The 56,706-nt window shown below is 62.0% G+C and carries 52 protein-coding genes and 1 pseudogene (2 of these 53 cut by a window edge); 32 read left to right on the top strand and 21 right to left on the bottom strand.

The annotated features are described in order from the left end of the window. Nucleotides 1-2,259: the 3' portion of a DNA topoisomerase (ATP-hydrolyzing) subunit B gene (gyrB, locus tag AC07R0_RS12920; RefSeq protein ID WP_495075576.1), read on the top strand. Its footprint begins 357 nt before the window's first position; 2,259 of the gene's 2,616 nt are visible here — the last part of the coding sequence; its start codon lies off the left edge, out of view; its stop codon occupies nt 2,257-2,259. A gap of 114 nt (nt 2,260-2,373) precedes the next feature. On the opposite strand, the gene AC07R0_RS12915 is transcribed toward gyrB, so the two are convergent. The 3 genes and pseudogenes from AC07R0_RS12915 to AC07R0_RS12905 all read right to left on the bottom strand — a co-directional run bounded on the left by AC07R0_RS12915 (nt 2,374) and on the right by AC07R0_RS12905 (nt 5,455). After that, on the bottom strand, nt 2,374-4,092 hold the full coding sequence (locus tag AC07R0_RS12915; protein WP_495105110.1) for an RNA/DNA-binding domain-containing protein: 1,719 nt from the start codon (nt 4,090-4,092) through the stop codon (nt 2,374-2,376). A gap of 119 nt (nt 4,093-4,211) precedes the next feature. Beyond that, nucleotides 4,212-4,409: pseudogene (locus tag AC07R0_RS12910) on the bottom strand (hypothetical protein); the annotation flags it as partial. A gap of 110 nt (nt 4,410-4,519) precedes the next feature. Beyond that, the gene (locus AC07R0_RS12905) at nt 4,520-5,455 is read right to left on the bottom strand and encodes a LysR family transcriptional regulator (RefSeq protein WP_495105109.1); all 936 of its coding nucleotides are present in this window, start codon (nt 5,453-5,455) and stop codon (nt 4,520-4,522) included. 170 nt (nt 5,456-5,625) lie between these two features. Here AC07R0_RS12905 and AC07R0_RS12900 point away from each other — a divergent pair, with 170 nt between their 5' ends. The 10 genes from AC07R0_RS12900 to AC07R0_RS12855 all read left to right on the top strand — a co-directional run bounded on the left by AC07R0_RS12900 (nt 5,626) and on the right by AC07R0_RS12855 (nt 14,786). Then, nucleotides 5,626-6,327: a pirin family protein gene (locus AC07R0_RS12900; protein ID WP_490591959.1), complete on the top strand. Its 702-nt coding sequence runs from the start codon at nt 5,626-5,628 to the stop codon at nt 6,325-6,327. A 170-nt stretch (nt 6,328-6,497) separates the two neighbouring features. Beyond that, entirely contained in the window at nt 6,498-7,151 is a 654-nt protein-coding gene (locus AC07R0_RS12895; protein WP_495105108.1) for an isochorismatase family protein, read from the top strand. Nucleotides 7,152-7,210: 59 nt separating this feature from the next. Further along, a complete protein-coding gene (locus tag AC07R0_RS12890) occupies nt 7,211-9,094 on the top strand; it encodes an amidohydrolase (RefSeq protein WP_495105107.1) in 1,884 nt (627 codons plus the stop codon). Beyond that, on the top strand, nt 9,094-9,501 hold the full coding sequence (locus tag AC07R0_RS12885; protein WP_495105142.1) for a DoxX family protein: 408 nt from the start codon (nt 9,094-9,096) through the stop codon (nt 9,499-9,501). The genes AC07R0_RS12890 and AC07R0_RS12885 overlap by 1 nt, the downstream gene beginning before the upstream one ends. Beyond that, a complete protein-coding gene (locus AC07R0_RS12880; protein WP_495105106.1) occupies nt 9,491-10,486 on the top strand; it encodes an SLAC1 anion channel family protein in 996 nt (331 codons plus the stop codon). Before AC07R0_RS12885 ends, AC07R0_RS12880 begins: the two co-directional genes overlap by 11 nt. A gap of 236 nt (nt 10,487-10,722) precedes the next feature. Then, nucleotides 10,723-11,559: an alpha/beta fold hydrolase gene (locus tag AC07R0_RS12875; RefSeq protein ID WP_495105105.1), complete on the top strand. Its 837-nt coding sequence runs from the start codon at nt 10,723-10,725 to the stop codon at nt 11,557-11,559. Next, nucleotides 11,556-11,918 carry a helix-turn-helix domain-containing protein gene (locus AC07R0_RS12870; protein ID WP_495105104.1) on the top strand — a complete coding sequence of 121 codons (363 nt, stop codon included), beginning with the start codon at nt 11,556-11,558 and terminating at the stop codon, nt 11,916-11,918. Before AC07R0_RS12875 ends, AC07R0_RS12870 begins: the two co-directional genes overlap by 4 nt. A 124-nt stretch (nt 11,919-12,042) precedes the next feature. Beyond that, nucleotides 12,043-13,038: a helix-turn-helix domain-containing protein gene (locus AC07R0_RS12865; protein WP_495105103.1), complete on the top strand. Its 996-nt coding sequence runs from the start codon at nt 12,043-12,045 to the stop codon at nt 13,036-13,038. A gap of 63 nt (nt 13,039-13,101) precedes the next feature. Beyond that, nucleotides 13,102-13,455, top strand: coding sequence for an H-NS histone family protein (locus AC07R0_RS12860; protein WP_495105102.1), 354 nt, complete (start codon nt 13,102-13,104; stop codon nt 13,453-13,455). Between the two features lie 125 nt (nt 13,456-13,580). Next, on the top strand, nt 13,581-14,786 hold the full coding sequence (locus tag AC07R0_RS12855) for a DUF2252 domain-containing protein (protein ID WP_495105101.1): 1,206 nt from the start codon (nt 13,581-13,583) through the stop codon (nt 14,784-14,786). A 54-nt stretch (nt 14,787-14,840) separates the two neighbouring features. On the opposite strand, the gene AC07R0_RS12850 is transcribed toward AC07R0_RS12855, so the two are convergent. The 7 genes from AC07R0_RS12850 to cyoA form a co-directional block, all read right to left on the bottom strand. After that, nucleotides 14,841-15,377 carry a response regulator transcription factor gene (locus AC07R0_RS12850; RefSeq protein WP_495096334.1) on the bottom strand — a complete coding sequence of 179 codons (537 nt, stop codon included), beginning with the start codon at nt 15,375-15,377 and terminating at the stop codon, nt 14,841-14,843. Continuing rightward, nucleotides 15,367-16,692 (bottom strand): ATP-binding protein, encoded by a 1,326-nt coding sequence (locus tag AC07R0_RS12845; RefSeq protein ID WP_495075591.1) that lies wholly within the window; start codon nt 16,690-16,692, stop codon nt 15,367-15,369. The genes AC07R0_RS12850 and AC07R0_RS12845 overlap by 11 nt, the downstream gene beginning before the upstream one ends. 8 nt (nt 16,693-16,700) lie before the next feature. Then, on the bottom strand, nt 16,701-17,492 hold the full coding sequence (locus AC07R0_RS12840) for an SURF1 family protein (protein ID WP_495105100.1): 792 nt from the start codon (nt 17,490-17,492) through the stop codon (nt 16,701-16,703). A 2-nt stretch (nt 17,493-17,494) separates the two neighbouring features. Then, on the bottom strand, nt 17,495-17,902 hold the full coding sequence (gene cyoD, locus AC07R0_RS12835; protein WP_495105099.1) for a cytochrome o ubiquinol oxidase subunit IV: 408 nt from the start codon (nt 17,900-17,902) through the stop codon (nt 17,495-17,497). Beyond that, nucleotides 17,899-18,534: a cytochrome o ubiquinol oxidase subunit III gene (gene cyoC, locus AC07R0_RS12830; protein ID WP_495075594.1), complete on the bottom strand. Its 636-nt coding sequence runs from the start codon at nt 18,532-18,534 to the stop codon at nt 17,899-17,901. Before cyoC ends, cyoD begins: the two co-directional genes overlap by 4 nt. After that, nucleotides 18,527-20,530 carry a cytochrome o ubiquinol oxidase subunit I gene (gene cyoB, locus AC07R0_RS12825; protein WP_495096331.1) on the bottom strand — a complete coding sequence of 668 codons (2,004 nt, stop codon included), beginning with the start codon at nt 20,528-20,530 and terminating at the stop codon, nt 18,527-18,529. Before cyoB ends, cyoC begins: the two co-directional genes overlap by 8 nt. A gap of 87 nt (nt 20,531-20,617) precedes the next feature. Continuing rightward, nucleotides 20,618-21,691, bottom strand: coding sequence for a ubiquinol oxidase subunit II (gene cyoA / locus AC07R0_RS12820; protein WP_495105098.1), 1,074 nt, complete (start codon nt 21,689-21,691; stop codon nt 20,618-20,620). A 166-nt stretch (nt 21,692-21,857) separates the two neighbouring features. On the opposite strand from cyoA, the gene AC07R0_RS12815 reads away from it, so the two are divergent. Then, a complete protein-coding gene (locus tag AC07R0_RS12815) occupies nt 21,858-23,201 on the top strand; it encodes an MFS transporter (RefSeq protein WP_495096329.1) in 1,344 nt (447 codons plus the stop codon). 107 nt (nt 23,202-23,308) lie between these two features. Here AC07R0_RS12815 and AC07R0_RS12810 read toward each other — a convergent pair whose 3' ends face one another. After that, the gene (locus tag AC07R0_RS12810; RefSeq protein WP_495096328.1) at nt 23,309-23,908 is read right to left on the bottom strand and encodes an SIS domain-containing protein; all 600 of its coding nucleotides are present in this window, start codon (nt 23,906-23,908) and stop codon (nt 23,309-23,311) included. Nucleotides 23,909-24,170: 262 nt separating this feature from the next. Between AC07R0_RS12810 and hppD the strand changes: the two genes are divergently transcribed. Genes hppD through AC07R0_RS12785 form a run of 5 tightly spaced genes read left to right on the top strand, consistent with a single transcriptional unit; the run spans nt 24,171 to nt 28,447 of the window. Further along, a complete protein-coding gene (gene hppD / locus AC07R0_RS12805) occupies nt 24,171-25,259 on the top strand; it encodes a 4-hydroxyphenylpyruvate dioxygenase (protein WP_495105097.1) in 1,089 nt (362 codons plus the stop codon). Beyond that, on the top strand, nt 25,256-25,597 hold the full coding sequence (locus AC07R0_RS12800) for a 4a-hydroxytetrahydrobiopterin dehydratase (protein WP_495105096.1): 342 nt from the start codon (nt 25,256-25,258) through the stop codon (nt 25,595-25,597). Before hppD ends, AC07R0_RS12800 begins: the two co-directional genes overlap by 4 nt. Continuing rightward, nucleotides 25,594-26,481 carry a phenylalanine 4-monooxygenase gene (phhA, locus tag AC07R0_RS12795; RefSeq protein ID WP_495105095.1) on the top strand — a complete coding sequence of 296 codons (888 nt, stop codon included), beginning with the start codon at nt 25,594-25,596 and terminating at the stop codon, nt 26,479-26,481. The genes AC07R0_RS12800 and phhA overlap by 4 nt, the downstream gene beginning before the upstream one ends. 1 nt (nt 26,482) lies before the next feature. Then, nucleotides 26,483-27,187 (top strand): SDR family oxidoreductase, encoded by a 705-nt coding sequence (locus AC07R0_RS12790; RefSeq protein WP_495105094.1) that lies wholly within the window; start codon nt 26,483-26,485, stop codon nt 27,185-27,187. Between the two features lie 9 nt (nt 27,188-27,196). Beyond that, nucleotides 27,197-28,447, top strand: a complete 1,251-nt coding sequence (locus AC07R0_RS12785) for an amino acid aminotransferase (protein WP_495105093.1) — start codon at nt 27,197-27,199, stop codon at nt 28,445-28,447. Between the two features lie 108 nt (nt 28,448-28,555). On the opposite strand, the gene AC07R0_RS12780 is transcribed toward AC07R0_RS12785, so the two are convergent. Both AC07R0_RS12780 and AC07R0_RS12775 read right to left on the bottom strand, forming a co-directional pair. Further along, nucleotides 28,556-28,864: a BON domain-containing protein gene (locus AC07R0_RS12780; protein WP_495075604.1), complete on the bottom strand. Its 309-nt coding sequence runs from the start codon at nt 28,862-28,864 to the stop codon at nt 28,556-28,558. 192 nt (nt 28,865-29,056) lie between these two features. Next, nucleotides 29,057-29,527 carry an Lrp/AsnC family transcriptional regulator gene (locus tag AC07R0_RS12775; protein ID WP_495105092.1) on the bottom strand — a complete coding sequence of 157 codons (471 nt, stop codon included), beginning with the start codon at nt 29,525-29,527 and terminating at the stop codon, nt 29,057-29,059. A 130-nt stretch (nt 29,528-29,657) separates the two neighbouring features. On the opposite strand from AC07R0_RS12775, the gene AC07R0_RS12770 reads away from it, so the two are divergent. From AC07R0_RS12770 to AC07R0_RS12750, 5 genes are all read left to right on the top strand, one after another. Beyond that, a complete protein-coding gene (locus AC07R0_RS12770) occupies nt 29,658-33,206 on the top strand; it encodes an indolepyruvate ferredoxin oxidoreductase family protein (protein ID WP_495105091.1) in 3,549 nt (1,182 codons plus the stop codon). Nucleotides 33,207-33,401: 195 nt separating this feature from the next. Continuing rightward, nucleotides 33,402-33,737 carry a preprotein translocase subunit YajC gene (gene yajC, locus AC07R0_RS12765; protein ID WP_495075607.1) on the top strand — a complete coding sequence of 112 codons (336 nt, stop codon included), beginning with the start codon at nt 33,402-33,404 and terminating at the stop codon, nt 33,735-33,737. A gap of 27 nt (nt 33,738-33,764) precedes the next feature. After that, entirely contained in the window at nt 33,765-35,645 is a 1,881-nt protein-coding gene (gene secD, locus AC07R0_RS12760; RefSeq protein ID WP_495105090.1) for a protein translocase subunit SecD, read from the top strand. Nucleotides 35,646-35,657: 12 nt separating this feature from the next. Next, the gene (secF, locus tag AC07R0_RS12755) at nt 35,658-36,608 is read left to right on the top strand and encodes a protein translocase subunit SecF (RefSeq protein ID WP_495075609.1); all 951 of its coding nucleotides are present in this window, start codon (nt 35,658-35,660) and stop codon (nt 36,606-36,608) included. Between the two features lie 14 nt (nt 36,609-36,622). Beyond that, nucleotides 36,623-39,055: a DUF1631 family protein gene (locus AC07R0_RS12750; RefSeq protein WP_495075610.1), complete on the top strand. Its 2,433-nt coding sequence runs from the start codon at nt 36,623-36,625 to the stop codon at nt 39,053-39,055. A gap of 22 nt (nt 39,056-39,077) precedes the next feature. On the opposite strand, the gene AC07R0_RS12745 is transcribed toward AC07R0_RS12750, so the two are convergent. The 3 genes from AC07R0_RS12745 to AC07R0_RS12735 are packed head-to-tail and all read right to left on the bottom strand — an operon-like array spanning nt 39,078 to nt 41,998. After that, on the bottom strand, nt 39,078-39,581 hold the full coding sequence (locus AC07R0_RS12745; RefSeq protein ID WP_495075611.1) for a Smg family protein: 504 nt from the start codon (nt 39,579-39,581) through the stop codon (nt 39,078-39,080). 45 nt (nt 39,582-39,626) lie between these two features. After that, complete coding sequence (gene dprA / locus AC07R0_RS12740; RefSeq protein WP_495105089.1) at nt 39,627-40,772, bottom strand: DNA-processing protein DprA; 1,146 nt, start codon at nt 40,770-40,772, stop codon at nt 39,627-39,629. A gap of 11 nt (nt 40,773-40,783) precedes the next feature. After that, nucleotides 40,784-41,998, bottom strand: a complete 1,215-nt coding sequence (locus tag AC07R0_RS12735) for a LysM peptidoglycan-binding domain-containing protein (protein ID WP_495075826.1) — start codon at nt 41,996-41,998, stop codon at nt 40,784-40,786. A 271-nt stretch (nt 41,999-42,269) separates the two neighbouring features. On the opposite strand from AC07R0_RS12735, the gene def reads away from it, so the two are divergent. Genes def through AC07R0_RS12715 form a run of 4 tightly spaced genes read left to right on the top strand, consistent with a single transcriptional unit; the run spans nt 42,270 to nt 44,825 of the window. Next, nucleotides 42,270-42,791, top strand: coding sequence for a peptide deformylase (def, locus tag AC07R0_RS12730; RefSeq protein WP_495096316.1), 522 nt, complete (start codon nt 42,270-42,272; stop codon nt 42,789-42,791). Continuing rightward, nucleotides 42,791-43,756, top strand: a complete 966-nt coding sequence (fmt, locus tag AC07R0_RS12725; protein ID WP_495105088.1) for a methionyl-tRNA formyltransferase — start codon at nt 42,791-42,793, stop codon at nt 43,754-43,756. The genes def and fmt overlap by 1 nt, the downstream gene beginning before the upstream one ends. Next, the gene (locus AC07R0_RS12720) at nt 43,756-44,490 is read left to right on the top strand and encodes an AzlC family ABC transporter permease (RefSeq protein ID WP_495096314.1); all 735 of its coding nucleotides are present in this window, start codon (nt 43,756-43,758) and stop codon (nt 44,488-44,490) included. Before fmt ends, AC07R0_RS12720 begins: the two co-directional genes overlap by 1 nt. After that, nucleotides 44,487-44,825 carry an AzlD domain-containing protein gene (locus AC07R0_RS12715; RefSeq protein ID WP_495105087.1) on the top strand — a complete coding sequence of 113 codons (339 nt, stop codon included), beginning with the start codon at nt 44,487-44,489 and terminating at the stop codon, nt 44,823-44,825. The genes AC07R0_RS12720 and AC07R0_RS12715 overlap by 4 nt, the downstream gene beginning before the upstream one ends. 12 nt (nt 44,826-44,837) lie before the next feature. Here AC07R0_RS12715 and AC07R0_RS12710 read toward each other — a convergent pair whose 3' ends face one another. Beyond that, nucleotides 44,838-45,620, bottom strand: a complete 783-nt coding sequence (locus tag AC07R0_RS12710; protein ID WP_495105086.1) for an anti-sigma factor — start codon at nt 45,618-45,620, stop codon at nt 44,838-44,840. A gap of 20 nt (nt 45,621-45,640) precedes the next feature. After that, on the bottom strand, nt 45,641-46,234 hold the full coding sequence (locus AC07R0_RS12705) for an RNA polymerase sigma factor (RefSeq protein ID WP_495105085.1): 594 nt from the start codon (nt 46,232-46,234) through the stop codon (nt 45,641-45,643). A 129-nt stretch (nt 46,235-46,363) separates the two neighbouring features. Between AC07R0_RS12705 and AC07R0_RS12700 the strand changes: the two genes are divergently transcribed. The 3 genes from AC07R0_RS12700 (at nt 46,364) to AC07R0_RS12690 (ending at nt 50,730) form a co-directional block, all read left to right on the top strand. Then, the gene (locus tag AC07R0_RS12700; RefSeq protein ID WP_495105084.1) at nt 46,364-47,554 is read left to right on the top strand and encodes a phosphoglycerate kinase; all 1,191 of its coding nucleotides are present in this window, start codon (nt 46,364-46,366) and stop codon (nt 47,552-47,554) included. Nucleotides 47,555-47,685: 131 nt separating this feature from the next. Next, nucleotides 47,686-49,419 carry an ABC transporter permease gene (locus tag AC07R0_RS12695; RefSeq protein ID WP_495096309.1) on the top strand — a complete coding sequence of 578 codons (1,734 nt, stop codon included), beginning with the start codon at nt 47,686-47,688 and terminating at the stop codon, nt 49,417-49,419. 9 nt (nt 49,420-49,428) lie between these two features. After that, nucleotides 49,429-50,730 carry an ABC transporter ATP-binding protein gene (locus AC07R0_RS12690; protein WP_495105083.1) on the top strand — a complete coding sequence of 434 codons (1,302 nt, stop codon included), beginning with the start codon at nt 49,429-49,431 and terminating at the stop codon, nt 50,728-50,730. 65 nt (nt 50,731-50,795) lie between these two features. Here AC07R0_RS12690 and AC07R0_RS12685 read toward each other — a convergent pair whose 3' ends face one another. Next, nucleotides 50,796-51,386: an OmpW/AlkL family protein gene (locus AC07R0_RS12685; protein ID WP_495105082.1), complete on the bottom strand. Its 591-nt coding sequence runs from the start codon at nt 51,384-51,386 to the stop codon at nt 50,796-50,798. 128 nt (nt 51,387-51,514) lie between these two features. Continuing rightward, entirely contained in the window at nt 51,515-52,621 is a 1,107-nt protein-coding gene (locus tag AC07R0_RS12680) for a fatty acid desaturase (protein WP_495105081.1), read from the bottom strand. A 262-nt stretch (nt 52,622-52,883) separates the two neighbouring features. Between AC07R0_RS12680 and pyk the strand changes: the two genes are divergently transcribed. From pyk to AC07R0_RS12665, 3 genes are all read left to right on the top strand, one after another. Further along, complete coding sequence (pyk, locus tag AC07R0_RS12675) at nt 52,884-54,317, top strand: pyruvate kinase (protein WP_495096306.1); 1,434 nt, start codon at nt 52,884-52,886, stop codon at nt 54,315-54,317. Nucleotides 54,318-54,598: 281 nt separating this feature from the next. Further along, nucleotides 54,599-55,663, top strand: coding sequence for a class II fructose-bisphosphate aldolase (fba, locus tag AC07R0_RS12670; protein ID WP_495075625.1), 1,065 nt, complete (start codon nt 54,599-54,601; stop codon nt 55,661-55,663). 99 nt (nt 55,664-55,762) lie between these two features. Further along, nucleotides 55,763-56,230, top strand: coding sequence for a YidB family protein (locus AC07R0_RS12665; RefSeq protein ID WP_495105080.1), 468 nt, complete (start codon nt 55,763-55,765; stop codon nt 56,228-56,230). 69 nt (nt 56,231-56,299) lie between these two features. Here the strand turns inward: AC07R0_RS12665 and AC07R0_RS12660 are convergent, their stop codons facing one another. Further along, nucleotides 56,300-56,706 carry the 3' portion of a M20 family metallopeptidase gene (locus tag AC07R0_RS12660; RefSeq protein ID WP_495105079.1) on the bottom strand. 1,078 nt of this gene lie beyond the right edge of the window, so 407 of the gene's 1,485 nt are visible here — the last part of the coding sequence; the start codon falls outside the window, past its right edge — the gene reads right to left on this strand; its stop codon occupies nt 56,300-56,302.

Genomic DNA, 56,706 nt, shown 5'->3' with positions numbered 1-56,706 from the left:
ACCGGTATCAAAATGGACGACAAGCACGAGCCGAAACGCTCGGCCGCTGAAATCGCCCTGACCGAGCTGCACGCCGGCGGCAAGTTCAACCAGAACAGCTACAAAGTATCCGGCGGCCTGCACGGTGTGGGCGTCAGTTGCGTGAATGCGCTGTCGAAAATGCTGCGCCTGACCATCCGCCGCGACGGCAAGATCCATGTGATGGAGTTCAGCAAAGGCTTTGTGCAAAACCGCCTGCTGGACACTGTGGACGGCGTTGAGGTTTCGCCCATGCACGTGATTGGCGACACTGAGAAGCGCGGCACCGAGGTGCACTTCCTGCCCGACACCGAGATCTTCAAAGAGAACAACGACTTCCACTACGAAATCCTGAGCAAGCGCCTGCGCGAACTCAGCTTCCTGAACAACGGCGTGAAGATCCGCCTGAAGGACGAGCGCAGCGGCAAGGAAGACGACTTCTCCGGCGCCGGTGGCGTGCAAGGCTTCGTCAACTTCATCAACAAGGGCAAGTCGGTGTTGAACCCCAACATCTTCCACGCCATGGGCGACCGCCAAAGCGACCAGGGCACCAACATTGGCGTGGAAGTGGCGATGCAGTGGAACAGCGGCTACAACGAGCAGGTGCTGTGCTTCACCAACAACATTCCGCAGCGCGACGGCGGCACCCATTTGACAGGTCTGCGCGCGGCCATGACCCGCATCATCAACAAGTACATCGACGACACCGAAGTCGCTAAAAAAGCCAAGGTCGAAGTCACCGGCGACGACATGCGCGAAGGCCTGACTTGCGTGCTGAGCGTGAAAGTACCCGAGCCCAAGTTCAGCAGCCAGACCAAGGACAAGCTGGTTTCCAGCGAAGTGCGCGGCCCGGTGGAAGACATCGTTAGCAAGCTGCTGTACGACTACCTGCAGGAACGCCCCAACGATGCAAAGATCATCGTCGGCAAGATCATCGAAGCCGCCCGCGCCCGTGAAGCCGCCCGTAAGGCCCGCGACATGACGCGCCGCAAGGGCGTGCTCGACGGCATGGGCCTGCCCGGCAAGCTGGCCGACTGCCAGGAAAAAGACCCGGCAGGTTGCGAAATCTATATCGTCGAGGGTGACTCCGCCGGCGGCTCCGCCAAGCAGGGCCGCGACCGTAAGTTCCAGGCCATCCTGCCGCTGCGCGGCAAGATCTTGAACGTGGAAAAAGCCCGCTATGAAAAGCTGCTGACCAGTAACGAAATTCTGACGCTGATCACCGCCCTGGGCACCGGCATCGGCAAGGCCGGTGGCACCACAGGCAACGACGACTTCAACGTCGCCAAGCTGCGCTACCACCGCATCATCATCATGACCGATGCGGACGTTGACGGCGCCCACATCCGTACCCTGCTGCTGACCTTCTTCTACCGCCAGATGCCCGAACTGGTCGAACGCGGTCACATCTACATTGCCCAGCCACCGCTGTACAAGGTCAAGGCCGGCAAGGAAGAGCTGTACCTGAAGGACGCCAGCGCCCTGGATGGCTTCTTGCTGCGCATCGCCCTGGTCCACGCCTCGGTCTACACCGGTGGCGAGAACGGCAGCACCCTGAGCGGCGACACCCTGGCCGAGCTGGCGCGCAAGCACCAGGTCGCTGAGGCCGTCATTGCCCGCCTGCAAGCCTTCATGGATGCCGAAGCCCTGCGCGCCATTGCCGACGGCGTGGCCTTGAACCTGGACACCGTGGCCGATGCCGAAGTCTCTGCCGCCGCGCTGCAAAAGCGTCTGCTGGAGCTGGGCAGTGGCGCCGAAGTGGCCGGCGAATTCGACGTGCGTACCGACAAACCCATCCTGCGCATCAGCCGCCGCCACCACGGCAACATCAAGAGTAGCGTGCTCACGCAAGATTTCGTGCACGGCGCCGACTACGCCGCCCTGGCCGAAGCCGCCAATACCTTCCGCGGCCTGCTGTCCGAAGGAGCCAAGGTGCAGCGTGGCGAAGGCGAGCGCCAGAAGGAAGAAAAGGTTGGCGACTTCCGCCAGGCCATGGCCTGGCTCATTTCTGAGGCCGAACGCACCACCAGCCGCCAGCGCTACAAAGGCTTGGGCGAGATGAACCCCGAGCAGCTCTGGGAAACAACCATGGACCCCACCGTGCGCCGCCTGCTGCGCGTACAGATCGACGACGCCATCGAAGCCGACCGCGTGTTCACCATGCTGATGGGCGATGAGGTGGAGCCACGGCGGGAATTCATCGAGACCAATGCGCTACGGGCGGGGAATATTGACGTCTAAGATTTTCTTGAATGGAGCTTAGACGTTAATTAAATCAATAACTTAGCTATCTTTTGATGGATGTTGATGGTTTAGATATCAGCGTTTATCCGTCCCCCTGAAATCACCTGGATATCAGCGCCCGAGATACCAAAATATTTCGGGGCGTTTCCCTCGCGGGGCGATGACACCTGCGCGCCGCATGGTTTGCAGCAAATTCTTCACCTTATTCGCTTTCTGCTCCTCAGTGAGGACGTCGGGCAGCTTAGCGCGTAGTAAACCATCCAGATCGGCCCGGCTGGCTTGGCCATATCTCTTGAGGTATCCCATGACCAGCTCCTGGTAGTGCTGGTCATCTAAGCCGCGGTTATGGATGTACTGGGCCTTCTGGTCTACGGCATCGGCAACCTTGGCCGAGATGAAATGGTTGGGCGAACGACCCTCAATTAACCCCAGTTCGCGCAAAGCCTTGGCCTCTGCCACAGAGAGTGGCTGGCGTTTTTGCACCCGGTCGAGCCGCAGCACCTGCCCCAAGGTCAAGTCACTGCGGGCCAAAAGTGCGCGTGCGAACTTCGGGTCCAGGATCTGCCCCTGCAAAGTCAATTCCACCCGGGGATGCCCTTGTGGTGAAAAGTCGAAAGCGTAGTCCGGCAGGGGGAACAGGCGTTGACGTTGGGTGGCGAACATCCGGCGAATACCGCTGCCAGCCTGCTCGATCATGCGCAGGCGAATCATCCCGTCAATCAGCCACTGATTGCGGTAGTGCTCCGGCGGCGACTGGTGTTCCAGCATCCATTCCACGCTCTCTGGGATGAATTGGCCCAGATTGGTCACCACCAGCCGGTCAGGGTGCTCCACTAGATTGATCTTGCCGCCCAACGTGTAGTCCTGGTGGGCGACGGCGTTGTGCAGGGCCTCGCGTAGCACCCAGGCGTCGTACTGTTGCACCGGGGTCGGAAATAAGGTGCCATCGGGCATGTGGTCGATGGTCACATTGCGGATGCGGGCAAAGGCCCGCTCGGTAGCCAGCAGAAAAGGAATGCAGAAAGGTTGCGACGTCACCGTGCCATTGCTGGCGTCGCGTAGCACCCAGGTGATCTTGGTATCGGCCGGGCTCAGGAAGTGCAATGCCTCGTCCTTGCCCAGCAACAACAATGCAGATCGCGTAATGCGGCCCTGCTTGGTGACATGCGCCTTGTTCAGCAAGGTTTCCGTGCTCCATGTGACAGCTTCCGCACGGATGGACACGTGCCGACGGGCATCGGGCTCACTCCGCGTCAGATATTCCGTGAAACGCACCCGGGCCGCGGCGATGGCTTCGGGGTCGAGGTCTTCCATCGACGCGCCGGGCACCAGGGCTCCGGACCAATCTTCCTTTTGGCCCAGCTGGCTCCACAGCCGAGCCTCCTTGTCAGGATGCTCGCCCAGCTTGACTAGGTGGCTGTCGATGCGAACGTAGCGCACATGCAGGAAAGCGATAGGCGCGCTGCGGGCAGGGTGAATTTCTAGCATCACCACCCGGCCATCTGGGTGCTGCACTTCATGGAACTCGAAGTCGGCTCGCGGCTGCGTCATCACCTGCAGCCATATCGTCAGCGCCTGGTTGCTGCCCGCCTTCACCTTTTGGGTAAATGGGTTGAAATGGGTTCCGGTCACCCGGTGCGTACCGTCTTCGACACCCCACACCATCCAAGCCCGCTCATGCCCCTGCAAGGCGGCCGTGTTGGCGAGGCCCGCAATGTAGCGGCCGATTTCGTCGGCCTCGCTTAGGTTGGACTTGAACTCGACACTGCCTTTTTCGCGCGGCAGTTGCAGTAACTGGATCAGGGTTTCCAATAATGCTGCTTCGCTCACTACAACTCCAAAAAAGCGATGTTCTTAACCAATGCCTGTGCCAGCTGGCTCGTCGTGTCAGGGCTTTCATTGCGTGGCGGATGCAGAGCGGCGCACAGGCGGGGTAGGGTAACCGGTCTGTTGTCCTTGGTCTCCACCACGGCCAGGGGAATGTTGGGTTTGTAGAACAGGGCGTAGTCGGCGCGCACCACGACGCGACCAGCGCGCAGGGGGAATTCGCGGTAGATCTGGTCTAGCGGGTGCCAGCCTGCGCGCTCCATGGCGGGGCGGATGCACTTATCGCAAATGTCACTCTCGGAAAGCGATTTTTTATCCATGCCGCTGGGTGTTTCCCTGGTGCGTTGCGTTCACCCGGTGGAACGCGTCACGGGTGGATGAAGCTTGATTTTGCCATTCGTGTGGAGGGGGGCGATAGCGTGTTGGATGGCTAGCGCCCATCCTTCGCTGCTGGCTCCCGGGCCCACGGCGCCTGCGCAAAATGGTTCGCCAGGAACTCAATGAGCGCTTGTACCCGCGCCGGCCGCGCGCGACCCGGGGGGGTGACGATGTGCAGGGCGATGGGGGGTACTTGCCAGTCGTCCAGCGCGGTCTCTAGCAGCCCCGACTGCAGGTCTTGCCAGGCCAGAAACTCGGGCTGCAGTGCCAGGCCTAGGCCGGCCCGCAGCGCGGGGATCAGGCCTTCGGCGTTGTTGGCGCGCAGCGTGGCCGGGACCACCTGTGAAAACTCACCCAGCCGCGCGTGCTGGAAGCGCCAGGCTTCGCCGGTGCGGGTGTGCACATAGCGCAGCGCACGGTGGGTGGCCAGGTCACGCGGGTGGCTGGGGCGGCCATGTTGCGCGAAGTACGCTGGGGCACCCACCAGCAGCAGGCGCACGGTGCACAGGCGGCGCGCCAGCAGGCTGGAATCTGGCAGGTTCGAGATGCGTAGCGCCACATCAAAGCCGTCAGCCACCATGTCGATCAGCTCGTCGCTGAAATGCAGGTCCGGGGCCACGTCGGGGTGCAGGGCCATGAACGCAGGCAGGGCCGGTGCCAGGTGCGACACACCAAACGACATGGGCGCTGCAATGCGGATGGGGCCGCGCAGGTTCTTGGATTGCTCCGTAACTTCGGCCTCCACGGCTTCACCTTCGCTGAGGATGCGCGCCGCCCGTTCCAGCGAGGCCTGGCCGCTGGCGGTGAGCGACATGCGCCGCGAGGTGCGGTGGAACAAGGTGGTTTTGAGCCGGCCCTCCAGACGCGTGAGCGCCTTGGATACGGTGGGTTGCGAGATACCCAGCTCGGCCGCAGCCTTGGCGAAAGAGCCGGTTTCGGCCACCTTGGCGAAGATGGCCCACGCTTCGAAGTCAGGCAGTCTGGTCATGTGTCAGTGGCGCCCGGCCGCCCGAAGCCACTGAGCGCCCCCTCGGGGGGGCAGCGATGAGCGTGGGCATGTAGATTTTGGAATGGATTGTTTTCCATCTTTTCTATTCTCTTATTGATCGCCGAATCATAAAGTCTCTCCATCGCAACACAACTTCTCGGAGAAACACCATGATTGAACGCAGACCTTTCGATTCCCTCGGCGGCGCAGACCACGGCTGGCTCAATGCCAAGCACCATTTTTCTTTCGCCGAATACCACGACCCGGCACGCATGGGCTGGGGTGCCCTGCGGGTGTGGAACGACGACACGATTGCCGCCGGCACCGGCTTCCCTCCACATGCCCATGCCAATATGGAAATCATCACCTACGTCCGTGAAGGTGCCATCACCCACCAGGACAACCTGGGCAACAAGGGCCGCACCGAAGCGGGCGACGTGCAGGTGATGAGCGCGGGCACCGGTATCCGCCACTCGGAATACAACCAGGAACCCGGCGTGACCAAGATCTTCCAAATCTGGATCATGCCCGACGGCCGCGGCCTGCCACCTTCCTGGGGTGCCAAGCCCTTCCCCAAGGGCGACCGCTCCGGCAGCTTTGTGGCACTGGCCAGCGGCCTGCCAGGTGATGAAGGCGCCTTGCCCATCCGTACCAACGCACGGGTGTCCGGGGCCACGCTGAAGGCCGGTGAAACGGCGGAGTACCACCTGGGTAAGAACCGCCGCGCCTACCTGGTGCCCGCCATTGGCGAAGTGGAAGTGGACGGCGTGCGCCTGCTGGCCCGCGATGGTGCAGCGATCAGCGACGTGGAGACCATCCGCGTCACGGCCATCGCCGATGCCGAGCTGGTGCTGGTGGACACCGCACCCTAAGTTTGGGGCGCTGCTGCAAGGGCTGTAACAAGCTCTTGCACTGCCAGCGCACATTTGTTCAAAAAATAGCGCAAACCATCTATCTGCTGCGGCTCTGCGTATCTAACGTGCACCGGGTACGTACCTAGTCGTTCGCAATACACATTTTTCAGATGCAAGGAGTTCCCACCATGGCCATTACCGCTACGCCCGCCGCAGGCGCCAAGTTGCTCACCCCCCATGACCACACCCTGGTCATGATCGACTTCCAGTCGCAAATGGCGTTCGCCACCAATTCCATCGACCCGGTGCTGCTGCGCTCCAATGCGGCCCTGGTGGCCAGCGCCGCCGCCGGCTTTGGTGCCTCGACCATCCTCACCACGGTGGCCGAGAAAAGCTTCTCTGGCCCAATGTTTGAAGAGGTCACCGCACCTTTCCCCGGCCAGGCCCTGCTGGATCGCACCTCGATGAACACCTGGGAAGACGCGGCTGTGATCAAGCGCATCAACGCCATCGGCAAGAGTCGCATCGTGCTGGCGGGTCTGTGGACCAGCGTGTGCATCGTCGGCCCGGCCCTGTCGGCCATCGACCAGGGCTTCGAGGTGTATGTGATTGCCGATGCCTGTGGCGATATTTCCAATGAGGCCCACAACCGCGCGATGGAGCGCATGGTGCAGGCCGGCGCGCAGCCCATGACTTCGCTGCAATACCTGCTGGAACTGCAACGCGACTGGGCGCGTACCGAGACCTACGACATGACCACCGGTGTTGCCAAGAAGTTTGGCGGCGGCTATGGCATCGGCATCAACTACGCCCGCGCCATGTTTGGTGCCCACGAAGGCTGAGAGGGCAGGCCATCTCGCTAGCGCATTTTTTTCACAGCCCTTCACTGAAAGACTTTTCTATGGCTGATGCATACCCCGACCTGATCCTGCACCACGGCCTGTTCACCACGCTGGACCGCGCCAACCCAACGGCCAGTGCTGTGGCGATCCGGGATGGCCGCTTCACCCATGTGGGGCGCGACCACGAGGTCATGCCGCTGGCGGGACCGAACACCAAGCTCATCGACATGCGCGGCAAGCGCGTGCTGCCGGGTCTGATCGACAACCACCTGCACATCATCCGCGGCGGGCTCAATTTCAACCTCGAGTTGCGCTGGGACGGTGTGCGCAGCCTGGCCGATGCCATGGGCATGCTCAAGCGCCAGGTAGACGTCACACCTGCGCCGCAGTGGGTGCGGGTGGTGGGCGGCTTCACCGAGCACCAGTTTGCCGAGAAGCGCCTGCCTACCATTGCCGAGCTGAATGCGGTGGCGCCCGACACACCCGTGTTCCTGCTGCACCTGTACGACCGCGCCTTGCTCAACGGCGCCGCACTGCGCGCCGTGGGCTATACCAAGGACACGCCCGCGCCACCCGGCGGCGAGATCGTGCGCGACAGCGCGGGCAACCCGAGCGGCTTGCTGCTGGCCAAGCCCAACGCTTCCATCCTCTACGCCACGCTGGCCAAGGGCCCGAAGCTGCCGTACGAATACCAACTGAATTCCACCCGCCACTTCATGCGCGAACTGAACCGCTTGGGCGTGACCGGCGCCATCGACGCCGGTGGCGGCTTCCAGAACTACCAGGACGACTACCAGGTCATCGAAGAACTGGCCAAGGCCGACCAGTTGACCATCCGCCTGGCCTACAACCTGTTCACGCAAAAGCCCAAGCAGGAGAAGGCCGATTTCCTGAACTGGACGGCCACTTCCCAATACAAGCAGGGCACGGACTACTTCCGCCATAACGGTGCGGGCGAAATGCTGGTGTTCTCCGCCGCCGACTTCGAAGACTTCCGCCAGCCGCGCCCCGACATGGCGCCCGAGATGGAAGGCGAGCTTGAAGAAGTGGTGCGCCTGCTGGCGCAGAACCGTTGGCCCTGGCGCCTGCACGCCACCTACGATGAAACCATCAGCCGTGCGCTGGACGTATTCGAGCGTGTGAACCAGGACGTGCCGCTGCAAGGCCTGAACTGGTTCTTTGACCACTGCGAAACCATCTCGGACCAGTCCATCGACCGTATTGCCGCACTCGGTGGTGGCATCGCCGTGCAGCACCGCATGGCCTACCAGGGCGAATACTTTGTCGAGCGCTACGGCCATGGTGCGGCCGAGGCCACGCCGCCAGTCAAGAAGATTTTGGAGAAAGGCGTGAAGGTTTCTGCCGGTACCGATGCCACCCGCGTCGCCTCCTACAACCCCTGGGTCTCGCTGTCTTGGCTGGTCACCGGCAAGACCGTGGGGGGCATGCAGCTGTATCCGCAACGCAACTGCCTGGACCGCGAAACCGCGTTGCGCATGTGGACCGAGAACGTGACCTGGTTCAGCAACGAGGTGGGCAAGAAGGGCCGCATCGAAGTCGGTCAGTTTGCCGACCTGGTGGTGCCCGACCGCGACTTCTTCGCCTGCGCCGAATCCGACATTGCCGACACCACGGCGCTGCTCACCATCGTCGGCGGCAAGGTGGTGTATGGCGCGGGCGATTTCGCTGCGCATGACGACAGCCCACTGCCGCCGGCCATGCCCGACTGGTCGCCGGTGCGCCGCTTTGGTGGCTACGCGGGTTGGGGTGAACAGGGCACGCCCATGCAGGCCGTGATGAAACAGGCTGCAGCGGCCTGTGCCTGCGCCAAGGACTGCAATGTGCATGGGCACCAGCACGCTACCGCCTGGAGCAGCAAGCTGCCGATTGTCGACCTGAAGAGCTTTTGGGGCGCGCTGGGCTGCGCCTGCTGGGCCGTTTGATGGACGCGCTGCGGCAACTATTCATCGCGCCTTGGGTGCATTGGCTGGCGCTGCTGTGCCTATGCGCGGCCTATCTGCAGGGCGCATTCGACAAGGCGCGTGACTTCCCTGCAGCGGCAGCCGAGATGCGGCGCTTTGGCCTGGCGCCGGCGGCACCCTTGGCGGCTCTCACCATCGCTTTTGAATTTGGAGCTTCGGCCATGGTGCTGACCGGCTATTACCGCTGGCTGGGGGCTGTGATGTTGGCGGCCTTCACGGCGCTGGCGAATTGCCTGGCGGACCGCTTCTGGTCCACAGACGGTGTGCAAAAGCGCGTGGTGGCGAATGCATTTTTCGAACATTGGGGTTTGGTCGGGGGTTTCATCGTGGTTGCCTGGTACGACCTGGGAGGTCACAGTGGTATCTGAAGCAAGCTCCGTCCCTACGTTGGCACCCGCAGCGGAGAAACCGCTGTTGGCGCGGTTGTCGATTTCCATGTTTTCCATGGTGATGGGCATTGGCGGCCTGTCCAATGCCTGGGCTGCGGCCCACCGGGTATTTGGCCTGCCCTTGCTGATCAGTCAAATCTTGCTGTTCATCGCCGTACTCAGTTTCGTTGTGCTGGTGCTGCTGCACCTGGCCAAGCTGAAGTTTTGCTTTGCCGAGGTGATGGAGGAGTTTGCACACCCTGTGCGGTCCAGCTTCTTCCCGGCTGTATCGGTGGCGACCGTGGTGTTGTCCATCGGTCTGAGGCCTTATTCCTGGGCCTTGGCGGATGCGCTGTGGTGGATAGGCGCAAGCATGCATTTCACATTCGCCGTGACTCTGATCCGGCGCTGGATATTGCATGCGCAGGACGAAGGTGTGTTGACGCCGGCATGGTTCATCCCGGTGGTGGGCAACATCCTGGTGCCGGTGGGCGGTGTGCCGCTGGGCCATGTGGAGATCAGCTGGTTCTTCTTCTCCATCGGCCTGATTCTGTGGCTGTCGTTCTTCACCATCGTGCTGCACCGCGTGCTGTTTGTGCCGACGATGAGCCAGCGCAGCATGCCCACGCTGTTCATTTTGCTGGCGCCGCCGTCGATTGGTTTGTCAGCCTACCTCGCCTTTACGGGTGGGCAGCCCGGGGCACTGGGCGACATGCTGTACTGCCTGGCTTTGTTTATCGCCATTCTGTTGGCGAGTCTGGGCCGGCATCTGGCGCACGGTGCGTTTTTCATGAGCTGGTGGGCCATGACTTTTCCGGCCGATGGCTGGGCCGGTGCCACCCTGGGCTACTACCTTGCGCGCCCCACAACTTACACCCTGGTGATTGCTGCCGTGGCGCTGACAGCCGCCACCTTGATCGTGTCATGGGTCGTGGTCCGAACCGCTCTGCATATGGCCAGCGGCGCAGCGTTCCGCGAAGACTAGTACTGCACCCCGGAAGTAGCGGAACAAAATGAAAGTGATGGATTCGTTCTCAGGGTTAGGCGCAAGCCGCAGCGAAGGCTGTACGCCTTCGCAAGGTTTGCAACGACGCCATGGGGACGAAGACGCGCTTTCATGTTTCGTTGCTTCCGGGGTGCAGTACTAGGCCCTTGCCCTTCTCCATTCTTTTCTCAACCGCAGCAGAAGCCGCTGCAGCAACCCTCGGAGATATTTCAAGCATGTCCAGTGTTACGACCAAAGACGGCGTCCAGATCTTCTACAAAGATTGGGGCCCCAAAAGCGCGCAGCCGATCATGTTCCACCACGGTTGGCCATTGTCCAGCGACGATTGGGATGCGCAAATGCTGTTCTTCATACAGCATGGCTACCGCGTTGTCGCGCACGACCGGCGCGGCCACGGGCGCTCGGCGCAGGTGAGCGAGGGGCACGACATGGACCACTATGCTGCCGATGCCTTCGCGGTGGTGGAGGCGCTGGACCTGAAGAACGTGGTCCACATCGGTCACTCCACCGGCGGGGGCGAGGTCGCGCGCTACGTCGCCAAGCACGGCCAGCCCAGCGGCCGCACTGCCAAGGCTGTGTTGGTGAGCGCGGTCCCGCCATTGATGTTGAAGACGGCCAGCAATCCCGAGGGCCTGCCCATGGAAGTGTTCGACGGCTTCCGCAAGGGCGTGGCCGAGAACCGCGCACAGATGTTCATGGATGTGCCTGCAGGGCCGTTCTACGGCTTCAACCGCCCGGGGGCCAAGGTCTATCCGGGCGTGGTCCAGAACTGGTGGCGCCAAGGCATGATGGGCAGCGCCAAGGCGCACTACGAGGGTATCAAGGCCTTCTCGGAAACCGACCAAACCGAGGACTTGAAGGCGATCGCCGTGCCCACGCTGGTCCTGCACGGCGATGACGACCAGATCGTACCGATTGCGGACTCCGCCCTGAAGGCTGCCAAGCTCTTGAAGAACGGCACACTCAAGGTCTACCAAGGCTACCCACACGGCATGCTGACCACGCAGGCCGACGTGATCAATCCAGACTTGCTGGCTTTTGTGCAGTCGTGATACGCCAGGCGTCCCTGCCACCGGGGGCGCCCACATTGCCGGAGCAGGAGCACGAGGCGATTCTGCAGGCTTTGGTGGAGGCCCTGCTGGCGGCATTGGAGGCTCCGTATCCCATCGATAGCCCGTTCATTGGGCAATTGCTGCGGGCGCTGCAAACCCATGTGCTGGCGCAGGTGGGCACTGCCTACCTTGGCCGCATGCCGCAGCAGCAACGGGCTTTGCAGCACCGGCTGGCGCTGTCGGTGGTGTTGCTGCAGAGCGATATGTCGCTGGCCGACATTGCCGCCGCATGCGGCTTCAAGGACGTGCGCCATTTCTCGCGCAGTTTCCGTCGCGTGATGGGGGCTCCGCCGAGGTAGGCGATACCCATCAGCCGTGGCTGGTTGTATGGCCGCTCGTCACTAAAAAGTGCTACCGTGCAAATACCTATGCTTCTTGAACTCTCTTCCGGTCTGTTCACCCGCTTGGGCTCAAAGGCGCGCAATGCGGCTTGAGCATGCGCCCACTGTGCAGCCGCCGCTGGTACAAGCCAAGGACTCCCTGGGTTGCGTGGCCAGCCGGCTCCACCAGGACCAGGAGCTGGCCGGCGCGGGGGCGCGCTTCTACCGTAAACGCGTCGAAAACCCCGGCCTGAGCCCCGTCTTCACCCCGGCCAGCGACCGCGGCTACCTAGTAGGCATCTCGTTGAACGGGGGCCACCGCCGTCGCATCTTCCATGGGCACCATACCTCCTCGCACGAGTTTGAAGCCAGCGCGGTGTATGTGCGGAATTTTGCCGACGATTACCGGGCCGATCTGCAAGGGCCATTCGACTTTTTGCTGGTAGAGATTTCGCGTGAATTTTTCGACAGCGCTACCGATGAGCGCGACGGCCGGCGCGTCACCGGCCTGGAGTGTGTGACCGGCATGCACGACCCGGTGCTGGCCAACCTGGCCCGCGCCATGGCCCCCACGCTGGCGCGGCCGCATGAAGCCAGCACGCTGTTTGTGGACCAGATGAGTGTGGCCATAGGCACCTACCTGATTGAGCAGTACGGCGGTGCGGTGACGCGCCCGCTGCGCCCGAACCGGCGCTTGTCGCGGCAGCACGAGGCGCGCGCCAAGGAGATGCTGCTGGGCAGTCTGGACGGCAAGCTGTCGGTCAGCGACATCGCCCAGGCCTGCGGTTTGTCACGCAGCTATTTCATCCGCGCATTCCACGACACCCTGGGCCAGACGCCGCACCAGTGGCTGATGAAGCAGCGCGTGGACATGGCCTGCGAACTCCTCGCGCAAGGCGCACAGTCACTGGCCGATATTGCCGCTGGCTGCGGCTTTGCCGACCAGAGCCATTTCACCCGGGTCTTCACCCAACACATAGGCACGCCGCCGGGCACTTGGCGGCGGAGGCACGGTCAATCGCGCTTGCGATTGCCGGTTTTTTGCGCAGGGCGGACAACTTGGCGCGAAAATGCGGACGCTGGAATAAAAAGAGGTTAGATTGTCTCTACGCCACCGCAGCGGTGGTTCCAGTCTGTTAACGACGTTACCTTGGAAATCTTCATGGCAAAAACTTTGGCAAGCATTCAGCGTCAAATTGACAAACTTCAAAAAGAAGCAACTGCGATCCGTGCAAAAGAAGTCGGCGGCGTGATTGAGCGCATACAAAGTGCCATCGCCTTTTACGGCCTGACCGTGGACGATCTCTTTGGCGCCAAGTCTGCCGCCAAAACACGGGGTCGGCGCAAGGCCGCGGACCCGGCAGCAAAAGCGGCTGCCAAGCCCAAGGCCGAGCGTGTCATCAAGTACCGGGACGAAGCGGGCCATAGCTGGACCGGGCACGGCAAGCGCCCCGGCTGGTTCAAGGCCGCGCTGGAAAGCGGCAAGACGGCCGAAGACCTGCTGGTGAAGTCCTGATTCCACTGCCTGCACCTGCAGTTCTTTGGCGCAATGATTTATAAAAAATAAGACTCTGGCGCAGGTATCACTTGCGCTGGCAGCTCTTGTTTTTGTAGCGCCTGTGTGGATGGATGGGAGGCCGCATGGATGTAGTGCAGCAGATTTTGGACTTCAATGCAGGCCGCGAGCCCGAGCGCTTGCAGATCAAGTACGACAAGATGCAGGCCGATGCATTTGTCTTTCTGCGCGGTAGCTGCCATCTGTTCTACCAGCAGCTGGCGTGCAAGGGGGTGTTCAAGTCGGCGCCGCCGGTGTGGTCTTGCGGCGACCTGCATTTTGAGAACTTCGGCAGCTACAAAGGCGATAACCGGCTGGCTTATTTCGACATGAATGACTTCGACGAAGCCATTCTGGCGCCTGCCAGTTGGGACCTGGTGCGCATGCTGACCAGCCTGCAGGTGGGCGCACACAGTCTGGGCCTGCGTGCAGACGAGGCGCAGCAGCTGTGCGAGGGCTTTCTGCACAGCTACGTCAGCACCCTGTCGCAGGGCAAAGCCTATTGGGTGGAAACGCAAACTGCGCGCGGTCTGGTGGGCGACCTGCTGGACGGACTGCGTAATCGCCAGCGCCCGGAATTGCTGGATGCTTATGCCCCGGTGACCGGCAAGAAGCGCACATTCAAGGGTGGCCGCAAAAAGACCCTGCCCGCCAGCCGTGAGCAGCGGGCGCAGGTCAATGAGCAGATGGCCGCCTTCGCGGCGACCCAGGCCGAACCCCACTTCTACAAGGTGCTGGACGTGGCACGCCGTGTGGCCGGCACCGGCAGCCTGGGCGTGGAGCGCTACGCAGTGCTGGTGCAGGGCAAGGGTTCGCCAGACGGCAACTACCTGCTGGACCTGAAGCAGGCCCTGCCCTCGGCTCTGCAGGCGGTTGTGCCCTGTGCACAGCCGGCCTGGCCATCACAGGCGGCGCGCATTGTGGAACTGCAGCGGCGCGTGCAGGCGGTGTCCATGGCGTTTTTGCAGCCCGTGGTGCGGGGGCGCCGCTCCTATGTGCTGCGCGGGCTGCAGCCCACCGAAGACAGGGTCAGCCTGGACCGCGCCCGGCAGTCGCTGGCCGATATCCAGAAGGTGATGGCCACCATGGGCCAGATCGTGGCCTGGGGCCAGCTGCGTAGCGGTGGGCGGCAGGGTTCGGCCACGGCCGACGAACTCATCGCCTTTGCCCAGGGCCGCAAGTGGCAGACCAAGCTGCTGGAGGCCGCTGCGGACTGCAGCAAGCAGGTGGAGCACGACTACCAACGCTATGCCCAGGCCTATGCGGATGGCGCTTTCCGTGTATGGAAATAATGCTGCCGTCGCAGAAGATACCTGCGCAGGTTGCTATTTATTTGGTAGCAAATCTTATTTGACCTGCTGCTTTTCCAGCTTGCGCGCCAGGGTGCGGCGGTGCATGCCAAGGCGCCGTGCGGCCTCGGAGATGTTGAAGCCGGTTTCCGCCAGGGTCTGGTGGATGCGCTCCCACTCCAGGGTTTTCAGGGTGCTGGCGCGGTTGGTCAGCTGCACCTCGGCATTGCCGGCGGTGGACTCGAAGGCGGCCTCGATGTCGTCGGTGTTGGACGGCTTGGCCAGGTAGTGGCAGGCGCCCAGTTTGATGGCCTCCACTGCGGTGGCGATGCTGGCAAAGCCGGTCAGCACCACGATCAGCATGGTCGGGTCGTGGGTGGCCAGCATCTGTACGCAGGCGAGGCCGGAGGCATCGCCATTCAGCTTCAGGTCCACCACCGCATAGCCGGGGGTGTGGGTTTGCAGCAGGGTGCTGACCTCTTCCAGGCTGCTGGCCTGCCGTACCTGGTAGCCCCGGCGCTCGAAGGAGCGGCTGAGCGTGCGGGCAAAGGCGGCGTCGTCTTCGATGATCAGCAGCTGGCGCTCAGTGGACATGTGCGGCGCCCCCTTGCAATACGATGGACGAGAGCGGCAGGCGAATGCGGACTTCGGCACCACCTATCGATGGGTTGCTGGCCGACACCGTGCCGCCCAGGGTGCGTGCTACGTTGACCACCAGGAACAGGCCCAGGCCGCTGCCGGCGCGTCCTTTGGTGGACTGGTAGGGCTTGCCCACATGCTCCAGCATGGCCGGCGGGAAGCCGGGGCCGGCGTCGGTGACGCGCAGGGTCAGGGTCTCTTCATCGCAAGATGCTTCCAGACGCACCAGCCGGGGCGAGGCTTCAAAGGCGTTGTCCAGCACATTGCAAACCATTTGCTGGATGGTGGAGTCGGAAACCATGGGTAAGTCTTGCACCAACTGATTGTCGTAGACCAGGGCCGTGGCCGAGCGGGTGGCGCGCCATTCCCTTACCAGCTCGTCCAGAAAGGTGCAGATGGAGGTCTTCGCGGGCGCTTCGCCACGGGTCTCGCCGGCCGACAGCAGGATGCCGCTGACGATGCTTTTGCAGCGCTTTACCTGGGCCTGCATTTCGCCTACCTCTTGCAGCAGCTCCGGGTCGTTGGTGAAGGTGGGCATGCGCTTCCAGTCGCCCAGGATGACCGCCAGCGTGGCCAGCGGTGTGCCCAGTTCGTGCGCGGCGCCGGACGCCAGCAGGCCCATGCGCACGATGTGTTCTTCCTCGGCGGCGCGCTGGCGCAGGCTGGCCAGGCGCGCGTCACGCTGGCGCAGATTGCGCTCGATGCGGGTGATGAACACCACCAGCAGTATGGCGTTCAGCGCAAAGCAGACCAGCATGCCTTCCACGTAGGGGCTGTACAGACCCAGGTCGTGTGCCATGGGGAGCGGCAGGGGCTGGGCGAACACGGCCAGGCCCGCAAAGCAGGCCGCGGTAATCGCCACCATGGTCCAGGTGGCCCAGGTGCGCAGCAGCACAGCACCCAGCGTGACCTGCAGCAGATACAGAAAAGTAAACGGGTTGCTGACGCCGCCGCTGAGGTAGAGCTGGGCCGTCAGCGTACCCACATCAACCAGCAGGGAAATGAACAGCTCGCCGTTGGACACATCGCGGTGGGTACGCCAGTACAGCAGGCTGGTCAGGTTGAACAGCAGCAGGCAGGACAGCACGGCCAGCATGGGCTGCAGCGGCAGGTGGATGCCGAAGCCGTAGTGCACGATGGAGATGGTGGCCACCTGGCCGAACGCGGCAAACCAGCGCAGCTGTATCAGCTGCTGCATGTTCATGATGTCTGCGCTGTCGTCCAGTTCGGCGCTGCTGGCGGGACTGTTGCTGGTGGGGGCGGGCTTCATGGCGAGAGTCAGGATAGCGCAACACCCTTTGCTGCGCGCCGCAGCTTCCACTCTACGCGCCCCACGAACCAGCTGGCACCCGCCACCATCAAGGCCAGGGTGTACCAGGTGAGCGCGTACACCAGATGGCTGTTGTGGAAGGTGATGACCGTCAGCCCAGCCACCGGCAGGGTCGCAGCGCTGGCTGAGTCGCCAGGCTGGGCGTCCGCATCCACAAAATAAGGGGCGACCAGCGCCAGGCCACGGGCGGCTGCAAGCGCCTGTATATCGCGCGAGTACCAGCGGCCGTCAGCGGCATCGTTGCGGCGCAGAAAGCCACCGCCGGGCTCGGTCAGGCGCAGCAGCCCGGTGACTGTGGTGTTGCCCTGCGGCCCGGCATCGCGCCGGCTGGCGCGTTCGCGTGCCTCGGGCGGCACAAAGCCCCGGTTCACCAGAACCAGGCTGCCGTCGGCCAGCTGCAAAGGGGTCAGCACCCAGAAGCCGGTGCCTTGCACGGTGCTGGCCTGTACCAGGGTTTCCTTGTCGTGCAGGTAGCGGCCGCTTAGCGTCACGTGGCGGTATTCATCGGCGGCGGCATTGACCTGCGGCCATTGCGCCTGGCTGGGGGCTGGCGTGGGCGCGGCATGTACACGCTGTTCCACTCGGGCTATCAGGTCCAGCTTCCAGGCGCGGCGTTCGACCTGCCAGGTGCCCAGCGCCAGGAAGCCGACAAACAAAAAGGCCGCGCACAGTGCGAGCGCGGCCAGGGCCCCGGCAGGGCGCGGACCACGTCCGGGCGCTGCGGTGGTGTGTGTCGCCACGCTCAAGGCATGTTCTTCATTTCATGCGCGGAGACAGGCATCATGTTGTGGTTGAGGTGGTACATCACCCACAGCGAGCCAGCCAGCATGATGACCACGACCATGACGGTGAAGATCAGTGCCAGCAGCGTCCAGCCGCCTTCGGACTTGGTGTTCATGTGCAGGAAGTACACCATGTGCACCACGATCTGCACGGCGGCGAAACCCAGCACCACAAAGGCGGTGGTGGCGGGCTTGTCGAAGACCTTGGCCATCACCAGCCAGAACGGAATCGCCGTCAGGATGATGGACAGCACGAAGCCGGTCATATAGCCGCCAAAGGTGCTGTGGGCAGCGCCGTCGTCATGGCCGTGGCCATGGTCGTCTGCGCCGTGCGCGTGGCTATTGTGGCTATCGTTGTGTGCGCTCATGCCAGCACTCCCATCAGGTAGACAAAGGTAAATACGCCAATCCAGACCACGTCCAAGAAGTGCCAGAACATGGACAGACACATCAGGCGGCGGCGGTTGGCGGCGGTGAAGCCGTACTTGCCGACCTGCACCATCAGTGTGATCAGCCAGATGATGCCGAAGGTCACGTGCAAGCCGTGGGTGCTGACCAGCGTGAAGAACGAGGACAGGAAGGCACTGCGTTGCGGGCCCGCGCCTTCGTGGATCAGGTGCACAAATTCATACAGCTCCAGGCCGATGAAGACCGCGCCGAACAGGCCGGTGATGGCCAGCCAGCCCAGGGTGGCGCTGACCTTGTTCTTCTGCATCTCCAGCATGGCAAAGCCATAGGTGATGGAGGACAGCAGCAGCATGGAGGTGTTGACCGCCACCAGGGGCAGATCGAACAGCTCGGCGCCCGAAGGGCCGGCCGCGTAGCTGCGGCCCACTACCGCGTGCACGGCGAACAGGCAGGCGAAGATGAGACAGTCGCTCATCAGGTAGATCCAGAAGCCCAGCGCCGTGCTGTTCTCGACGTGGTGCTCGTTGGGCAGGTAGTAGCGGTATTTGTCCGACGCGCCTGCGGCGGAGGTGTGGGCGGTGGTGTTAGACATGTTGGGCAAGCAGACGGGTACGGACGGCTTCGGTACGGACGACTTCGTCCGCGCTGATGTGGTAGTCACGTTTGTAGTTGAAGGTATGCACGATCGTGGCGACCACCAGGGAGAGGAAGGCCAGGATGGCCAACGGCCACATATGCCAGATCGCCGCGAAGCCAAATACCGTGCTCAGGCCTGCCAGGATGGCGCCAGCGCCGGTGTTCTTGGGCATGTGGATGGCGATAAAGCCGTCCGTGGGGCGAACATAGCCGTTCTTTTTCATGTCCCACCAGGCGTCGTTGTCATGCACCACGGGGGTGAAGGCGAAGTTGTAGGCGGGCGGTGGCGAGGAGGTCGCCCATTCCAGCGTACGGCCTTGCCATGGGTCACCGGTGTGGTCGCGCAGCGATTCACGGCGGATGTAGCTGACGACCAGCTGGATCAGGAAGCAGCCAATGCCGATGGCGATCAGTGCCGCGCCGAAGGCAGCGATCTGGAACCAGATCTGCAACGAGGGGTCTTCAAAGTGGCTCATGCGGCGGGTCACGCCCATCAGGCCCAGCACATACAGCGGCATGAAGGCGAAGTAGAAGCCGATGAACCAGAACCAGAACGAGCACTTGCCCCAGAACGAATCCAGCTTGTAGCCGAAGGCCTTGGGGAACCAGTAGGTGATGCCGGCCATCAAGCCGAACAACACGCCACCGATGATCACGTTGTGGAAGTGGGCGATCAGGAACAAGCTGTTGTGCAGCACGAAGTCGGCTGGAGGCACCGCCAGCAGCACGCCGGTCATGCCCCCGATCACGAAGGTGATCATGAAGCCGATGGTCCACAGCATGGGGACTTCAAAGCGGATGCGACCACGGTACATGGTGAACAGCCAGTTGAAGATCTTCGCCCCGGTGGGGATGGAGATGATCATGGTCGTGATGCCGAAGAACGAGTTGACGCTGGCCCCCGAACCCATGGTGAAGAAGTGGTGCAGCCAGACCAGGTAGGACAGGATGGTGATCACGACCGTGGCATAGACCATGGAGGCGTAGCCGAACAGACGCTTGCTGCAGAAAGTGGCGACCACTTCGGAGAACACGCCGAACACCGGCAGCACCAGGATGTACACCTCGGGGTGGCCCCAGATCCAGATCAGGTTCACGTACATCATGGCGTTGCCGCCGAAGTCGTTGGTGAAGAAGTTGGTGCCGACATAGCGGTCCAGTGACAGCAGTGCCAGCACGGCGGTCAGGATGGGGAATGCGGCGACGATCAGCACGTTGGTGCACAGTGCGGTCCAGGTGAACACGGGCATGTTCATCATCTTCATGCCGGGTGCGCGCATCTTCACGATGGTGGCCAGCAGGTTGATACCCGATAGCAGCGTACCCACGCCGGCAATCTGCAGCGACCAGATGTAGTAATCCACCCCCACGTCGGGGCTATAGAGCAGGCCGGACAGCGGTGGGTAGGCCAGCCAGCCGGTGCGGGCGAATTCACCTACGAACAGCGACATCATCACCAGCACGGCACCGCTGGCCGTCATCCAGAAGCTGAAGTTGTTCAGGAACGGGAAGGCCACGTCGCGTGCGCCGATTTGCAGTGGCACCACGAAGTTCATCAGGCCGGTCACCAGGGGCATGGCCACGAAGAAGATCATGATCACGCCGTGGGCGGTGAACACCTGGTCGTAGTGGTGCGGCGGCAGGAAGCCGGCGTTGTCACCGAAAGACAAAGCCTGCTGTGCACGCATCATCACCGCGTCGGCAAAGCCGCGCAGCAGCATCACCAGGCCGAGGATGACGTACATGATGCCGATGCGTTTGTGGTCGATGCTGGTGAACCATTCGCGCCAGAGGTAGCCCCAGAGGCGGAAATAGGTCAGCGCGCCCAGCACTGCCACGCCACCGATCGCCACGGCGATGAAGGTGGCCAGCAGAATCGGCTCGTGGAATGGAATGGCGTCCCAGGTGAGACGGCCGAATATGAGCTTTGTTAGGTCGAGGTTGTCGAACATCGTGATTCCGGATGCCAAAAAATAAACGGCTCAGGCCGAAATGCCGGTATGAGCGGCGCGGAGAGAAAGAACTGGCTGGGCTATGCCTCAGATCGGCTGGGTCGCGGCGCTAGCCGTCGTGCCCAGAGGATCATTGACTGTGCACATGGCGCCCACGTATTTGCGGTTGGTGGCGTCCACACCAATGCGGCTACGGGTCGCGGCATCCATCGAGGCAATGTTGTACTTGCCTTCTGGGCCGGCCACGCCGCCCTGGGCATCGATGGCCATCATGTCCTTCATGCACATGCGGTTGCTTTCCACGCAGCGGTTCAGGATGGCGTCATACAGGTCTTCGGACACGGAGGCATAGCGGTGCACCGGGTCACGGTTGCTGGGTTGTTCCAACTTCAGGTAGGCGTCGCGGCCCAGCGCGCCACCGTCACCAGCCTTGGCGGTCTTGACCCACTGCTCGAAATCGGCCTCGTTCACGCCATGGAACTTGAAGCGCATGCCTGAAAAACCGGCACCGCTGTAGTTGGCCGAGAAGCCTTCGTATTCACCCGCCTTGTTGATCACGGCGTGCAGCTTGGTTTCCATGCCTGGCATGGCGTAGATCTGGCCGGCCAGCGCGGGCACGAAGAAGGAGTTCATCACCGAGGAGGCGGTGATCTTGAAGCTGATGGGGCGGTCTACCGGTGCCACCAGCTCGTTCACCACGGCAATACCTTGCTCGGGGTAGATGAAGAGCCACTTCCAGTCCAGTGCCACGACTTCCACCACCAGGGGTTTGGCGTCGGCGGGGATCACGCGGTCGGCGTCCAGGCGCTGCAGCGGGCGGTAGGGGTCCAGCGTGTGGGTGCTGATCCAGGTGATGGCGCCCAGGGCAATGATGATCAGCAGCGGTGCGCCCCAGATCATCAGTTCCAGCTTTGTGGAGTGGTGCCACTCGGGGTCGTAGGTGGCTTCGGTATTGCTTTTGCGGTAGCGCCAGGCAAACAACAGCGTCAGGATGATCACCGGGACGATGATCACCAGCATCAACAGGGTGGAGACGATGATCAGGTCCCGTTGCTGTACGGCGATGTCGCCGGACGGGCTCATGAGTACTGCTTTACATCCGGCCAGCAGAGCGATGGCCGGCAATAGAAGCAGTGCGCGGAGATTTTTGAGTGATGGCATGCCAGGCAGGTAGAAAAAGCGAGAACACAAAAGGGTTAAGTATTTTCCCTGATATATGGAGCCATGAACTGGGACATTTTGTCCTATGCCTGTGGCAACATGTCTCTCACGGCGCGATCTGGCTACACCCATCCTTTGCGCCGCTTCAATATAGCAAGGAGCAAGTATGGTGCCAAGCATCGCGCAAGAATATCCCTCCACGCCAATACGCACTTCGGAGTCGTCGGCCCATACTCTTGGCCCCGAAAATCAGGGACACGTGGCCCCCAGCGACATCGCTGTGGGTGTGGTGATAGGACGTACCTCCGAGTATTTCGACTTCTTTGTATACGGCCTGGCCTCGGTGCTGGTGTTCCCCTCGGTGTTCTTCCCGTTCGATGGACGGCTGGAAGGCACGCTGTATTCCTTCATCATCTTTTCCTTCGCATTCATTGCACGCCCCATAGGCTCGGCCCTGTTCATGGCCATCCAGCGGCGCTGGGGGCGTGGTGTCAAGCTGACCACGGCGCTGTTCCTGTTGGGTATCTCGACAGCGGGCATGGCGTTCTTGCCGGGCTATGCCAGCCTGGGCTTTACCGCCATCGTGATGCTGTCGGTGCTGCGCTTTTTGCAGGGCATTGCACTGGGTGGCTCCTGGGACGGTCTGCCCTCGCTGCTGGCGCTGAATGCACCGAAAAACCGCCGTGGCTGGTACGCCATGCTGGGCCAGCTGGGCGCGCCTATCGGCTTCATGGCCGCCAGTGGTTTGTATCTTTACCTGCATTCCAGCCTCTCATCGGTGGACTTCCTGGATTGGGGCTGGCGCTATCCCTTCTATGTGGCCTTTGCCATTAACGTGGTGGCCTTGTTTGCGCGCCTGCAACTGGTGGTGACCGATGAGTTCACCCGCCTGCTGGAAGACCGCGAGCTGGAACCTGCCGGCACCATTGAGCTGGTGCGAGCCGAAGGCTACAACGTGTTCCTGGGCGCGTTTGCTGCGCTGGCCAGCTACGCACTGTTCCACCTGGTGACGGTGTTCCCGCTGTCCTGGATCAACCTGCATGCCTCCCAGCCGGTGAACAGCGTGCTGCTGGTGCAGATCTTCGGCGGCGCCATTGGCATCGTCGGTGTGATCGCCTCGGGCTTGATCGCCGACCGTATCGGCCGGCGTAGCACGCTGGGTCTGCTGGCCTGCCTGATTGCGGTGTTCAGCGTGTTTGCACCCATTCTGCTGGACGGCGGCCCGGCCATGCAGGATGCCTTCATCCTGATCGGCTTTGCGCTGCTGGGCTTGTCGTATGGCCAGGCAGCAGGTGCTATGACCAGCAATTTCAGCGCTAAGTACCGCTACACCGGAGCGGCATTCACGACCGATATGGCTTGGCTGATCGGCGCCGCCTTTGCACCCCTGGTGGCGCTGGGCTTGTCGGCCCGCTTTGGCCTGGCCTATGTGAGTATTTACCTGCTGTCGGGCGCGATTTGCACCCTGGCCGCGTTGCGCGTCAACAGGGTGCTGGCCGACCGCGATTGAGGGGCATACGAACTGGGCGCCATCACTGCGCTCGGCTCAGGCATAAAAATAGCTGCTAACGCAGGAATTACCTGCACTAGCAGCTATATTTTTTGTAGCTCTAAAAATTAGGCCGCAGCGCTGGCGTAGTTCTGTGGAAACAGCTTGCGCTCAATCAGCTCGATCAGGATGTGCAGCACCTTGATATGCAGTTCCTGCACCCGGTCGGCGAACTGACCACCGGGTGTGCAGATATAGACCGTGCTCAGGGCCTCTAGTGCTTCGCTGCGCTTGCCACTGAGGATGATGACCTCCATGCCCAGTGCGCGGGCGGCGGCGGCGGCGCGTACCACGTTCTTGCTGGTGCCGCTGGTGCTCAGGGCCACCAGGCAGTCGCCGGGCCGGCCATGGGACTCGACATAGCGTGAAAACACCTGCTCGTAGCCCAGGTCATTGCCCACGCAGGTCATATGGCCGGCGTCGCTGATGGCGGTGGCGGCCAGGCCGGGGCGGTCCAGGCGGTAGCGGCCGGTCAGCTCCTCGGCGAAGTGCATGGCATCGCACATCGAGCCGCCATTACCGCAGGAATACACGCGGCCCTTGTTTTCGAACACGCGTATCAGCAACCGGGCCGCATCTTCGATGGTGGCCAGCGCCGCTGGGTTGCTCAGCAGTGCGGTTAGTGCTGCCTGGGCCTCGTTCAGGCTGGATGTGATGTGGTTTTGCATGGGCTCTCCGATGGTGGCGCTGGACTATACCGCTGGTGTGGCACTGCGTGGGAAGGCCCTACCAGACGGGTGGACGCATATGCCGTGTTGCAGTGCAAAAAAATGCGTACCAAATAGATCGAAGGACTGAATATTCTAAATATTTGAAAAATGTGCATGAAGCATGTGTTTTCAAGCGCGTTGCAGATGTAATTTGCAGACCACCTGCACGTCCAAATCTCCACAATCAAGCTTTTCAAAACCGTGTTCAAGGAGCTACGTCATGCATACAGCAGCAGGAGATTTATTCGACAACCCGATGGGCCTGATGGGCTTTGAATTCGTAGAGTTCGCCTCGCCCACACCGGGCCTGCTGGAGTCGGTGTTCGAGCACATGGGCTTTACGCTGGTGGCGACACACCGTTCCAAAGACGTGTTGCTGTACCGCCAGGGCGACATCAATTTCATCGTCAACCGCGAGCCCAAGAGCGTGGCTGGTTATTTCGCGGCGGAACATGGCCCCAGCGCCTGCGGCATGGCATTTCGCGTGAAGGATTCGCATCACGCCTACCGCCGTGCCTTGGAACTGGGCGCGCAGCCGATCGAAATTCCCACCGGCCCCATGGAGCTGAACCTGCCCGCCATCAAGGGCATAGGCGGCGCGCCTCTGTATCTGATTGACCGGTATGAAGACGGCAAGTCCATCTATGACATCGACTTCAACTTCATCGACGGCGTGGACCGCCACCCGGTGGGCCACGGCCTGAAGCTGATCGACCACCTCACGCACAACGTCTACCGTGGTCGCATGGCTTTCTGGGCCGATTTTTACGAGCGCCTGTTCAACTTTCGTGAGATACGCTTCTTCGACATCAAGGGCGAATACACCGGCCTGACCAGCAAGGCCCTGACTGCGCCGGACGGCAAGATCCGTATCCCGCTCAATGAAGAGTCGCGCCAGGGGGGCGGGCAGATTGAAGAATATTTGATGAAGTTCAACGGCGAAGGCATACAGCACATCGCCCTCATCTGCGACGACTTGCTGGCGGCCGTGGACAAACTGGCCTTGGCCGGCGTGCCGCTGATGACGGCGCCCAACAAGGTGTATTACGAAATGCTGGACAGCCGCCTGCCCGGCCACGGCCTGGACGTGGGCGCCTTGCAAACCCGGGGCATTCTGGTGGATGGCAGCACTGAGGGTGGGACTCCACGCCTGCTGCTGCAGATCTTTTCGCAGACCCAGCTGGGACCGGTGTTTTTTGAATTCATCCAGCGCCGGGGTGACGAGGGCTTTGGCGAAGGCAACTTCAAGGCCTTGTTCGAGTCGCTGGAGCGCGACCAGATTCGCCGCGGCGCGCTGGAAACCGCATGAAAGCCAGCCCTGACGCAAGTGCCGTGCACAAATTAGACCCGCAGACATTTGGCGAATGGCAGCCTGAATTCCAACATTGGCGCTTCAGTACCGAGCGTGGCGGCCTGATGGTGCGCGAGTTCGTCTTTGCGGACTTTGCTGCAGCTTTCGGATTCATGGCCCAGCTCTCTGTGGTGGCAGAGAAGCATGACCACCACCCGGAGTGGCGCAATGTGTACAACCGGGTGGAAATCACCCTCACCACGCACGACGTGCAAGGACTGTCGCAACGCGACCTGGCGCTGGCACGCCATGCGGATGCGGCCTACCTAGGCTTTAGCTCTCATCTACCAGCATGAACCCAACTTCGAATACCAAACATGGCTTGGCCGCAGGTGACGCCCACCCTCCCGAGCGGGCCGACTGGACCATAGACCAAGGCTGGGACAACTACAGTCCCGAAGAACACGCCACTTGGAAAACCCTTTACGAGCGCCAGACCCGGCTGTTGCCCGGCCGCGCCTGCGATGAGTTTGTGCAGGGCATGCGCGACCTGTCCATCGGCGCGGACCAGATACCCGATTTCCGGCGGCTCAGCGAAGTGCTGATGCAGCGTACCGGCTGGCAAGTGGTGGCGGTGCCCGGGCTGGTACCCGACGAGGTGTTCTTCGAACATCTGGCAAACCGGCGTTTCCCGGCGGGCCAGTTCATCCGCAAGCCGCACGAGCTGGACTATCTGGAAGAACCCGACGTGTTCCACGACGTGTTTGGCCATGTGCCCATGCTGATGAATCCCACGATTGCCGACTACATCCAGGCCTATGGTGTGGGCGGGCTGCGGGCGCAGAAGTTGGGCGTGCTGGACAAGCTGGCGCGCGTGTACTGGTATACGGTGGAGTTTGGCCTGGTGCAGCAAAAAGACGGTTTGCGCATTTATGGCGCGGGCATAGCGTCGTCTTCGTCGGAGAGCATTTTTTCGCTGGACAGTGCATCGCCTAACCGCGTGCGTTTTGATCTGCCGCGCGTCATGCGCACCCACTACCGCATCGACGATTTCCAGGAAACCTATTTCGTCATCCAAAATCTGGATGAACTGTTGGAGCTGGCCCACATCGACTTCGGCCCTTTGTACGCCCAGATACAAGGACTGCCCGAATGCCAACCGGGCCAGTTACTGGACGGCGACCTGGTGCTGACACATGGCACCGGCAGCTACCACCAGGCCAAACGAGGAGTGCACTGATATGCAGACATCCCGTAGCACCGTGATGGTGACCGGTGCCGCTGGCAACCTGGGGCGCGCCGTGGCGGATGTATTCGCCAACAGCGGCGCCAATCTGGTGCTGCTTGACGTGCGGCGCGAAGATCTGGAGTCGCGCTATGGCCTGGAGGGCGACGGCCGTCTGTTTGCGCCGGCCAATCTGCTGGACCTTGAGCAGGTGCAAACCGCCATGCAGGCCGCTATGGCCCGCTTTGGCCGGATTGATGTGCTGTGTAACCTGGCCGGCGGCTTTCGCATGGGCGACGCGGTGCATGCCACTCCAGCCAGTACATGGGACTTCGTGCAGGACATCAATATCCGTACGCTGCTGAATATGGCCCGCGCCGTGGTGCCGCATATGCTGGAGCAGGGTGGTGGCAAGATCGTCAATGTGGGTGCCTACGCTGCCCAGCGCGGAGCCGCCTACATGGGGGCTTACTGCAGCGCCAAAAGCGGTGTCATCCGCCTGACGGAAACCATGGCCGCAGAACTGCGCGAGCAGCACATCAATGTCAACTGCGTGCTGCCCACCATCCTCGACACCCCGGACAACCGGGCGGCGATGCCTGATGCAGATCCCACGCGCTGGGTGGCCCCCAAGGAGCTGGCCAGCGTGGTGGCTTTCCTGGCGTCGGACGCGGCCAGCGCGGTGCACGGAGCGGCCTTGCCCGTGACCGGATTGAGCTGAAGGCCTGCCATGTTCCAACATATCCCGGCCTTCGCGGGCGACCGCATCTTCAGTCTGAATGAAAGCTTCCAAAAGGACCCCAGACCCCACAAGGTGAATTTGTCGATAGGCATTTATTGCGACGAGGAAGGGCGCGTGCCGGCCCAGGACGCGGTGCACCAAGCCGAAACACAGATCGCGGCCGCCCGACGGCCCAAGCCCTATCTTCCTATGGAAGGGGCGGCCAACTTCCGCCACGCCATGCAGGCCTTGCTTTTCGGTGAGGGGCACGAAGCGCTGGCCAGTGGCCGGGTGGCCACCATCCAGACGGTGGGCTCCAGCGGCGGCCTCAAAGCGGGTGCCGAGTTCATTCGGCGATGGTTTCCGTCCAGCGGCGTGTGGCTGAGCGACCCCAGCTGGGACAACCACCACAGCCTGTTTGAAAGCGCGGGCATAGCGGTGGGCAGTTATCCCTATTACGACCCCGTAAACGGGCTACGCTTTGACGCCATGTCGGCCGCCTTGCGGTCGCTACCCCCTTTCAGTGTCGTGCTGCTGCATGCCTGCTGCCACAACCCCACCGGGGTGGATCTGAGCCCCGCCCAGTGGGAAGAACTGGTGCCGATCATCCAGACGCATCGCTTGATTCCATTTCTGGACCTGGCTTACCAGGGGTTTGGCGAGGGCATTGAAGAAGACGCGTTTGCCGTGCGGCTGCTGGCCCAGGCGGGCATCCCTTTTTTGGTGGCGAATACCTTGTCCAAAAGCATGGGTTTGTATGGCGAGCGTTGTGGGGCTCTCAGCGTGGTGTGCGCCGACGCGAAGCAGACTGACTGCGTGCTGGGGCAACTGAAGTTCACCGTGCGCCAAAACTACTTCAGTCCTCCGGCCCATGGTGGACAGATTGCGGCCCAAGTCCTCGGTGATCCGGGGCTGCGGGCTTCGTGGGCCTGTGAAGTGTCGGCCATGCGCGAGCGCATTCGGGGCCTGCGCGTGCAATTGCATGTTGCGCTGACCCGCAAGTTAGGTGGAGGGGATTTCGACTATCTGCTGCGCCAGCGCGGTATGTTCAGCTATACCAATCTGCGCGCGGAGCAAGTACAGCGTTTGCGTGAAGAACACGCCATCTACCTGGTGGATTCAGGCCGCTTGTGCATCTCGGGCTTGAATGCAGCCAACCTGGATCGGGTGGCTAGCGCGATAGCGGCCGTGCATCGAGGGGCAGTAAATCGGACATGGCAAAAAGAAACCCATAGGCGCGGCCTGATGCAGTCTGGCTGATCTTGGGCTTGTCGGGTACCGCTGGGTATCAGGGGACAGGCCCAAGACCGGCGTTTCAAACCGCATCCGGTCGCGCCCATTGCGGCTCCAGCGGGAGCCGCCGTGGCATCAATCGTTGCTGTCGTTGGAGAAGGTACGGACGGTGCTGTAGGCATTCACCACGCCAGGTACTTGGCTGGCTACATAGCGTGCCTTGGACTCTTCACGTGGGCCTTGGGTCCAGCCGTGCAGGGTCACCGTGCTGCCTTCGGCGGTCACGGTCACCTTCTTGGCAGCGTCGCCCATGCTGCTGTCCAGCGCGGATTGCACGGCACCGGCCAGGTCGGCAGTATTGGCGGCGGCATGGGCCGGCAGGAAGGCACCCGCAGCCAGTGCGAATAGGGCGGAAGCGGCAATGCGGTTGAAAGTGCGTGTCATGGTGGATCCTTGTGTTGTGGCACCGTTTTCAGTGCGATGGGGTGATCTTCCCAAGCCAGGCCGTGTTTTGTGTTGCGACAGCGCGCGAGCCGTATTACATCTGCAATCTAGGGTGAAACCCTAGGCATTTGAAATGCTATGAAATAGATAGCTATCAGCGCAGAGATTACCTGCGCTAGAGGCCTAAAAAGCCTATGAAACCAGATGCCCCAGCGGCAATACGCCATGGCCCTTCACTTCGCCCAATGAAAAGCTGGTGTGCAGGTCCTTCACATTGGGCAAATTCACCAGCACCTGCCGGGCGAACTGGCTGAAGGCATTCAGGTCGCGCGACACCACCTGCAGCTCGAAGGTGCCGGTGCCGCTGATGTAGTGGCAGGACACCACCTCGGGGATGTTGCGTATCGCCTCCTCCAGCCCTTGCAGCGCCGGGCCGCTGTTTTGCACCGCGTCCAGCCGCACAAAGGCCAGTACGTCCAGGCCGATCTTGTGGCGGTCGATCTCGGCGCGGTAGCCGCGGATATAGCCGGCCTCCTCTAGCGCCCGCACGCGCCGCCAGCAGGGTGCGGCCGACAAGCCCACGCGCTGGGCCAGCTCGGCATTGGTCAGCCGTGCATTGGCCTGCAAGGCATCGAGGATGGTGAGGTCAAACTTATCAAGCATGGATTCACTGTATCTGCGCAAGATCCTTTCGCGAAGTAGGGGAAACGAGGCAAAAAACGCAAACACTTACCGCGTGTGCCGGCATACACTTTTTCTCAAAGCGGAGCCCACTCCGTTGGAGACAAGCACGATGAATGCACCGTTGCCCGACAGCATCCGCAAGGCTTTGGAAAGCGCCTCGTTGGATGACAAATACCGCCTGGACCACGGGCGCGCCTTCATGAGCGGGGTGCAAGCCCTGGTCAAGCTGCCCATGCTGCAGCAGCTGCGCGATGTGCAGGCCGGCCACCACACGGCGGGCTTCATCAGTGGCTACCGGGGCTCGCCGCTGGGAACTTACGACCAGGCGCTGTGGAAGGCCGAGAAATACCTCAAGGCGCAGAACATCGTGTTCCAGCCCGGCGTGAACGAGGAGCTGGCCGCCACCGCTGTATGGGGTACGCAGCAGCTGGGCTTCTCCCCCCCGGGTACCAACAAGTTTGACGGCGTATTCGGCATCTGGTACGGCAAGGGGCCGGGCGCGGACCGCTGTTCGGATGTGTTCAAGCACGCCAACATGGCCGGCACCACGGCCTTGGGCGGCGTGATCGCGGTGGCCGGCGACGACCATATTTCCAAAAGCTCCACCGCCGCGCACCAGAGCGACCATATCTTCAAAGCCTGTGGGCTGCCGGTGTTCTTCCCCACCAATGTGCAAGAGATCCTGGACCTGGGCCTGCACGCGTTTGCCATGAGCCGCTTTTCCGGCGTCTGGGCCGGCATGAAGACCATCCAGGAAATCGTCGAGTCCAGCGCAACCGTGTGGGTGGACCCGGGGCGGGTGGACATCCAAATTCCCACCGACTTTGTGATGCCGCCGGGCGGCCTGCACATCCGCTGGCCCGACCACGCGCTGGAGCAGGAGGCGCGCCTGATGCACTACAAGTGGTATGCCGCCCTGGCTTACATCCGCGCGAACCGGCTGAACTACAACGTGGTCGAGGGCCCGAACGATAGATTCGGCGTGATCGCCAGCGGCAAGGCCTATAACGACACGCGTCAGGCGTTGCTCGACCTGGGCCTGGACGACGCAACCTGCCGCCGCCTCGGCCTGCGCCTGCACAAGGTCACCGTGGTCTGGCCACTGGAAGCCCAGCTGACGCGTGAATTCGCCACCGGCCTGCAGGAGATTCTGGTGGTGGAAGAAAAGCGCCAGGTCATCGAATACCAGCTGAAGGAAGAGCTGTACAACTGGCGCGCCGATGTGCGGCCGAATGTGCTGGGCAAGTTCAACGAGCCCGAGGATGACCTCAGCGGCGGGGAGTGGTCCATGGCCAACCCCACGGCCAACACCTTGCTGCGCGCCAATGCCGACTTGTCGCCCGCGCTGATCGCCCGTGCCATCGCCCAGCGGCTGCACAAGCTAGGCGTGGACGCCGACGTGGCTGCCCGTATGGACGCTCACCTGGCCGTGCTGGACGCGCAAGACAGCGCTTTGCGCGCGCTTAGCCAGCGCCACGCGCCGGTGGCCCGCCTGCCCTGGTATTGCTCGGGCTGCCCGCACAACACCAGCACCGTGGTGCCCGAGGGCTCGCGCGCCATGGGCGGCATAGGCTGCCACTTCATGGCCACCTGGATGGACCGCAGCACGATTGCCTTCACCCAGATGGGCGGCGAGGGCGTGCCCTGGGTAGGCCAGCAGCCCTTCACCACCGACCAACACATCTTCGCCAACCTGGGCGACGGCACCTACTTCCACAGCGGTCTGCTGGCGATACGCCAGGCCATTGCCGCAGGGGTGAACATCACCTACAAGATTTTGTACAACGACGCCGTGGCCATGACCGGTGGCCAGCAGGTCGGTGAGCGCCCGGAAGGTCACTCGGTTGTGCAGATAGCGCAGTCTGTGCTTGCGGAGGGTGCTATCAAAACCGTAGTGGTGACGGACGAGCCCGAGAAGTACCAGGGCGTGGCGCTGGCGCCCGGCGTGGAGGTCAAGCACCGTGACTTGCTGGACGATATCCAGCGCGAGTTCCGGGAGATCCAAGGCACGACCATCATCATCTACGACCAGACCTGCGCCACTGAAAAGCGCCGCCGTCGCAAGCGCGGCACCCTGGTGGACCCGGCGGTGCGGGTGGTCATCAATGAGCTGGTCTGCGAGGGCTGTGGCGACTGCGGCGACCAGAGCAACTGCCTGAGCGTGGAGCCGCTGGAAACCCCGTTCGGCCGTAAGCGCCAGATCAACCAGTCCAGCTGCAACAAGGACCTGAGCTGCGTGAAAGGCTTTTGCCCCAGCTTTGTCACGGTGGAAGGCGGGCAGTTGCGCAAGAAGCGCGGCGACCAGGCGGCATCGCCCTTCAGCGGCGGCCTGTTGCCCGAGCCGCAGCTGGCCAGCACTGCCACGGTGTGGGGCATTGTGGTGGCCGGCGTGGGCGGCACCGGCGTCATCACCATAGGCCAGCTGCTGGGTGTGGCCGCGCATCTGGAGGGCAAGGGCATCGTCACCCAGGACGCGGCAGGCCTGGCGCAAAAAGGCGGCGCCACCTGGAGCCATGTGTTGATCGCCGACACGCAGGACAGCATCCGCACCACCCGTGTGGGCCAGGCGGCGTCCGACCTGATTTTGGGCTGCGACCCGGTGGTCACCGCCGCAGCGGAAACCCTGCTGCGCATGCGTCCGGGCCGTACCCAGGTAGTGTTGAACACGCACAGCGCACCCACGGCGGCCTTTGTGCACAACGCCGACTGGACCAACCCCGGCGAGGCCTGTGGGGCCGACATTCTGCAAGCAGCGGGGGCTGGCGGGGTGAGCAGCTTCGACTTCGATGCCGCCGCCAACCGTCTGATGGGCGACAGCCTGTATGCCAACCCCATGCTGCTGGGCTACGCCTGGCAAAAGGGCTGGGTACCGCTGCAGCTGGATTCGCTGCTGCGCGCCATCGAACTCAACAATATGGCGGTGGAGGCCAACAAGACCGCCTTCGCCTGGGGGCGCCGCGCCGCGCTGGACCCTGCCAGCGTGGCGACGCCTGCCCAGCCCATTACCTGGCATCGGCGCGAATCGCTTGACGCGATGCTTCAGCGCCGGGTGGAGTTCCTGACGGGCTACCAGAATGCCGCCTATGCGGACAGCTACCGTGCTTTCGTTGCCCAGGTGCGCCGGGCCGAGCAGCCGCTGGATTCGCGCCTGCCACTGACCGAGGCCGTGGCCCGCTACCTGTTCAAGCTCATGGCCTACAAGGACGAGTATGAGGTGGCGCGGCTGCAGACCGATCCGGCCTTTCTGGCCCGGATTGGCGAGCAGTTCGAGGGCGACTTTCGCCTGCACTACCACCTGGCGCCGCCGCTGCTGTCGCGCAAGAACGCCAAGGGCGAGTTGCAAAAGCGCAAGTTCGGCCCGGCCACTGGCTTGCTGCTGCGCTGGCTGGCCCGGCTAAAAGGCCTGCGCGGCACGCCGTTCGATCCGTTTGGCTACCAGGCCGAGCGCCGTGCCGAGCGTGCCCTGGTGGGTGAATACCGAGCCAGCATCGCCCAGCTGCTACCGGTTTTGGCGACGGCCAACCATGCGGCGGCGCTGGCGTTGGCCCGTGTTCCGGAGCGCATCCGGGGCTATGGCCACATCAAGCAGCGGCATCTGGTGGCCGCCCGGGCTGAATGGGTGGCGCAGACGGCTGCTTTTAACTCCAGTGCAAAATAGGTCTCTGGCGCAGGTAATACGTGCGCTGTAAGCTATATTAAATATAGCAACCCTTGGTCACACACGCCCGGCCTGTGCTCGGTTTGGGCGCAGCAATCCTGCCGCATACAATCGGCGTTGCCCTCGCCTGGCGGGTCGGCGCTCGTCGCGCCCTGCCTGCGGGTTTTATTTTGTATTTCGAAGTTGGAGCCATTTGTGTTCATTTCCTCTGCTTTTGCCCAAACTGCCCCCGCTGCTGCAGCCGCCGGTGGTGACATGATGTCGTCCATTACGGGCATGCTCCCGCTGATCCTGATGTTCGTGGTGCTGTACTTCGTCATGATCCGCCCCCAGATGAAAAAGCAGAAAGAGCACCGCGCCATGATCGACGCGCTGGCCAAGGGCGATGAAGTCGTCACCACCGGCGGCCTGCTGGGTAAGGTCACCAAGCTGGGCGATGGCTTTGTCAGCCTGGAGATCGCCAACGGCGTTGAAGTACAGCTGCAACGCAGCGCTGTCGTCCAAGTCCTGCCCAAGGGCACGGTTAAATAATTAGAAGCTGGAAGCGCAAGCGCGATCATGAATCGATACCCGGTATGGAAGTACGTGATCCTTCTGGTCGCGCTACTGGTGGGGACCATTTACACCCTGCCCAATTTCTTTGGTGAAGCACCCGCGGTGCAGGTCTCGGCGGCTCGCTCGTCGGTCAAGATCGACAGCACCACCCTGGCCAAGGTGCAAGAAGCCCTGGCTGCCAATAGTCTGACGCCCACGCTGGTCGAGATCGACGGCAACTCGGTCAAGGCCCGTTTTGATTCCACCGACAGCCAGCTCAAGGCCAAGGACGTGGTGCAAAAGGCGCTGGTGCCCGATGCCAACGACGCCAGCTACGTGGTTGCGTTGAATCTGCTGTCGCGCTCGCCCTCGTGGCTGACCGCACTGCGTGCCGTGCCCATGTATCTGGGCCTGGACTTGCGTGGCGGCGTGCACTTCATGCTGCAGGTGGACATGCAGGCCGCGCTGAGCAAGAAGGCCGAGTCGCTGACCGGCGACCTGCGCTCCAGCATGCGCGACAAGAATGTGCGCCATAGCGGCATCAGCCGCAATGGCCAGGCCATCGAAGTGCGCTTCCGCGACAGCGAAACCCTGGCCGCCGGCAAGGCCGTGGTGCAAGACCAGTTCCCCGACCTGATCACCACCGACGCGCCCGACGGCACCGAATACAAGCTCACCGCCACTATCCGCCCCGAGGCCGCGCGCCGCGTGCAGGACCAGGCGTTGAAGCAAAACATCACCACCCTGCACAACCGTATCAACGAACTCGGCGTGTCCGAGCCGGTGATCCAGCAGCAGGGCCTGGATCGCATCGTGGTGCAACTGCCGGGCGTGCAGGACACCGCCAAGGCCAAGGACATCCTGGGCCGTACCGCTACCCTGGAAGTGCGCCTGGTGGACGAAAGCACCGAAGCCGCCGCTGCCTCCGTGGGCAATGGCGCCGTACCGTTTGGCGATGAGCGCTACCTGGAACGCAGCGGCCAGCCGGTGATCGTCAAGAAGCAGGTCGTGCTGACAGGTGAAAACCTGACCGATGCCCAGCCCGGCTTTGAAAGCCAGACCCAGGAGCCCACCGTCAACCTGACGCTGGACGCCAAGGGTTCGCGCATCTTCAAGGATGTGACGCGTGAAAACATCGGCAAGCGCATGGCCATCATCCTGTTCGAAAAGGGCAAGGGCGAGGTCGTGACTGCGCCGGTGATCCGTTCCGAAATCGCCGGTGGCCGGGTGCAGATCTCGGGCCGCATGACGACCCAGGAAGCCAGCGACACCGCGTTGCTGCTGCGCGCCGGCTCGTTGGCTGCGCCGATGGAAATCATCGAAGAGCGCACCATCGGCCCGAGCCTGGGGGCGGAGAACATTTCCAAGGGCTTCCACAGCGTGCTGTGGGGCTTCCTGACCGTGGCGGCCTTCATGTGCGGCTACTACATGCTGTTTGGCGTGTTCTCGAGTATTGCGTTGGCTTTCAACTTGCTGCTGCTGGTGGCCGTGCTGTCCATGCTGCAAGCCACCTTGACTTTGCCCGGTATGGCGGCGATGGCTCTGGTGCTGGGTATGGCGATTGACTCCAATGTGCTGATCAACGAACGCGTGCGTGAAGAGCTGCGTGCCGGCGCCTCGCCGCAGGCCGCTATCCATGCCGGTTTTGACCGCGCCTGGGCGACGATTCTGGACTCGAACATCACCAGCGCAATCGTGGGTATCGCCCTGCTGGCATTTGGCTCCGGCCCGGTGCGCGGCTTTGCGGTGGTGCACGTGCTGGGTATTGCGACCAGTATCTTTTCCAGCGTGTTCTTCTCACGTGGCTTGGTCAACCTGTGGTATGGCCGCCAGAAGAAGCTCAAGACCGTGTCCATCGGCACCGTGTGGCGGCCCGATGCCGCCGTTGAAACCAACGCCAAGTAAGGACGCGACACCATGGAGTTTTTCAAGATCCACCGCGACATCCCGTTCATGCGGCATGCGCTGGTGTTCAACATCATTTCCTTCCTCACCTTTGTGGCGGCGGTGTTCTTCCTGTTCTCGCGCGGCCTGCATTTGTCAGTGGAGTTCACTGGCGGCACTCTGATGGAGGTCAGCTATTCCCAGCCGGCCGATCTGACCAAGGTGCGTACGGTGGTGGCCGGCCTGGGCCTGCAGGATGTGCAGGTGCAGAACTTCGGTACCTCGCAGGATGTGCTGATCCGCATGCCGGTGCAAAAAGGTGTGACCTCGGCCCAGCAAAGCGACCAGGTACTGACCGCGCTGAAAACCGAAGACGCATCGGTGCAGCTCAAGCGCACCGAGTTTGTCGGCCCGCAAGTCGGCGACGAACTGGCGGTGGATGGCCTGAAGGCCCTGGCCTTTGTGGTCGTGGGCATCATGCTGTACTTGGCCGTCCGGTTCGAGTGGAAGTTTGCCGTGGCGGCCATCTTCGCCAACTTGCACGATGTGGTCATCATCCTGGGCTTTTTCGCCTTCTTCCAGTGGGAATTTTCGTTGCCGGTGCTGGCGGCGGTATTGGCCGTGCTGGGTTACTCGGTGAATGAATCGGTGGTGATTTTTGACCGTATCCGCGAGAACTTCCGCCGCATGCGCAAGATGACGCCGATGCAGGTGATCGACAACGCGATCACTTCTACCATCAGCCGCACTATCATTACCCACGGCTCGACCCAGATCATGGTGCTGTCCATGCTGCTGTTCGGCGGCCCGACCTTGCATTACTTTGCGCTTGCGCTCACTATTGGTATTTGCTTCGGTATTTACTCATCCGTGTTCGTGGCCGCGGCGATTGCCATGTGGCTTGGTATCCAGCGAGAAGATCTAGTGAAGTCGTCCTCCAAGAAAGAAGATCCGAACGATCCCAACGCAGGTGCGACTGTCTGACCTGCTATTGACGTATGGCTGCAGCCGCTCCTTCTTCTGCTGACCTGCAACTCGCCCGCACAGCGCGCGAGCGCTTTGTCACGGAGGCATGTCAGGGCCTGGAGGTCACTGGACGCGTGGTCGGCGCCCGGTTGACGGCCCTGATCGAGGAAGTTCGCCCGGCACGCGAGATGCAGGAGCGGCGTGATGCCTGGACCGCATTCCAGCGCCAGGGCCGCGTGTGGGAGCAGGCGACAGCCAATGCCTGGCGCCAGGCTCTGAAACCCCAGGCGCCGGCTTTGCCGGTACGTAGCTCGTCCATGCAGTTCGAGTTGATGGGCGACGATGTGGTCGAGAACAAGATACTGGCATCGCGTCTGTCCCTGTCCATCCAGGATCGACTGGCCGAACCCTATGCGAATGCCAGTGCCGCCATCCAGCAGCTGGAAGGACGTGGCGAACTCGCTGCGCAGGACCCTTTGCGTCCCGAGGTGCTGATGCTCTGGCTGGTTGAGCAATGGGCGGGCTCTGGTCTGCCGCGCAATATATTGCAACTGGTCACCGACGTCTTGCAACGTGAGCTTGGCACGCATCTGCTGGCAGCCTACGCGGCTTGCAATGCGTTTTTGTTATCCAGCGGCGTGCAGGTCACGTCAGATTTGCGGGGCCGGGTGAAGCGTACGGCCTCCGGTTCAGCTTCCGATGCCCCGCGTTTCACCAAGGAGCCGCAATTCCGCCCGGGAGATGAGGATTCCGAATGGGACGGAATGCAAATTGCGCCGTCTTCTTATTCCGGAGGTGGATTCACGAATGCCCGTGGCCCAGGAACTCCCCCCATGAGGCCGTTTGGCACTGAGGGTGTTCCAGGCAACGCCGCTCAGGGCGGTGGGGCGAATAACCAGGGGTCTGTCCAGCGTGGGCGCCATCCAGCGGACGAAACCCGCATGATGACAGTGGCTTCGCCCATGTTGCGGGCGCGGCGTCGTGCCCAGGGCGTCATGGGCCATTTGAAGCGCATGTTGAGTGACCATGTGAGTGGTTTTGATGCCACGGTGGCGCAACCGATTTCACCCGCTTTGGCGCGCGCCGTGGCGCGTCCCGAAGATGGAGGCAGTACCAGTCCCTTGCCTATCGGGCTGATGTCCACCGGCCGCTACGAATATGGCCAGGCGGATGTTTCCCAGGCTGCGGGCATTTTGCGCGAGCGCTCCAACCAGCTTAAACAAAAAGCCGCCACCGCCTCGGAAAAGGCCACCATTGAGATCGTGGCCCTGATGTTCCAGAGCATCCTGGCTGAAGAGCGGATACCTCCGTCGGCGCGCGTCTGGTTTGCCCGTTTGCAGCTACCGGTATTGCGCGTGGCGCTGGCCGAGCCCGAGTTTTTTGGCACGGTGGATCACCCGGCACGCCAGTTGATCGACCGTATGGGTTCTTGCGTCATGGGCTTTGATGCCAGCGCGATTGGCGGCACCGCGCTGGAATCCGAGATTCGGCGCGTGGTGCAGGTGATCGAACAGTACCCTGAAACGGGCCGGCGCGTGTTTCAACTGGTGTACGACGAATTCGTCCTGTTCCTGTCCAAGCATTTGACCGAAAAAGGCAGTACCCAGCGCCTGGTGACGTTGGCGCAGCAGGTGGAGCAAAAAGAAACCCTGGCCATCCAGTACACCATTGAGCTGCGCAATATGCTCAAGGACATGCCGGTGCGTGAGGAGATCCGCGAGTTCCTGTTCAAGGTCTGGGCCGAGGCTCTGGCCATGGCTGCTGTACGCAACGGCCGGCAGCATGAGGAAACCGTGGCTTTGAAGAAGGCCGCCTCAGAGCTGGTCTGGTCGGCCAGCGCCAAGCCGAACCGGGCCGACCGTGCACGTGTAATCCAGAGCCTGCCCATGCTGCTGCAGCGCCTGCGCCAGGGCATGGGTCTGTTGGGCCTGGATACGGCCGCGCAGGAAGGGCATATCAAGCGCATCAGCGATACCCTGGCCGACGCCTTCATGTCCAAGACCGAGGCCATTCCGCAGTCGCGCTTGGAAGCCATGTCGGTACACCTGGCGAATCTGGAAGATTTCTTCAGTGACGACGATCTGGGTGACCTGCCGCTGGACGCCGAAAATATCGAAATGATGCTGGGCATGGATGCCTCCAGCATCGATGTGATTGCCGATGGCGGCTCCAAGCCCAGTGAAGCCATGTTGGCCTGGGCGCAAGAGCTGCAACTGGGCCATTGGTTTGTGTTGGACCACAACCGCCAAGTCAACCGTGTGCAATTTGCCTGGCGCAGCGAGCGCAAGCAACTGCATTTGTTTGCCTCCATGGACGGGCATAGCTATTTGATCCAGGCGCGTCGCCTGGCGGCTTATCTGCAGGCTGGCCTGCTAGTGCCGCAGGAAGATGAGACCTTGACCTTGCGCGCCACCCGCGACGCCCTGAACAAGCTGGACGCTAATCCCGAACGCCTGTTGGCCTAATTCCGAGGTGCCACGCGGGCAGTCAGTGCGCGATACGCTCCGATGCGTCGTCGCAGAGTTCGTCCAACACCAGGGCGTCGGGTTCTTCGCCAAAACTCCAGTAGACCATCAGGATGATGATTTTCAGGTCGTCCAGGCAGACTGGGTTGTCGCCTGTGGCCATGGCGCGGTCCAGTACGATTTCCCGCATCGCAGCAGGCAGTACCCCCGCATCTTCCAGAAAGTGGATGAAGCCCAGGCAGTCTGCACCCAGTCGGTCTTGCTCAGCCACCGAGTAGATGCGCATGCTGTCGAGCGTGGGCGAAACGGTGGGTGGCAAGTTGGTCAGAGTGCCCGGCGTGCGGGCGATCAGGGCCGGGTCTGTGCCCATTGCGGCCAGTTGCAGACCATCCAGCCAGCGCATGGCCTCGGCGATTTCGTCTGCAGCAAAACCCACCGCGCTCAGCTTGCGCTCCAGCAGGGGGGCTTCGGGGCAGGCATCGCCCCGCCAGTAGTTCTCATAAACGAAAACAAGTACTTCAAACATGGGCCCAATATAGCGCAGATCGGTGCCGCGCGACGGCGCGAGCAATCAGGCCGCAGCCATACGCTGGAATAGCCCGCCCGGCAGACGCGCGACGCGGTTGTCCAGTTCCAGTTCCAGCAGCTGAACCTGTAGGCTGGCGGTATCCATGCCCGTGCGTGCCACCAATGCGTCCAGGCTGACTGGGTCGTAACCTAGCGCGTTGAGCAGAGGATCTTCTGCATCATTTTCCTCGTTGACGCAGGTTCCATCAGCGCTGGTAGCTATGGTTTTGGAAGCAATCTGGGGTTGTAGCTCCTCCAGCACGTCTTGAATGTTCTCCACCAGCTTGGCGCCTTGCTTGATCAGCGCGTGGCAGCCGCGGGCCTGTGGCGACTGGATGGAGCCGGGAATCGCAAACACTTCTTTACCTTGTTCGGCCGCCAGCCTGGCGGTGATCAGCGAACCCGACTGCAGCGCGGCCTCGACCACGAGCGTACCTTGCGTCAGCCCGGCGATCAGTCGGTTGCGCTTGGGGAAGTTGGCCGGCAGCGGCGGTGTGCCCAGCAGGTACTCGCTGAGCAATACGCCATGCCGGGCAATGCGGTGCGCCAGTGCCAGGTTGCGTTTGGGATAGACCCGATCCAGGCCGGTGCCGACTACCGCCACCGTGGCCAGGTGGTCGGCGTGTGCGCCCTCCAGTGCCCCTAGGTGGGCGGCGCTGTCTACACCCAGCGCCAAGCCGGACACGACAGTCCAGCCTGCCTGTGCGCAAGCCTGGCCAAACTGCTGGGCATGTGTTTCGCCTTGGGCTGTGGGGTTGCGGCTGCCGACGATGGCGATGCTGTGCTGGCTGACGGTTTCCCACAGGTCGATGCGGCCCAGGGCAAACAGCAGCAGCGGCGGGTCGGCCATGGCCAGCAGCGATTCCGGGTAGAGGACGTCCCCCAGGGTGATGACGGCGCGCTGGCCCTGGGCCGGGTCGGCCTGTGCCAACCAGCTTTCGGTGCTTTCAAGTTGGGCTATGGCATCGGGCGGTGGCAGCTGTAAGGCCTTGGCTTGCGCCGGGGTGACGAATTGTTCCAGCGCGGCGCGGGACTGTGTGAAAACGTCCTGGGGAAGGCCATAGGCAGCCAGCAGGCGGCGTGCGGTTTCGTTGCCTATGCCCGGTGTCAGCACCAGGCGTAGCCAAGCCGCCAGTTCTTCCCGCTCCATGCGTGCTGTGCTTAGTGCGGCGTGGTTACGCGATCACCAATCTTGACGCCTGACTTGATTTGCAGGATCAGCCCATAGGACAGCCGCTCGAAGGGGCGGAACACCATCAGCAGGCCGTTGTTCTCGTCGGGCAGTTTGATGTCGGTTTTGCTGGGGTCGGTTTTGTCCTGCATGCGCGGGCCGTCGGACAGCAGGGACAGCACATGGCCGCGCTCTATGCCGTCCTTGGTACCACGGTTGATAACCACGATCTGGTTCTGCGCCGCATTGGTCACAGCGCTGCCATAGACCGAGACAATCCGGCCGTCTACGACACTGGAGGGCGCCCGCGGCACGAAATTCAGCAGCTCACGTTCGGGTTCGGGCACCAGGCGGTCACCGGTGCTGATCTCTTCCTTGGTCGCCACGATGTCGAGGCTGGCGGGGACGACATCCAGCAGCGGTTTGCCGTCACGGTCCTTGTCCTTGGAGACTTGCGTGCTTTCGCTGGAAAGCAGTGCGGCCTTGCCCACGAACTGGGCTTCGTAACCCAGGATTTCCTGGGTGCCAGGGTCCCGCAGGGGTGTGGCATTGCGGAACACGCGGAAGTTCAGCGGCTTGCCGCGCGCGTCGCTCAGCGGGGCATTGGCCGGGCCGCGTGCATAGGCGCGGTCGCCACGGCTCAGCAGCACACGGTCTTCCTGGGTGGCGACGATGCGGGGGGCTAGCTCCAGCGTGGTGGCGTCAATGATCAGTGGTTCGGCCAGGAAGGGCTCGATCAAATGGGTCTTGAGTGTAGGCAGGGCGTTGTCCGATAGCAGCTCGCTGCGCGTGCGCGGTGACAGGCGCACCGTCTGGGCCACGTCGCCGGTCGGTACCGCGCCGGCTTGCAGCAGGGCGCGGCCATCTTTCTTCACCAGGCGCAGTTCCTGGCCGGGGTAGATGCGGTGCGGGTTGCGGATTTCCTGCTGGTTCATGCCCCACAGTTCGGGCCAGCGCCAGGGGCTGGTCAGGAACAGGCCAGAAATGGCCCACAGCGTGTCACCGGTCTTTACGGTGTAGCGGTCCGGGGCATTGGGGGCCAGAGCGCTGAGCGGCACGCCCGCCTGGGCAACCTCGTTGGCGGTGGCCTGCTGGGTGGGTGAAATGGGGTAGTTCTGTGCCTGTGCCGTGGTGCCCAGCATGCCGGCGCAGAGCGCCATTCCCGTCGATGCCAAGGCCCAACGTGCCCCCACTCCCGCCATCATGTATTTCATATGTTGTTGCACCACAAATGCCCGCCTGATGGGGCGTTGCTCCGGATGGAGCGACTCCCTTGCATAACGGAAAACTTAGACAAATTACGCGCGATTCTGCGCCCAAGCCCCTGCTTGGGCAACGAATATCCGGCAGGGGCCGCTCCCCATATCCTAAAAGTAGCGAAAATAGCGACACACGACATGCCGAATGCCAAGCTGGACAGCCCCGGGCTCTTCAGCCTGGCTTTCAGCATGTCTTCGACATTTTCGGTGAGATTCCATGGCGCTACTTTCAATTCTCCAATATCCAGATCCCAAGCTGCACACCTTAGCACGACCGGTTGCTGCGGTGGATGCGCGCATCCGCTCCCTGATCCAGGACATGCTTGAAACCATGTACGACGCCAACGGCATCGGCCTGGCGGCTACCCAGGTGAATGTGCACGAGCGCCTGGTCGTGATCGACGTGTCCGAAGAGCGCAACGAGCCCCTGGTGCTGATCAACCCGGATATCGTCTGGGCCAGCGAAGAGCGCGTGGTGAACGACGAAGGCTGCCTGTCCGTGCCGGGTATCTACGACGGGGTGGAGCGCTCCACCCAGGTCAAGGTGTCGGCTCTGGACGGCGAGGGCGTGTTGCGCACCATCGAGGCCGAGGGCCTGCTGGCCGTGTGCATCCAGCACGAGATGGACCACTTGAAGGGCAAGGTATTTGTGGAATACCTGTCGCCGCTCAAGCGCAATCGCATCAAGAGCAAGATGCTCAAGACTCGGCGCACGCTGGGCAAGTCGGACGTAGCTTGATGCGCGTCATTTTTGCGGGCACGCCCGAATTCGCCCGGGTGGCCCTGGAGGCTTTGCTGGCGGCGGGCCATGAGATCGTGCTGGCGCTGACCCAGCCGGACCGCCCCGCAGGCCGGGGCATGAAATTGCAGGCCTCGCCGGTCAAGCAGCATGCGCTGGCCCACGGCATTCCCGTAGCCCAGCCGCGCAGCCTGCGCCTGGACGGCAAATTCCCTGAAGACGCGGCCGAGGCGCAGCGCCTGCTGCAGGCTGCGCAGGCCGACGTGATGGTGGTGGTGGCTTACGGGCTGATCCTGCCGCAGTGGGTACTGGATTTGCCACGCACCGGTTGCTTGAACATCCACGCCAGCCTGTTGCCACGCTGGCGCGGCGCGGCGCCCATCCACCGGGCCATCGAGGCGGGCGATACCGTTACCGGCGTGACCATCATGCAGATGGATGCCGGACTGGATACCGGAGATATGTTGCTGGTCGAGTCCCTGCCCATCCTGGACAGTGATACCACCGGTAGCCTGCACGACAAGCTGGCCGCGCTGGGCGGACGTATGGTGGTGCAGGCGCTGGCGCAGCAGCCTGCCCTGGTTCGTACAGTGCAGCCGGAAGAGGGCGTTTGCTACGCCCACAAGATAGAGAAGCGCGAAGCCGCGATCGACTGGACGCAAAGCGCACAGACCATTGTTCGCCGTATCCGCGCCTTCAACCCCTTCCCCGGCGCGGCGACGCTGTTGGGCGGCGAGAGCCTGAAGGTCTGGTCGGCCTCAGTGTCGGATGCACCTGCGCCCGCGGGTCAGGCTTGTGGGTCAATTTGTGCTCTAGCGCAGGAATACATTGCGGTGGTAGCTATGAATTCTGTAGTAAATGTCCATGAACTGCAGCGCCCGGGCGGCAAGCGCCTGCCGGTGGCCGAGTTCCTGCGCGGGGCCGATCTGCAGCTGGGCATGGCGTTTGAGGCGGTGGCCGCCTGATGTTCTTGCAGCGTGCGAACCGCGTCCACGCCGAGTTCCGGGTGGGGGCTGCCGAAATGTGGCCGCAGGCGCCCGGCATGGCGGCCTGGGGCCTGATGACCGGTGTGGCTATGGCCAAATCCGGTATGGGCATGCTGGAGGCCTTGTTCATGGCCTTGACCGTGTTTGCGGGCAGTTCTCAGCTGGCGGCTACGCCCCTGCTGGTTGCCGGCGCGCCGGCCTGGGTGGTGCTGGCCACGGCGTTTTGCGTCAACCTGCGCTTCGTGGTGTTCAGCCTGCACCTGCGGGCCTACCTGGCACATCTGCCCTGGCTGGAACGCATCAGCCACGGCTACCTGACCACCGACATGACCTACGTGCTGTTCACCCGGCGCTTCCAGCACCCGGCGACGGACGCCGCCGGGCGGCGCGCCCAGGAGGCTTATTTGGCGGGCAGCAATAGCGTCACCTGGGTCAGCTGGATGCTGCCCAGCATCGTCGGCGTGGTGTTGGCCAACTTCATCCCAACCGCCTGGGGGCTGGGTTTTGCCGGGATTTTGTGTTTGCTGGGCATACAGTGCTCGCTGGCAACCACACGCTTGCGTCTGCTGTCGGCGGCGGTGGCTGCGATTGCGGCGGTGGTCGCCTATGCCCTGCCGTTCAAGCTGAATATCGTGGTGGCGATTGCGGTGGCGGTATTGATCTGCCTGGGGGCGGAGAAACTGCGCCCAGCACCTGTCGGGACCGCTGCATGAATGCGGATATCGACTTCCATACCCTGGCCATCATCTGCGGCCTGGCCTGCGTGACCGTGTTGACGCGCTGCTTTTTCTTCCTGTCCAGCAAGAGTTGGAGCCTACCAGCCTGGATGCTGCGGGGCTTGCAATATGCGCCGATAGCCGCCCTGTCGGCCGTGGTGCTACCCGAGATCGTGATGGCGCAAGGCCATCTGATCACTACCTGGATGGACGCCCGCGTTTTTGGCGCGGTCGCCGGCGCGCTGCTCTATTTCTGGCGGCGCGACGTGTTGCTGACCATCGTGGTTGGCATGGCCGTGTATCTGCCGCTGCATCTGGGCCTGGGCTGGTAAGCCCCAGCGGTGCTACATCACCTTCTGAATCAATGACCCTTTGAATAGCACGGGGCCGGTGGGCCCCCCCTGTCCTGGTACACCGCCCTTGGGCTCCAGGCTGATGGCCAGGGTGGGGATTTCCTTTACATCGCCCTCGCCGGCCGTGAGCTGCAGCAGCTTGTCGCGCCCCAGTACGCCCAAGGAGCGCGGGCTGCCTGCCGGTGGCAGAGCCCACAGCTGCAGAGATTTGTCGCCTGCTTCCTGGAAGTTGCCCACGCGTTGCAACACCAGCTTGTGGTTTTTGGGGTCGAAGGTCACCAGCATGGATGCGGCAGCGGCGTTGTCTTGCAGTACCGCCACGTACTCGATTTGCGGTGCGGACCGTATTTGCGTCTGTAGGGATGCGATCTGGTCGGTCAGGTATTGCTGCTGGTTCAGACCCACCACTACGGCCACCGCCGCTGCAGCAACCCCGGCAAAAGTGGCGCCGCGCCAGAGCAGCAGATTGCGCAGCCAGCCGCCGGGGCCGGTTGGCGTTGTGGCGGGGATGCGAGCGTTCCGCATGGCTTGTTGCTCCTGTTCGGCGCGCAGCAGATTGTCTATGCGCGTCCAGACGGCGGCTGCCGGTGGAGCCTGCTGCTGGAGTTCGGCCACACTGCCCAGGCGGGACTGCCAGATCAGCGCGGCGGCGCGCACGGGTGCCTGCTCGCGCGCCAGGGTTTCAAAGCGGCGGCGCGCGCCTCCGCGCAGGGTGCCCAGGGCGTAGCTGGCCGCCAGGCGGTCCAGAAGTTCGGGGTGTTGGGGAAGATGCATGGTCTGGTTCTCAGAGCAACTCAGGCAAAACGTGCCATGCAGATGCGCAGTTGTTCCAATCCACGGCGTATCCAGCTCTTCACCGAGCCCAGCGGCAGGCGCAACTGCTCCGCCAGTTCGCTGTGGCTGAGGTCGCGCAGATAGGCCAGGCTGACCAGCTCGCGTTGGCGCTTGTCCAGCCGGGTCATGCACTGGTGTAGCGCCCAGGCCTGCTGGCTGGCCTGGGCCGTGTCCATGGGGCTGGGGCTGTCGCCGTCCAGCGTGTCGGCCATGACTTCGTCCAGCTCCTGGGTGATGTTGCTTCGGTCTGCCGTGCGGCGGCGCAAAAAGTCCAGCCCGCGGCTGCGCACGATCAGCCCCATCCAGGCCAGGGGCGGGCTCAGGGAGGCGCGGTAGCTGCCGGCCGAGCGCCAAATGGTCATATACGCCTCCTGCAGCACGTCCTCGGCCCATTCCCGTTTACCCACGACCCGCATCGCCAGTCCGTAGAGTTTGGACGAGGTGTGCTCGTACAGCTCCTTGAGCGCGGGCGCATCCTGGGCGGCGATGCGGTCCAGCAAGGCCATCAAAGCATGGTCCGGGTTGGTTGAATGGGACAGGGCAGTGGCGTTCATGGGGCGACAGTGTCAGGCGGAAATGCTGGATGCAGTCTAGCGGTGGATACGCGGCAAATTGCATATTGGATGCAGGCAGGCTTTTAGAATGCGCCACGCGACTTTTTTCACAACCAACCCAGCACTGCCATGAACGTCATCCGTTTCTCCGATCTCTGCGCCCAAGGCAAAGCCTCTGGCCAACGTGTTTTCATCCGTGCCGACCTGAACGTGCCGCAGGACGATAGCGGGGCCATCACCGAAGACACCCGCATCCGTGCTTCCGTGCCCTGCATCCAGATGGCGCTGGCCGCTGGCGCTGCGGTGATGGTGACATCGCACCTGGGCCGCCCCACCGAAGGTGCGTTCAAACCCGAGGACTCGCTGGCTCCGGTGGCCAAGCGCCTGGGTGAGCTGCTGGGCCGTGAAGTGCCGCTGCTGGCCAACTGGGTGGATGGTGTCACGGTCGCCCCCGGCCAGGTGGTGCTGCTGGAGAACTGCCGCGTCAACGTCGGCGAAAAGAAGAACAGCCCCGAGTTGGCGAAGAAGATGGCCGCCCTGTGCGACATCTTCGTGAATGACGCCTTCGGCACCGCCCACCGTGCCGAGGGTACGACCTACGGCATCGCCGAATACGCCAAGATCGCCAGCGCCGGCCCGCTGCTGGCAGCGGAAATCGACGCCATCACCAAGGCCCTGGCCCATCCCCAACGTCCGTTGGCGGCCATCGTGGCGGGCTCCAAGGTGTCGACCAAGCTGACCATTCTGAAGAGCCTGTCTGAAAAGGTCGACCAGTTGATCGTGGGTGGCGGTATCGCCAACACCTTCATGCTGGCCTCCGGCCTGAAGATCGGCAAGTCGTTGGCCGAACCCGATCTGGTGGACCAGGCCAAGGCCGTGATCGAGTCCATGAAGGCCCGTGGCGCCGCTGTGCCGATCCCGGTCGATGTGGTGACGGCCAAGGCCTTCTCCGCTGACGCCGTGGCTACGGTGAAAGCCGCGACCGATGTGGCAGATGACGACCTGATTCTGGACATTGGCCCCCAAACCGCTGCCGCCCTGGCGACCCAGCTGAAGGCTGCGGGCACCATCGTCTGGAACGGTCCGGTGGGCGTGTTCGAGTTCGACGCATTTGCCCATGGCACCGAAACCATCGCCCGTGCGATCGCTGAAAGTGCTGCGTTTTCTATAGCAGGCGGTGGAGATACCCTGGCCGCTATCGCCAAATACGGCATTGAAAAGCAGGTGGGGTACATCTCCACCGGCGGTGGCGCTTTCCTGGAAATCCTGGAAGGCAAAACCTTGCCGGCCTTCGAAATCCTGCAAAAACGCGCAGCCTGATCTGCGCATACGCCAACCGCCCCGGTATTTTTGAATACCGGGGTGGAGTTTCACAATGCGGACATATGGCGGTGTTCTACTCGCTCGCAATACACTGAAACTTGACTTCCCGCGCTGAGGGATTGCTAGACATGTTTGAGCTTTTTCATCCGCAGGCGCGTGGCGGCAATGTGTTCGCGAAAAAACCCAATCGCTGGGACCTGGCGCTGCTGCCACTGGTGCTGGCCATTCTGCTGGCGCTGGCGTTTGGTGCATCGCAGATGGCGCGCCCTTTTGCGATGGGCGAAGCGCTGGAAATCTCGCTGGACCCGGCCTATCTGCCTTATTACCTGCTGCGCACGATCCTGCGCATGTTCATTGCGTTGGGCTTTTCGCTGCTGTTCAGCTTTGTCTTCGCCGCGATAGCCGCCAAGTACCGTACGGCCGAGAAGGCCATGATCCCTATCCTGGACATTCTGCAGTCGGTGCCGATTCTGGGCTTTCAGGCGATTGCGATTGCGCCTTTTATCGCGCTCTTCCCGGGCAGCCTGCTGGGTGTGGAATGTGCGGCGATTTTCGCCATCTTCACCTCGCAGGCCTGGAATATGGCGTTCAGCCTGTACCAGTCGATCCGCACCGTGCCCGAAGAACTCAAGGAGGCGGCGCGGGTATTCCGGCTGTCGGGCTGGCAGCGTTTCTGGCGTCTGGAGTTGCCGTTTGCCATGCCGGGGCTGTTGTGGAACATGATGATGTCCATGTCCGGGGGGTGGTTCTTTCTGGTGGCGGCCGAAGCGATTTCGGTGGCCAACCAGGATATCAAGCTGCCCGGTATAGGCTCTTATATTGCGGTGGCCATTGAGGCAGAAAACGGCTGGGCCATTGCCTGGGCGATTGGGGCGATGCTGGCGGGCATTCTGTTGTACGACCAGCTGTTCTTTCGGCCTTTATTGGCCTGGGCCGACAAGTTCCGCTTTGAAGAATCTCAAGGCGACACCGCGCAGCAATCCTGGCTGCTGGACTGGATGCGCCGCAGCCGCTGGATGAGCGCGCTGAGCGCCGCAGGCTGGAGCTTGCTGCGCCGTGCGCTGGGCTGGTTCAGTGTCCGCCATGATGGCACGGCGGTTGATGCGCGGCCTCGGGTCCAGAACCCGCTGTGGCCGCGTATTTGGGATGGCGTGTTGCTGCTGGTTGCCTTGCTGGCGGTGTACCGTCTGGTGGTGTTTGTGCACAGCGATGTGGGTTGGGGCGAGGCCGGCCATGTGGTGGTCTTGGGCTGCATTACCTTGTTGCGGGTCATGCTGCTGATCGCTTTGGCTTCCGTCGTCTGGGTGCCGGTCGCCGTGTGGATCGGTCTGCGGCCCCAGTATTCGCAGCGGGTGCAGGCGGTGGCGCAGTTTTTGGCGGCATTTCCGGTGAACCTGATGTTTCCGCTGGTGGTGTTCGTACTGGTGACGCTGCGCTTGAATCCGAATATCTGGCTCAGCCCCTTGATGGTGTTTGGCACCCAGTGGTACATCCTGTTCAACGTGGTGGCCGGCGCGGCAACCATTCCCAACGAGCTGCGGTTGGCGGCAGACAACCTGGGCGTCAAGGGCTGGCTGAAGTGGAAGCGTATCTACCTGCCCGCCGTGTTCCCCAGCTACCTTACGGGTGCCATTACCGCCAGTGGCGGCTCTTGGAACGCCAGCATCGTGGCCGAGTACGTCACCTGGGGCAAGACCACGCTGGTAGCCGATGGCCTGGGCAGCTATATCAAGCAAATGACCGATGCCGGCGACTTCCACCGCATTGCGCTGGGTATTGGTGTGATGTGTATTTTTGTGATGTTTTTAAACCGTTTCTTCTGGCGCAAGCTGTACTTGCTGGCCGAAGACCGCAGCCGCTGAGGAGCCAAGATGGGCAAGAACCTACTCATTGAACTGGGCGGTGTCGCCAAGTCATTCCAGGCTGCCGACGGCACGGCCCGAACGGTACTGGACAGGGTGGATTTCCAGCTGGCCGAGGGCGAAATTGTCGCCTTGCTCGGCAAATCCGGCTCGGGAAAATCGACTCTGCTGCGCATCATGGCCGGCCTGATTCCGGCCGACCACGGCCAGGTCAGCTACCGCCAGAAGCCCATTTATGGCCCGGTGGCGGGCATCGCCATGGTTTTCCAGTCGTTTGCGCTGTTTCCCTGGCTGACGGTGCAGCAGAACGTGGAGCTGGGCCTGGAGGCCCAGGGCGTGGTGCCCGACGAACGTGCAAAGCGTGCCGATGCGGTGCTGGAAATGATCGGTCTGGCCGGCTTTGGTGGCGCCTTGCCGCGCGAGTTGTCGGGCGGCATGAAGCAGCGTGTGGGGATTGCGCGCGCGCTGGTGACCAACCCCGACATACTGTTGATGGACGAAGCCTTTTCTGCCCTGGATGTATTGACCGGCGAGACCCTGCGCAACGACATGCTGGAGTTGTGGGACGGCGACAAGATCCCGACCAAGGGCATTTTGATTGTTTCGCACAATATCGAAGAGGCTGTGATGATGGCCGACCGCGTCATCATCCTGTCCAGCGACCCGGGCCGTATCCGTGTCGAGGTGAAGATTGATTTGCCGCGCCCGCGCGATGTGGACGGGGTCGAAGTCCGAGCCTTGATCGACGAGGTTTATGGCCTGATGACCATGCGTCCGGCACAAGAAGTGGCGCCTGGCATGCCGACCACCTTGCATCTGGGCTATCGCTTGCCGGAAACTGACATTACCCGCATCGAAGGGGTGCTGGACTTGCTGGCCGATACACCGTTTGACGGCCATGCTGATTTGCCGCAATTGGCCGAGGAGTCCGAGCTGGCCGACGAAGAGCTGTTCCCCACTTACGAGGCCTTGGGCATGCTGGGTTTGGCCCATGTGGACAAGGGCGACATCATGCTGACCGCGCTGGGGCGCAACTATGTGGAGGCGGATCAGGCCCAAAAGCAGGAAATTTTCGGCCAGCAGTTGCTGACCCACGTGCCTCTGGCGGCGCATATCCGACGCAGCCTGGAAGATGAGCCTTCTGGAAGCTTGACCGAAAAGCGCTTTCTGGATCTGCTGGAGGAGTTCATGGAGGCCGACAAGGCCAAGCGCGTGCTGGAGGTGGCCATCGAATGGGGGCGTTATGGCGAGGTCTACAGCTATGACTACCACACGGGTCGATTGACCTTGCCAGAGCAGTCCGAGGATTGAGCTGCGGCGCGGCAGGCTTTTCTGTCAAGAAAAAAGCGCCCTGATAGGCGCTTTTTCATGGGGGCTTAGAAGCGCCAGCCCAGGCCGACACCGTACAGAACCGGATCAATTTTGAAGGTGCCTAGCTTGGCGCCGCCGGCACTCACATCGGTGCGGATGTAGACCTTTTTCACGTCAAAATTCAAATACATATTTTTGGTCAGCGGGATGTCCACACCCGCTTGCAGCGCGGGGCCAAAGCTGTTGCGATCCACATCGACGCCGGCTGGAAGATTGACTGCGCTAATGCGGGTGTAGTTGAGGCCCGCACCCACATAAGGTTTGAAGCCTGCGGTGTTGAAGTGGTACTGCAGCGTCAGTGTGGGCGGCAGGTGCTTGAAGCTGCCAATCGCGGTGTTGCCGGCACTCAGGGTTTGCTTTTGTGGAACAGTCAGCACCAGCTCGGCGGCGATCTGGGGCGTGAAGAAGTAGCTGATGTCTACTTCGGGCAGCCATTTGTCATTGATGCTCAGCGAGAGCGGTGTGCTGTCGCCATTGCTGCTTTGAAGGTACACGGCACGTGCACGTACCAGCCAAGGTCCCTCGGTTGCGGATTGGGCGAAAGCCGAGGCCGAAACCATGGCACACAGGGCGGCAGCAAGCAGGGTCTTTTTCATGATTTTCTTTCGATCACGGTAGCGGGGATATTCCCAGCCCTGATTACAAAAGAGGTTATCGCTGGCCACTTTGCGCCCGGTCAAAGTGGCTGCGGGCCCTGCTTGCGCTATATCAAATGTGGGCCCATTCAGGTCGGGGCGTGGCGTGGGGTGCTGGTGGAGTTGCCGGCAAAATCGGTCCAGCAATTGCGCGTCAGGTCATATAGCTTGCAGCTGCGAGCGGTTTGAAAGTACCAGCGCCAGGAGAACGCCTGGACGATGATGCGTCCCGGCAGCAGTTCTTCCAGCGTTCTCTGGGCTTCTTTCAAACGGTACAGCGGAATACTCATGTCCACGTGGTGGGCCGTGTGCTCCATGATGTGGTGCATCAGTGCGCCAATTTGGAACGAGAAGGTGAGGTGCACCGTGGTCGATACGAAAGGCTGTGCCTTGGCCCAGGTGGCGCGGTCGCCATGCCAAGACACCTTGGTGTGGGTGTGGTGCACATAAACCACAAAGCCGATCATGGAGAACCAGAACAGCAGTGGTACGACAAAGCCGGTAGCAATGAGTAGGGCCAGTGATTGCTGCGTCACCAGTGCGGCCGTGGCAATGGCTGCCAGCCACAGCAGTCCAAAGCTGGAAATCAGCACGCAATCCCAGGTGAAGATGGTGCGCTGCGTGCCCATGCTGGACTTGCTAGGAAAGAACATGCGGCGCCACCATATCTCCACGATGTAGTAGAGGCCCGGTGCCCAGCCACTGCGGTAGATGCGCTGCATAAAGCGCTGCCGGGGCGACAAGGCCTGGTATTCCTCGGGTGTCAGCGGCGCCCAGACGAAGTCCACGCCCTTGAGGTTGGTGAAGCCGTGGTGCACCACGTTGTGGCCTACATCCCACAAGCTATAGGCCGTCAGCGACGGCAGGAAGGCAATGCGCCCCAGCCATTTGTTCAGGCGGCGGTGGGGCGTCAGGCTTTGATGGCAGCCATCGTGGCCGATGATGAACAGACGCCCAATCACGAAACCCGCTGCCAGACCGCACAGCAGCTTCAGCCATGGCGATGCCAGCAGAACGGTGGCACTGAGTGCCGCCGCGAGCAAGGCGTAGTCCAACGCGAGCAGGAACAAGGCCCTCAGGGTTGTACGCTGGGAGAGTGGAATCAGCCAGGAGCGTATGACTTTGCGGTGTGGCAGTGGCTCGCCCGGAGGGAGCGGACTCGGAAGGAGGGGCGTACTGTGGATGGAAGAGGTCATAGGGAAAACACGGGTCAGGAATCTACACGCGGCACGTAGTGGCGGCGGCACACGCAAAAGTTGCGTGCCATGATGCTAACCGCGCGGGGTGAAATGCCTCTGACCAGGATCAATACTGTGTGCAATAGAGTTGATGCGCCCAATTTGAGCGAGCCGAATGGCAATAGCTTAGTGCCCGCTGACGGGGGCTCAGGCTGTAACCTTTTGGTAACTTGTTTCATGTAAAAATCGAAACTAAATTACATATCCGGAGACTTATCCCATGCCCCGCCTTGCTACCAAAATCGTTGCCACCTTGGGCCCAGCCTCGAACAGCCCGGAAATCCTGGAGCAACTGATCCGTGCAGGCGTAAACGTTGTGCGGCTGAATTTCAGCCATGGCAAGGCACAAGACCATATTGATCGCGCCATGATGGTGCGTGAGGCCGCCAAGCGCGCGGGCGTCGAAGTGGCCATCATGGCCGACCTGCAAGGTCCAAAGATCCGCGTTGCCAAGTTCGCCGAAGGCAAGGTGATGCTGGAGCCCGGTCAGAAATTCGTGCTGGACGCTGCGCGCGCCGAGCCCGGTGACATCAATGGCGTAGGCCTGGACTACAAAGAGTTGCCACGCGAGGTGAAGTCTGGCGACGTACTGCTGCTGAACGACGGTCTGATCGTCATGACCGTGGAGTTTGTGCGCGGTGAAGCCGTGCACACGGTGGTGAACCTCGGCGGTGAGCTGTCCAACAACAAGGGCATCAACAAAAAAGGCGGCGGACTGACCGCGCCGGCGCTGACTTCCAAGGACATGGAAGACATCAAGACCGCGATGTCTTTCCAGGCCGATTACGTGGCCGTCAGCTTCCCCAAGAACGCGACCGACATGGAAATGGCGCGCCAGTTGTGCAATGTGGCTGCTGCCGAATACCGCCACAAACCCGGCATGATTGCCAAGATTGAGCGAGCTGAAGCCATTCCGCTGCTGCAATCGATTCTGGATGCCAGCGACGGCATCATGGTGGCGCGCGGCGACTTGGCTGTGGAAGTGGGCAATGCCGCCGTGCCAGCGCTGCAAAAACGCATGATCCGTATGGCACGTGCCAGCGACAAGGTGGTGATTACCGCCACCCAGATGATGGAAAGCATGATCACCAACCCCGTGCCCACCCGTGCCGAGGTCAGCGATGTGGCCAATGCGGTGCTGGACGGCACCGATGCGGTGATGCTCAGCGCGGAAACCGCGGCCGGCAAATTTCCGCTGGAAACCGTGCTGGAGATGGCCAATATCTGCCACGAAGCCGAAAAGGCCGAATATGGCGAGCTGGAAGCCGACTTCAAGGGCAAGATTTTTGAACGCATCGACCAGTCCATCGCCATGGGCGCATTGTTCACCGCGCAGCATCTGGGTGCCAAGGCGATTGTTGCCATGACCGATAGCGGCTCTACCGCCTTGTGGATGAGCCGCCACAGTATCCACGTGCCTATCTATGCCCTGACGCCGCGCTTGGCCACCCAGCGCAAGATGTGCCTGTACCGCAATGTGCTGCCTTTGCTGATGGACGCCAGCAGCGACCGTGACACGGCGTTGGGCCAGGCTGAACGCCATTTGACGCAGCGCGGCATCGTACAGCGCGGCGACATTTACGCCATTACTTGCGGCGAACCCATGGGTGCTCCTGGCGGCACCAATATGCTGAAGATCTGCCAGGTCGGCTAAACCTCTCCCGCCCTGCCGCCGGGTTTTTAACCCGGTCCAACGCCCGCTTCATGCGGGCGTTTGTGTTTCCAGACACCAGCAGGTTTAGTTCGGCTGTAAAACTGTTGTTTCAAAATGAAAAAATCGGGTGTTTGCCAGGGTTGGCCCGTGTTTTGCGAATCCTTTGGCGCAGGGGCAAGGCTAAAATTAACAGAGTTACCAAGCGGTTACGGAGAAATTGGTATCCGTACCAGCCTCGATTGGCCGCCTTGTCCTGATTCTTAACTCTCTGGAAGCACCCTATGGCACTCGTCTCTATGCGTGAATTGTTGGACCATGCCGCCGAAAACGGCTATGGCATCCCGGCTTTCAATGTCAACAATCTGGAGCAAGTCCAGGCCGTGATGTCGGCTGCGGACGAAGTGGGTGCTCCCGTCATTCTGCAAGCCAGCGCGGGTGCGCGTAAATATGCGGGTGAGCCCTTCATCAAGCATCTGATCCAGGCGGCGCTGGAAACCTGGCCGCACATTCCTCTGGTCATGCACCAGGACCACGGCCAAAGCCCTGACGTGTGCCAGGGCGCGATCAACCTGGGTTTCAGCTCGGTGATGATGGATGGTTCTTTGCATGCCGACGGTAAAACCATCGCCAGCTACGACTACAACGTGGAAGTTACCGCCAAGGTGGCCGCCATGGCCCACAAGGTGGGCGTGACCGTGGAAGGCGAGCTCGGCTGCCTGGGCTCGCTGGAAACCATGAAGGGCGACAAGGAAGACGGCCACGGCACCGATGCCACCATGACCATGGACCAGCTGCTGACCGACCCTGAGCAAGCCGCAGACTTCGTCAAGCGCACCCAGATCGATGCCCTGGCGATCGCCATCGGTACCAGCCATGGCGCCTACAAGTTCACCCGTAAGCCCACGGGCGATATTCTGGCGATCTCGCGCATCAAGGAAATCCACCGCCGTATTCCCAACACCCACCTAGTGATGCACGGCAGCTCCAGCGTGCCGCAGGAGTTCCTGGCCATCATCCGCGAACACGGCGGCGACATGAAGGAAACCTATGGCGTGCCGGTGGAGGAGATCCAGGAAGCCATCAAGTACGGCGTACGCAAGATCAATATTGACACCGATGTGCGCCTGGCCATGACGGCAGCCATCCGCAAGTACTTCACACAAAACCCCGACAAGTTCGATCCGCGCGACTACCTTAAACCCGCACGCGAAGCCGCCAAGCAGCTGTGCAAGCAGCGTTACCTGGAGTTCGGCTGCGAAGGTCAAGCCGCCAGCATCAAGGGCGACAATTTGGTGGTGGTGGCCAGCCACTACGCCGAGGGACGCCTGGCCCAAGTGGTGCACTGAAGCACCCTGTAGCCCGGGGACGCAGGAGGCAGTATCGCCGACAATCTGCCTGCGACCGCTGCGGTTGCAGGCAGACTCAACTCCTTCTAAGGAAACACCATGGGCTTACTTGACTCGGTTCTCGGCGCGGTTTTGAACAACGGCCAACAGCAACAACAGCCCCAGGGCGGCGGGTTGGGCGGCATCATTGGCATGCTGGCCAGCAACCCTCAACTGATCCAGGCGGTGACCGGCATGCTGGGCAATAACAGCCAGCTCGGTGGCTTGGGTGGCCTGGTGGAGAAATTCCAACAAGCCGGCTTGGGCGATGTTGTGGGTTCGTGGATCGGAACCGGGCAGAACCTGCCCATTTCGGCCGATCAACTCTCCAGCGTGCTGGGCTCGGATGCGCTGTCTGGTCTGGCGGCCAAGTTGGGCGTGGACCCGTCCGAGGTAGCCGGCCAACTGGCCCAGGTGTTACCAGGCCTGGTAGACCATCTCACCCCTGCCGGGCAAGCTCCGCAAGAAGGTCTGGGCGACAGTGGTGACCTGATGGGCGCGCTGAGCGGAATGCTACAAAAACTATAACTGCTCGCGCAGGTATTACCTGCGCTGGCGGTCGTTTTTGTATATAAACCTGCAGGCCGCTACAGCGGCCTAAACGGCTTGCGCTGCGAAGCTGGTTACCACCTGTGCTACGGCTGCAGTGAGCTTTTTGGCGTAGGGTACGTGCAGGAACTCATTCGGGCCGTGGGCATTGCTTTTTGGGCCCAGCACGCCGCAAACCATCATCTGGGCTGTCGGAAAGCCTTGCGACAGCATATTCATCAACGGTATCGTGCCGCCCTGCCCTATGTAGCCGCAGGGCGCGCCAAATTGGGCTTGCGAGGCTGCATGTAGCGCTTGTTCGAACCAGGGTGCGGTGCTGGGCGCGTTCCAGCCGGTAGCGGCGCCTTCGGGGTGGAAGGTAACAAGTGCCTGGTAGGGCGCGTTGTCTTCTAGAAGGGTTTTCAGTTCTTGTACGGCTTGCGGCGCATCGACCAGCGGTGGCAGGCGCAGCGACA

The sequence above is a fragment of the Rhodoferax sp. GW821-FHT07F03 genome, assembly GCF_059418745.1.
This window is presented reverse-complemented; position numbering and strand designations above follow the sequence as displayed.

Bases quoted from the DNA above. Each gene is read 5' to 3' on its own strand.
- AC07R0_RS12790 (WP_495105094.1), top strand. From the start codon at position 26,483: ATGCAGACATCCCGTAGCACCGTGATGGTGACCGGTGCCGCTGGCAAC.
- fmt (WP_495105088.1), top strand. From the start codon at position 42,791: ATGCGCGTCATTTTTGCGGGCACGCCCGAATTCGCCCGGGTGGCCCTG.
- cyoD (WP_495105099.1), bottom strand. From the start codon at position 17,902: ATGAGCGCACACAACGATAGCCACAATAGCCACGCGCACGGCGCAGAC.
- fba (WP_495075625.1), top strand. From the start codon at position 54,599: ATGGCACTCGTCTCTATGCGTGAATTGTTGGACCATGCCGCCGAAAAC.
- AC07R0_RS12705 (WP_495105085.1), bottom strand. From the start codon at position 46,234: ATGAACGCCACTGCCCTGTCCCATTCAACCAACCCGGACCATGCTTTG.
- AC07R0_RS12665 (WP_495105080.1), top strand. From the start codon at position 55,763: ATGGGCTTACTTGACTCGGTTCTCGGCGCGGTTTTGAACAACGGCCAA.
- AC07R0_RS12900 (WP_490591959.1), top strand. From the start codon at position 5,626: ATGATTGAACGCAGACCTTTCGATTCCCTCGGCGGCGCAGACCACGGC.
- cyoB (WP_495096331.1), bottom strand. From the start codon at position 20,530: ATGTTCGACAACCTCGACCTAACAAAGCTCATATTCGGCCGTCTCACC.
- secD (WP_495105090.1), top strand. From the start codon at position 33,765: ATGAATCGATACCCGGTATGGAAGTACGTGATCCTTCTGGTCGCGCTA.
- cyoC (WP_495075594.1), bottom strand. From the start codon at position 18,534: ATGTCTAACACCACCGCCCACACCTCCGCCGCAGGCGCGTCGGACAAA.
- pyk (WP_495096306.1), top strand. From the start codon at position 52,884: ATGCCCCGCCTTGCTACCAAAATCGTTGCCACCTTGGGCCCAGCCTCG.
- AC07R0_RS12810 (WP_495096328.1), bottom strand. From the start codon at position 23,908: ATGCAAAACCACATCACATCCAGCCTGAACGAGGCCCAGGCAGCACTA.
- AC07R0_RS12770 (WP_495105091.1), top strand. From the start codon at position 29,658: ATGAATGCACCGTTGCCCGACAGCATCCGCAAGGCTTTGGAAAGCGCC.
- AC07R0_RS12715 (WP_495105087.1), top strand. From the start codon at position 44,487: ATGAATGCGGATATCGACTTCCATACCCTGGCCATCATCTGCGGCCTG.
- phhA (WP_495105095.1), top strand. From the start codon at position 25,594: ATGAACCCAACTTCGAATACCAAACATGGCTTGGCCGCAGGTGACGCC.
- AC07R0_RS12745 (WP_495075611.1), bottom strand. From the start codon at position 39,581: ATGTTTGAAGTACTTGTTTTCGTTTATGAGAACTACTGGCGGGGCGAT.
- AC07R0_RS12845 (WP_495075591.1), bottom strand. From the start codon at position 16,692: ATGAAGCCCGCCCCCACCAGCAACAGTCCCGCCAGCAGCGCCGAACTG.
- AC07R0_RS12700 (WP_495105084.1), top strand. From the start codon at position 46,364: ATGAACGTCATCCGTTTCTCCGATCTCTGCGCCCAAGGCAAAGCCTCT.
- AC07R0_RS12890 (WP_495105107.1), top strand. From the start codon at position 7,211: ATGGCTGATGCATACCCCGACCTGATCCTGCACCACGGCCTGTTCACC.
- AC07R0_RS12860 (WP_495105102.1), top strand. From the start codon at position 13,102: ATGGCAAAAACTTTGGCAAGCATTCAGCGTCAAATTGACAAACTTCAA.
- AC07R0_RS12695 (WP_495096309.1), top strand. From the start codon at position 47,686: ATGTTTGAGCTTTTTCATCCGCAGGCGCGTGGCGGCAATGTGTTCGCG.
- cyoA (WP_495105098.1), bottom strand. From the start codon at position 21,691: ATGCCATCACTCAAAAATCTCCGCGCACTGCTTCTATTGCCGGCCATC.
- AC07R0_RS12735 (WP_495075826.1), bottom strand. From the start codon at position 41,998: ATGATGGCGGGAGTGGGGGCACGTTGGGCCTTGGCATCGACGGGAATG.
- AC07R0_RS12780 (WP_495075604.1), bottom strand. From the start codon at position 28,864: ATGACACGCACTTTCAACCGCATTGCCGCTTCCGCCCTATTCGCACTG.
- AC07R0_RS12685 (WP_495105082.1), bottom strand. From the start codon at position 51,386: ATGAAAAAGACCCTGCTTGCTGCCGCCCTGTGTGCCATGGTTTCGGCC.
- AC07R0_RS12885 (WP_495105142.1), top strand. From the start codon at position 9,094: ATGGACGCGCTGCGGCAACTATTCATCGCGCCTTGGGTGCATTGGCTG.
- hppD (WP_495105097.1), top strand. From the start codon at position 24,171: ATGCATACAGCAGCAGGAGATTTATTCGACAACCCGATGGGCCTGATG.
- AC07R0_RS12720 (WP_495096314.1), top strand. From the start codon at position 43,756: ATGTTCTTGCAGCGTGCGAACCGCGTCCACGCCGAGTTCCGGGTGGGG.
- def (WP_495096316.1), top strand. From the start codon at position 42,270: ATGGCGCTACTTTCAATTCTCCAATATCCAGATCCCAAGCTGCACACC.
- AC07R0_RS12710 (WP_495105086.1), bottom strand. From the start codon at position 45,620: ATGCATCTTCCCCAACACCCCGAACTTCTGGACCGCCTGGCGGCCAGC.
- AC07R0_RS12895 (WP_495105108.1), top strand. From the start codon at position 6,498: ATGGCCATTACCGCTACGCCCGCCGCAGGCGCCAAGTTGCTCACCCCC.
- AC07R0_RS12680 (WP_495105081.1), bottom strand. From the start codon at position 52,621: ATGACCTCTTCCATCCACAGTACGCCCCTCCTTCCGAGTCCGCTCCCT.
- AC07R0_RS12800 (WP_495105096.1), top strand. From the start codon at position 25,256: ATGAAAGCCAGCCCTGACGCAAGTGCCGTGCACAAATTAGACCCGCAG.
- AC07R0_RS12815 (WP_495096329.1), top strand. From the start codon at position 21,858: ATGGTGCCAAGCATCGCGCAAGAATATCCCTCCACGCCAATACGCACT.
- dprA (WP_495105089.1), bottom strand. From the start codon at position 40,772: ATGGAGCGGGAAGAACTGGCGGCTTGGCTACGCCTGGTGCTGACACCG.
- secF (WP_495075609.1), top strand. From the start codon at position 35,658: ATGGAGTTTTTCAAGATCCACCGCGACATCCCGTTCATGCGGCATGCG.
- AC07R0_RS12785 (WP_495105093.1), top strand. From the start codon at position 27,197: ATGTTCCAACATATCCCGGCCTTCGCGGGCGACCGCATCTTCAGTCTG.
- AC07R0_RS12855 (WP_495105101.1), top strand. From the start codon at position 13,581: ATGGATGTAGTGCAGCAGATTTTGGACTTCAATGCAGGCCGCGAGCCC.
- AC07R0_RS12690 (WP_495105083.1), top strand. From the start codon at position 49,429: ATGGGCAAGAACCTACTCATTGAACTGGGCGGTGTCGCCAAGTCATTC.
- AC07R0_RS12865 (WP_495105103.1), top strand. From the start codon at position 12,043: ATGCGGCTTGAGCATGCGCCCACTGTGCAGCCGCCGCTGGTACAAGCC.
- AC07R0_RS12850 (WP_495096334.1), bottom strand. From the start codon at position 15,377: ATGTCCACTGAGCGCCAGCTGCTGATCATCGAAGACGACGCCGCCTTT.
- AC07R0_RS12775 (WP_495105092.1), bottom strand. From the start codon at position 29,527: ATGCTTGATAAGTTTGACCTCACCATCCTCGATGCCTTGCAGGCCAAT.
- AC07R0_RS12750 (WP_495075610.1), top strand. From the start codon at position 36,623: ATGGCTGCAGCCGCTCCTTCTTCTGCTGACCTGCAACTCGCCCGCACA.
- AC07R0_RS12905 (WP_495105109.1), bottom strand. From the start codon at position 5,455: ATGACCAGACTGCCTGACTTCGAAGCGTGGGCCATCTTCGCCAAGGTG.
- AC07R0_RS12875 (WP_495105105.1), top strand. From the start codon at position 10,723: ATGTCCAGTGTTACGACCAAAGACGGCGTCCAGATCTTCTACAAAGAT.